At 62.7% G+C, this 57,671-nt stretch carries 47 protein-coding genes and 2 pseudogenes (1 of these 49 running past the window's edge); 14 read left to right on the top strand and 35 right to left on the bottom strand.

Translation table 11 applies throughout. From position 1 onward, the window contains the following. The 5 genes and pseudogenes from AC5RWD_RS01615 to AC5RWD_RS01595 all read right to left on the bottom strand — a co-directional run. A protein-coding gene (locus AC5RWD_RS01615; protein ID WP_494018377.1) for a Fic family protein crosses the window boundary here: on the bottom strand, positions 1–723 show its 5' portion. Its footprint begins 540 nt before the window's first position; only the first 723 of its 1,263 coding nucleotides appear in the window; it begins with the start codon at positions 721–723; the stop codon falls past the left edge of the window. 921 nt (positions 724–1,644) lie between these two features. Further along, complete coding sequence (gene iscB, locus AC5RWD_RS01610) at positions 1,645–2,616, bottom strand: RNA-guided endonuclease IscB (protein WP_494018376.1); 972 nt, start codon at positions 2,614–2,616, stop codon at positions 1,645–1,647. 379 nt (positions 2,617–2,995) lie between these two features. Continuing rightward, the gene (locus tag AC5RWD_RS01605; protein WP_494018375.1) at positions 2,996–3,160 is read right to left on the bottom strand and encodes a hypothetical protein; all 165 of its coding nucleotides are present in this window, start codon (positions 3,158–3,160) and stop codon (positions 2,996–2,998) included. 46 nt (positions 3,161–3,206) lie between these two features. Beyond that, positions 3,207–4,586 (bottom strand): recombinase family protein, encoded by a 1,380-nt coding sequence (locus AC5RWD_RS01600; protein WP_494018374.1) that lies wholly within the window; start codon positions 4,584–4,586, stop codon positions 3,207–3,209. 59 nt (positions 4,587–4,645) lie between these two features. Then, positions 4,646–5,314: pseudogene (locus tag AC5RWD_RS01595) on the bottom strand (TadA family conjugal transfer-associated ATPase); the annotation flags it as partial. Positions 5,315–5,464: 150 nt separating this feature from the next. On the opposite strand from AC5RWD_RS01595, the gene AC5RWD_RS01590 reads away from it, so the two are divergent. Next, on the top strand, positions 5,465–5,701 hold the full coding sequence (locus AC5RWD_RS01590; protein WP_494018373.1) for a hypothetical protein: 237 nt from the start codon (positions 5,465–5,467) through the stop codon (positions 5,699–5,701). A 53-nt stretch (positions 5,702–5,754) separates the two neighbouring features. Here the strand turns inward: AC5RWD_RS01590 and AC5RWD_RS01585 are convergent, their stop codons facing one another. Next, positions 5,755–6,060, bottom strand: coding sequence for a helix-turn-helix domain-containing protein (locus AC5RWD_RS01585; protein ID WP_494018372.1), 306 nt, complete (start codon positions 6,058–6,060; stop codon positions 5,755–5,757). Positions 6,061–6,116: 56 nt separating this feature from the next. Between AC5RWD_RS01585 and AC5RWD_RS01580 the strand changes: the two genes are divergently transcribed. Continuing rightward, on the top strand, positions 6,117–6,332 hold the full coding sequence (locus AC5RWD_RS01580) for a hypothetical protein (protein ID WP_494018371.1): 216 nt from the start codon (positions 6,117–6,119) through the stop codon (positions 6,330–6,332). Between the two features lie 228 nt (positions 6,333–6,560). Here AC5RWD_RS01580 and AC5RWD_RS01575 read toward each other — a convergent pair whose 3' ends face one another. Then, positions 6,561–6,917, bottom strand: a complete 357-nt coding sequence (locus tag AC5RWD_RS01575) for a hypothetical protein (protein WP_494018370.1) — start codon at positions 6,915–6,917, stop codon at positions 6,561–6,563. 121 nt (positions 6,918–7,038) lie between these two features. Continuing rightward, positions 7,039–7,767: a hypothetical protein gene (locus AC5RWD_RS01570; protein ID WP_494018369.1), complete on the bottom strand. Its 729-nt coding sequence runs from the start codon at positions 7,765–7,767 to the stop codon at positions 7,039–7,041. A gap of 237 nt (positions 7,768–8,004) precedes the next feature. Here AC5RWD_RS01570 and AC5RWD_RS01565 point away from each other — a divergent pair, with 237 nt between their 5' ends. Beyond that, entirely contained in the window at positions 8,005–8,448 is a 444-nt protein-coding gene (locus AC5RWD_RS01565; RefSeq protein ID WP_494018368.1) for a hypothetical protein, read from the top strand. 273 nt (positions 8,449–8,721) lie between these two features. Here AC5RWD_RS01565 and AC5RWD_RS01560 read toward each other — a convergent pair whose 3' ends face one another. Both AC5RWD_RS01560 and AC5RWD_RS01555 read right to left on the bottom strand, forming a co-directional pair. Next, positions 8,722–11,400: a peptidoglycan DD-metalloendopeptidase family protein gene (locus AC5RWD_RS01560; RefSeq protein WP_494018367.1), complete on the bottom strand. Its 2,679-nt coding sequence runs from the start codon at positions 11,398–11,400 to the stop codon at positions 8,722–8,724. Then, positions 11,400–11,786, bottom strand: coding sequence for a hypothetical protein (locus AC5RWD_RS01555; protein WP_494018366.1), 387 nt, complete (start codon positions 11,784–11,786; stop codon positions 11,400–11,402). The genes AC5RWD_RS01560 and AC5RWD_RS01555 overlap by 1 nt, the downstream gene beginning before the upstream one ends. Before the next feature lie 1,340 nt (positions 11,787–13,126). Here AC5RWD_RS01555 and AC5RWD_RS01550 point away from each other — a divergent pair. Further along, on the top strand, positions 13,127–13,729 hold the full coding sequence (locus tag AC5RWD_RS01550; RefSeq protein ID WP_494018365.1) for a hypothetical protein: 603 nt from the start codon (positions 13,127–13,129) through the stop codon (positions 13,727–13,729). Between the two features lie 178 nt (positions 13,730–13,907). Here AC5RWD_RS01550 and AC5RWD_RS01545 read toward each other — a convergent pair whose 3' ends face one another. The 9 genes and pseudogenes from AC5RWD_RS01545 to AC5RWD_RS01505 all read right to left on the bottom strand — a co-directional run. Beyond that, on the bottom strand, positions 13,908–16,001 hold the full coding sequence (locus tag AC5RWD_RS01545) for a right-handed parallel beta-helix repeat-containing protein (RefSeq protein ID WP_494018364.1): 2,094 nt from the start codon (positions 15,999–16,001) through the stop codon (positions 13,908–13,910). Positions 16,002–16,222: 221 nt separating this feature from the next. Then, positions 16,223–16,834 carry a hypothetical protein gene (locus AC5RWD_RS01540; protein WP_494018363.1) on the bottom strand — a complete coding sequence of 204 codons (612 nt, stop codon included), beginning with the start codon at positions 16,832–16,834 and terminating at the stop codon, positions 16,223–16,225. Between the two features lie 38 nt (positions 16,835–16,872). Next, on the bottom strand, positions 16,873–17,109 hold the full coding sequence (locus AC5RWD_RS01535; RefSeq protein ID WP_494018362.1) for a hypothetical protein: 237 nt from the start codon (positions 17,107–17,109) through the stop codon (positions 16,873–16,875). After that, positions 17,109–17,282, bottom strand: coding sequence for a hypothetical protein (locus AC5RWD_RS01530; RefSeq protein ID WP_494018361.1), 174 nt, complete (start codon positions 17,280–17,282; stop codon positions 17,109–17,111). The genes AC5RWD_RS01535 and AC5RWD_RS01530 overlap by 1 nt, the downstream gene beginning before the upstream one ends. 204 nt (positions 17,283–17,486) lie before the next feature. Next, the gene (locus AC5RWD_RS01525; protein WP_494018360.1) at positions 17,487–17,633 is read right to left on the bottom strand and encodes a hypothetical protein; all 147 of its coding nucleotides are present in this window, start codon (positions 17,631–17,633) and stop codon (positions 17,487–17,489) included. Next, on the bottom strand, positions 17,630–17,803 hold the full coding sequence (locus AC5RWD_RS01520; protein ID WP_494018359.1) for a hypothetical protein: 174 nt from the start codon (positions 17,801–17,803) through the stop codon (positions 17,630–17,632). The genes AC5RWD_RS01525 and AC5RWD_RS01520 overlap by 4 nt, the downstream gene beginning before the upstream one ends. Then, entirely contained in the window at positions 17,800–19,164 is a 1,365-nt protein-coding gene (locus AC5RWD_RS01515; RefSeq protein ID WP_494018358.1) for an AAA family ATPase, read from the bottom strand. The genes AC5RWD_RS01520 and AC5RWD_RS01515 overlap by 4 nt, the downstream gene beginning before the upstream one ends. Positions 19,165–19,966: 802 nt before the next feature. Then, entirely contained in the window at positions 19,967–21,382 is a 1,416-nt protein-coding gene (locus AC5RWD_RS01510; RefSeq protein ID WP_494018357.1) for a recombinase family protein, read from the bottom strand. Positions 21,383–21,415: 33 nt separating this feature from the next. After that, a pseudogene (locus AC5RWD_RS01505) lies at positions 21,416–21,691 on the bottom strand (CpaF family protein); the annotation flags it as partial. Between the two features lie 180 nt (positions 21,692–21,871). Between AC5RWD_RS01505 and AC5RWD_RS01500 the strand changes: the two are divergent. Next, the gene (locus AC5RWD_RS01500) at positions 21,872–23,992 is read left to right on the top strand and encodes an acyltransferase family protein (RefSeq protein WP_494018356.1); all 2,121 of its coding nucleotides are present in this window, start codon (positions 21,872–21,874) and stop codon (positions 23,990–23,992) included. Between the two features lie 142 nt (positions 23,993–24,134). Here the strand turns inward: AC5RWD_RS01500 and galE are convergent, their stop codons facing one another. Further along, on the bottom strand, positions 24,135–25,154 hold the full coding sequence (galE, locus tag AC5RWD_RS01495; RefSeq protein WP_494018355.1) for a UDP-glucose 4-epimerase GalE: 1,020 nt from the start codon (positions 25,152–25,154) through the stop codon (positions 24,135–24,137). 392 nt (positions 25,155–25,546) lie between these two features. Between galE and AC5RWD_RS01490 the strand changes: the two genes are divergently transcribed. Then, positions 25,547–28,771, top strand: a complete 3,225-nt coding sequence (locus tag AC5RWD_RS01490; RefSeq protein ID WP_494018354.1) for a GH25 family lysozyme — start codon at positions 25,547–25,549, stop codon at positions 28,769–28,771. Between the two features lie 126 nt (positions 28,772–28,897). Here the strand turns inward: AC5RWD_RS01490 and AC5RWD_RS01485 are convergent, their stop codons facing one another. Continuing rightward, entirely contained in the window at positions 28,898–30,679 is a 1,782-nt protein-coding gene (locus tag AC5RWD_RS01485; protein ID WP_494018353.1) for an ABC transporter ATP-binding protein, read from the bottom strand. A gap of 90 nt (positions 30,680–30,769) precedes the next feature. Here AC5RWD_RS01485 and AC5RWD_RS01480 point away from each other — a divergent pair, with 90 nt between their 5' ends. Next, the gene (locus tag AC5RWD_RS01480; RefSeq protein ID WP_494018352.1) at positions 30,770–31,894 is read left to right on the top strand and encodes a glycosyltransferase; all 1,125 of its coding nucleotides are present in this window, start codon (positions 30,770–30,772) and stop codon (positions 31,892–31,894) included. A gap of 30 nt (positions 31,895–31,924) precedes the next feature. Here AC5RWD_RS01480 and AC5RWD_RS01475 read toward each other — a convergent pair whose 3' ends face one another. Continuing rightward, positions 31,925–32,707, bottom strand: a complete 783-nt coding sequence (locus tag AC5RWD_RS01475; RefSeq protein ID WP_494018351.1) for a glycosyltransferase family protein — start codon at positions 32,705–32,707, stop codon at positions 31,925–31,927. Positions 32,708–33,016: 309 nt separating this feature from the next. On the opposite strand from AC5RWD_RS01475, the gene AC5RWD_RS01470 reads away from it, so the two are divergent. From AC5RWD_RS01470 to AC5RWD_RS01460, 3 genes are all read left to right on the top strand, one after another. Beyond that, positions 33,017–34,357 carry a glycosyltransferase family protein gene (locus tag AC5RWD_RS01470; RefSeq protein WP_494018350.1) on the top strand — a complete coding sequence of 447 codons (1,341 nt, stop codon included), beginning with the start codon at positions 33,017–33,019 and terminating at the stop codon, positions 34,355–34,357. After that, the gene (locus AC5RWD_RS01465) at positions 34,350–34,877 is read left to right on the top strand and encodes a hypothetical protein (RefSeq protein ID WP_494018349.1); all 528 of its coding nucleotides are present in this window, start codon (positions 34,350–34,352) and stop codon (positions 34,875–34,877) included. Before AC5RWD_RS01470 ends, AC5RWD_RS01465 begins: the two co-directional genes overlap by 8 nt. Before the next feature lie 97 nt (positions 34,878–34,974). Continuing rightward, positions 34,975–36,099 carry a glycosyltransferase gene (locus AC5RWD_RS01460; RefSeq protein ID WP_494018348.1) on the top strand — a complete coding sequence of 375 codons (1,125 nt, stop codon included), beginning with the start codon at positions 34,975–34,977 and terminating at the stop codon, positions 36,097–36,099. A 15-nt stretch (positions 36,100–36,114) separates the two neighbouring features. Here AC5RWD_RS01460 and AC5RWD_RS01455 read toward each other — a convergent pair whose 3' ends face one another. Further along, positions 36,115–36,579, bottom strand: a complete 465-nt coding sequence (locus AC5RWD_RS01455) for a DUF2304 domain-containing protein (RefSeq protein WP_494018347.1) — start codon at positions 36,577–36,579, stop codon at positions 36,115–36,117. Between the two features lie 5 nt (positions 36,580–36,584). Continuing rightward, a complete protein-coding gene (locus tag AC5RWD_RS01450; protein ID WP_494018346.1) occupies positions 36,585–37,250 on the bottom strand; it encodes a glycosyltransferase family 2 protein in 666 nt (221 codons plus the stop codon). 118 nt (positions 37,251–37,368) lie between these two features. Here AC5RWD_RS01450 and AC5RWD_RS01445 point away from each other — a divergent pair, with 118 nt between their 5' ends. Together AC5RWD_RS01445 and wecB are read left to right on the top strand one after the other, a co-directional pair. Further along, positions 37,369–38,511 (top strand): glycosyltransferase family protein, encoded by a 1,143-nt coding sequence (locus AC5RWD_RS01445; protein ID WP_494018345.1) that lies wholly within the window; start codon positions 37,369–37,371, stop codon positions 38,509–38,511. Positions 38,512–38,563: 52 nt separating this feature from the next. Next, positions 38,564–39,628 carry a non-hydrolyzing UDP-N-acetylglucosamine 2-epimerase gene (wecB, locus tag AC5RWD_RS01440; RefSeq protein WP_494018344.1) on the top strand — a complete coding sequence of 355 codons (1,065 nt, stop codon included), beginning with the start codon at positions 38,564–38,566 and terminating at the stop codon, positions 39,626–39,628. Between the two features lie 75 nt (positions 39,629–39,703). Here the strand turns inward: wecB and AC5RWD_RS01435 are convergent, their stop codons facing one another. From AC5RWD_RS01435 to AC5RWD_RS01390, 10 genes are all read right to left on the bottom strand, one after another. Further along, on the bottom strand, positions 39,704–41,659 hold the full coding sequence (locus AC5RWD_RS01435) for a DUF6541 family protein (RefSeq protein WP_494018535.1): 1,956 nt from the start codon (positions 41,657–41,659) through the stop codon (positions 39,704–39,706). A 134-nt stretch (positions 41,660–41,793) separates the two neighbouring features. Continuing rightward, on the bottom strand, positions 41,794–42,522 hold the full coding sequence (locus AC5RWD_RS01430; protein ID WP_494018343.1) for an ABC transporter ATP-binding protein: 729 nt from the start codon (positions 42,520–42,522) through the stop codon (positions 41,794–41,796). Between the two features lie 3 nt (positions 42,523–42,525). Next, positions 42,526–43,431 carry an ABC transporter permease gene (locus AC5RWD_RS01425; RefSeq protein ID WP_494018342.1) on the bottom strand — a complete coding sequence of 302 codons (906 nt, stop codon included), beginning with the start codon at positions 43,429–43,431 and terminating at the stop codon, positions 42,526–42,528. After that, the gene (locus AC5RWD_RS01420) at positions 43,428–45,458 is read right to left on the bottom strand and encodes a glycosyltransferase (protein ID WP_494018341.1); all 2,031 of its coding nucleotides are present in this window, start codon (positions 45,456–45,458) and stop codon (positions 43,428–43,430) included. Before AC5RWD_RS01420 ends, AC5RWD_RS01425 begins: the two co-directional genes overlap by 4 nt. After that, positions 45,455–46,639 carry a UDP-galactopyranose mutase gene (glf, locus tag AC5RWD_RS01415; RefSeq protein ID WP_494018340.1) on the bottom strand — a complete coding sequence of 395 codons (1,185 nt, stop codon included), beginning with the start codon at positions 46,637–46,639 and terminating at the stop codon, positions 45,455–45,457. The genes AC5RWD_RS01420 and glf overlap by 4 nt, the downstream gene beginning before the upstream one ends. 179 nt (positions 46,640–46,818) lie before the next feature. After that, a complete protein-coding gene (locus tag AC5RWD_RS01410; protein WP_494018339.1) occupies positions 46,819–47,997 on the bottom strand; it encodes a glycosyltransferase family 4 protein in 1,179 nt (392 codons plus the stop codon). Further along, entirely contained in the window at positions 47,994–48,989 is a 996-nt protein-coding gene (locus AC5RWD_RS01405; RefSeq protein WP_494018338.1) for a Gfo/Idh/MocA family oxidoreductase, read from the bottom strand. The genes AC5RWD_RS01410 and AC5RWD_RS01405 overlap by 4 nt, the downstream gene beginning before the upstream one ends. Continuing rightward, the gene (locus AC5RWD_RS01400; RefSeq protein ID WP_494018337.1) at positions 48,989–50,080 is read right to left on the bottom strand and encodes a DegT/DnrJ/EryC1/StrS family aminotransferase; all 1,092 of its coding nucleotides are present in this window, start codon (positions 50,078–50,080) and stop codon (positions 48,989–48,991) included. The genes AC5RWD_RS01405 and AC5RWD_RS01400 overlap by 1 nt, the downstream gene beginning before the upstream one ends. Beyond that, positions 50,077–50,676, bottom strand: a complete 600-nt coding sequence (locus AC5RWD_RS01395) for an acyltransferase (protein WP_494018336.1) — start codon at positions 50,674–50,676, stop codon at positions 50,077–50,079. The genes AC5RWD_RS01400 and AC5RWD_RS01395 overlap by 4 nt, the downstream gene beginning before the upstream one ends. Positions 50,677–50,743: 67 nt before the next feature. Beyond that, positions 50,744–52,033, bottom strand: coding sequence for a nucleotide sugar dehydrogenase (locus tag AC5RWD_RS01390; protein WP_494018335.1), 1,290 nt, complete (start codon positions 52,031–52,033; stop codon positions 50,744–50,746). 238 nt (positions 52,034–52,271) lie between these two features. Here AC5RWD_RS01390 and AC5RWD_RS01385 point away from each other — a divergent pair, with 238 nt between their 5' ends. Continuing rightward, positions 52,272–56,537 (top strand): FtsK/SpoIIIE domain-containing protein, encoded by a 4,266-nt coding sequence (locus tag AC5RWD_RS01385; protein WP_494018334.1) that lies wholly within the window; start codon positions 52,272–52,274, stop codon positions 56,535–56,537. On the opposite strand, the gene AC5RWD_RS01380 is transcribed toward AC5RWD_RS01385, so the two are convergent. Further along, a complete protein-coding gene (locus tag AC5RWD_RS01380; protein WP_494018333.1) occupies positions 56,534–57,028 on the bottom strand; it encodes a hypothetical protein in 495 nt (164 codons plus the stop codon). The two genes, AC5RWD_RS01385 and AC5RWD_RS01380, sit on opposite strands and share 4 nt — an antisense overlap. A gap of 233 nt (positions 57,029–57,261) precedes the next feature. On the opposite strand from AC5RWD_RS01380, the gene AC5RWD_RS01375 reads away from it, so the two are divergent. Continuing rightward, positions 57,262–57,510: a WhiB family transcriptional regulator gene (locus AC5RWD_RS01375; protein WP_003804966.1), complete on the top strand. Its 249-nt coding sequence runs from the start codon at positions 57,262–57,264 to the stop codon at positions 57,508–57,510. The last annotated feature ends 161 nt before the right edge of the window (positions 57,511–57,671 follow it).

Raw genomic sequence — 57,671 nt, 5'->3', positions numbered from 1 at the left:
CTGGGCGTGGGCGATGGCCGCCTGGGCCAGGATCTGGACGTCGTTCCGATCGGCATAAGTCATCAGGTCGTCCATAAGCTCCGGGACGCGGCGGGCGTCAGGTGCCACGAAGTCGGCGCCCACCGGGTTGGTGCTGGAAGTTCCAATCCACACCGGCTCCTCCCGCCACTGGCCGGCTCCTGCCGGGTCCGAGTGCCGCATCAGCGCCCGGTGCATGTCCAGCACAGTGGCTGTCTCCAGGGAGTCGGCGGCGGCAAGGGCATCGTCCATGGCGGCGACGTTGTCCACGACCAGGGTGGCGTTGTGCTTGGAGTCATCGCCCAGCTCGGCCATGCCGATGCTGCGGGCGTTAGCGGTGACATTTTCGATCTGCGACGAGGAAGCCGATTCCGTCCGGAGCAGGATGGCCGAGAATGGGGCGACGTCGTCGCCGAACTCGTGATCGAAGTCCCGGATCGCCAAGGCTGCATCTTCTGCGGCTGCCGTCACCTCGCCGGACGGCGCGTAGCGGATGTCGGCGATGAATGGTGGGATGGCGGCCTTGTAGGGCATATACGGGGTGTCGGTCATGAACCTCGGCCCTGAGCTGATCTTGCTTTCCCACTGAAGCTTCTCCCACTCCAGCGGCGGCCAGGCTCCGCCGGCATGAGGGTCAACGGAGACGTCGGCCCCGCGGTGCGATTTGAAGCTGTCCCTGCCGGCTCCGCTCCGTGGCTGTACCATGCGGCTCCTTGTTGGAAGTGAGAATCTTCAACGTGTGAGCATTCACTTGCGATAGAAGTGAAAGACTTCTGAGCCAACTCTTTCACTTCGATCGTGATCTGAAAAGAAACGGAAAGGCTTTTCTCAGATCGCCGGGTGGCAGGGGCGACCGACCGCTATCAGCCGCTGTTCATCGCAGATGACCTGGGCAACCCGACAAGTATCCGCTCGCCGGATACTTGTGCCGGCCGAGTCCGGTTGTATGCCATCGGCGTCGGCGGCAAGGGCCACAGCATGGACATAAGGCGCCTGAAAAATAACCGGAAATGTCGGTACCCACGGAAGAAAAATTAATATCAGCGCTAGATTGAGAGTCACCGCGGCCGTCCCCGCCCCCCCCTTTCTGACATATCCGGGCATTTTTTCCTTGCGTGTCCTAGTTTCGCGCGCCCAGGGAGAAGTCCTGAATGTTTTCGGTGCCCTCGAAATACCATCCCGCCCCACGCTGAAGTAAGGTGCAGTCCTCATGCCTCACGGAAGGAGCCATGCTACGAGCCGTCCTAACGGAAAATCGCCCGCTGCTCCGGATGGACACCCTTCCAACGTAGCTCCCTGCATATTTTCCCGTCGCAATGACAGCACGAACCGTGTCGCCGGCGGCAAATCCGTAGACGGCTTTGCGCCTGGGAAGTATTAGCCAGGGGAACCCGAAGCGATCGGATCGGCTCCGCGCATATGACCCTCTACCCGTTTGACGGGCGACCAGAACCGTCTTGGGGTAAGCAGCGATGCAGTCCGCCTCGCCCACGGCCAGCGCGTCGTTGCAATGCGTTTTCTCGAGCCCGTTCCGGGCACGATTGAACTTTGTCCGGCCACCCGATCCTGTATGAACGCCGAGGCCCGTTTTACATATCGCCAGCCAAAGTGCCCGGCGGGTCGAGTTTACTGCGGCGGCATCACGCAACGGCAGACGAGCCCATTCCCGAATCTAGCCAGACGTTCGGGATCTTTGACGAAGTCCTCCACCGGGAGGCTGCCCTTAGCATCGTTGCATCTCACGCACGCCAAAACTCGGTTTGAAAGGCGGTCCGACCCACCCCGCGATTTAGCCTCGAGATGGTCCATATTTAGTGGAACATTCCTGGCATCGCAATATACGCACTGGTGTTGGAATTTGGTCAAGAGATATTCCCTGAGCTCAAATCCCCACAAGGCGCCCTGCTGGTATTCAATGCCTTTAATTTCGGCATTCTCGATTTTTTGCATGTCGAAGCGTGCCAACTCTAGGACGACGGCCGTTATCGGAAACCACGTCCGCATTTTTTCGACCATCGACATGGTTCCGTCAACCCTGTGCTGAAGTGATGGGGCAAGCCATCCCTGGGGCTTTGATCGATGCTTGTAGCGGCGTTGGCGGTATCGTATCTTCCGGCGGCGGCCATGTCGGCGCCGAGAACGCGCCAGAAGGCATTGGGTGATGTCTCTTGATCGTTGCACGACTTCGGCTGCGAACAGGCCATGGCGGGTCCTGTTGGTTGTACCGGTGATGGCGAATACGGACAGCCCCGTGCGCTTCGAGCCTGGGTCGATACCAAGCCCCAATTCCTGCACGTGAGCAGTCCCGTCGGTTGTAGTTTTGTCCTTCAACCTGATCACGAATGGAACGCGCGAAGCGACTACCGCCCGGTTGGATCGGAGAAGCGTCCGCACCCGCGCTGGGTGTGCCGGCATGAGAGGTACACCGTCCCTTCCCAGGACTGGGATACGAGCGGTGATTGCGCGAGCCGTAAGGCTCTCTACTGGCCGTCGGGAAGCTCCCGATGTGGCCGTGACGCCTTTGGCAGCAGGTGAGCGGCCTAAGGTCTCCCCTCGATCATGTTGCCCGCCAGAATTTGGGGGCGATTGCCCCGTCACGCCGCACCCCGTTTCATTCCCGCCTGTGGAGTGTCTGCTGATGCGGTTTCGGGAGGGCGGGGCTGAGGAAGCACCCCGCCGCCGGTCTTCATTCTTGCGGAAAACGTAGACATCCAAGTCACCTCTTAAAGCGATGTCTGGATCTGGTCGACCACGCCAAAAGGCTCAGGCGGCCGACGCCCTGCATGTGTGCGTGGAAGGCTCGAAGCCGTCCAGAGCTGATTATTGTGTTGACGGCTTCTGGGCACAAGAGGCGACCCTTCGGCTGCCCCTTCCCGGCGTTAGGTCCCTTTCGCCTGTCGTGATCCACAGATGCCGCGATTCGCCGAACCATTGCCAATCTGGGTCCAGCGTCCTGAGCGGCATCCAAGGCGCGGCATCATGCACCCTGTGCCAATTGATCCCTCTCTTGTTGCTGCGCGCGTTCTACAGCCACCACCGTGCGGGCGTGAAGAGCAGGGTCCAGTGTGACGGTACCGCTGAGACCCTGCGCCTTCCTGGTGCTGGCAATCCATTCAATGACTTCCTCTGTGTTGAGCTCCATAAAAGTCCTATGCGGCCCGGAAGCCAGCGGCTGTCACTTTTGTGCGTTATAGCCTCCACTCCGGAACGAGGCGCCCAGAGTCGAAGGACTTGGGACCCGTGACTTGCCGCCGGGGCATCACGACAACCTTCACGAAGACGTCGTCCAGCACGGCTCGTCGCACGCTTACAGCCATGCTCTCCCACCCGGCTCTAAGCATCGCCCCGGTCGTGAGCTCCCGCGGTCTAACGATCGGCACAGGCAGAGCCGCTTTCGCCCGCTCGACAGCGGCGCGTGCTGATTCCCATTCGGCACGGCTGATCATGCCAATGGCGTAGTCTCCCGCAATTTCTTCCAGCCTGGCGTCCAGCGCTCCGGTATGCTCCAGCCACTCCGAGGTTGCCTCCGTCTGGCCCACAACCCTCGCGTCCTGAAATCTAAAGGCAGCTTCGGCCAACCAGGCTTCTGTTTCGGCCGCCACGATCGTGGTTCCTCCGCAGGCCGCTGCCCCTTCACTCTTTGGACAGCGATAGCTCTCCTTCTTCGACCGCCCGTTGACGCACTTCACCATGCCGGTCCCGCATTTGCTGCAAACGAGCAGACCCGTCAGCAGATGTTTGCGGGCACCACCTCTGGTTCCGTTAGAGCGGCCGGGTGCGAACCTGGCCCGGAGCATGGCCGAGGTCTCCTCCGAAATGATGCCATCCCACTGTCCTTTGGCCGACACTTTGCCCCGGTGTATGCGCAATCCGGCTATGCGAGGTGCCTTGAGGATGTTCTGGATACTCGCGGCCCTCCAAGAGGCGCCACGGAACGTTGGGATGCCCCGGGCGGTAAGATCCCTTGCAATCGCATTCAGGCCCTCACCGTGCAACACACGGGCTGCCATCTCACGAATAACGGCTGCTTCCTCAGGCACGATGTGCGCCTCAGCTGTGTACCCGTAGCACCGCTGCCCTGGCCAGGCGCCGGCCTCGGCCAGCTCCTGATGCTTTCTGAGTACTCTCATCCTGGATTTCTCGACCTCTCCAGCTGCAAATGCCGTGACCACTCGGGCCATCGTTCTGCCGTCTGGGTTGCTCAGGTCGATGTGGCCGTTAGTGGCCGAGTGGATATTTATGCCGGTCGCGGAGGCAAGATCAATCCAATCCTCCAGTTCACGAGGATTGCGATGGAGGCGATCGGCCGAGTAGACAACCACGACGTCCACACCTCCGGCCTCCATGAGAGCCTTCAGTCGAAGATAGTCCTTACGATCCTTTCCACCAGCAGCCGTAATGTCATTGTCCTCGAACCTCTCATCCAGGACGCGCCAGCCCTTGCGCTTTGCCAAGGCGAGGCAATCCTTGAGCTGACGGGTGACGGCAAGTCGCTCATTCGTGATGTCCTTGGATACTCTGGTGTAAATTGCGGCACGAGCATTCGCATCATCTTTGTCTGGTTCCATGGTGCTTACCTATGCCGTCTACTCGGCCACGGGTGTCGTTCAGGTACACGTCATGATTAACTCACCCCCTCGTGCGCAGAATTTGCGTGGACGGTGCACATCCCAGGCAGGCCGCTGTTAAGGGCGATCAGCATGTCGAGGCTCTCTGCCTCCCGGACCTCCCCCACCACCAGACGGTCCGGCCGCATCCGGAGGGCTTCCTTGACCAGGCGGCGGAGCGGGATTTCCCCTTCGCCTTCAAGATTGGGTTGCCGGCACTGCAGCCCGACAACATCGCGCAGCGGAAACTGCAGCTCGAAAATCTCCTCGACCGTAACCACGCGCTCCCGGCTGCCTATGCTGGCCGCGAGGCAGTTCAGCAGTGTGGTCTTTCCCGCCTGCGTGGCACCTGAGACCAGGATGTTGAGTCCGCTCGCGACGGCGGCGCCCAGGAAGCGACCGGACTGCGGGGTCAGGGTGCCCAGTTCCACGAGGTGATCAAGCCGGGTTGCCTTCACAACGAACTTCCGGATGTTGACGGCCCAGTGTCGCCTGGTGACATCCGGAATTACCACGTGCAGGCGGGAACCGTCGGGCAGGGATGCATCCACGAAGGGGGACGAGATGTCCAGGCGCCGGCCCGAGCTCTTCAGCATGCGTTCAACCAGGTCCCGGACCTGCTGATCCGTAAGGCTGAGCGATGTGAGTTCGGATTCACCGTTCCGCGCGACATAAATCTCCGTTGGGGAAAAGATTGGTTATAGGTTTCTTCCAAGGCTTCGGTGCTACAGCCCGCTAATAAGGAGTCAGTTCCGGAACCTAGAATCACTGCTACGGGCATTAGCACGGTCTCCGATCCGTAGCTTCTATAACAACAATGTCCCTTGGGGGGAACAAAAATGAGCAGCACTTTCACCATGTCCGATGTCGCACGCCACTTCGGGATTACCCGGAGCCAGGCTTACCGGGAAGTGCAGTCTTGGCCGCACGTTCGCCGGGGCACGGACATCACTTTCACTCCGGGCCACATGACGGAGATTAACCGGCTGATGAACGCCGGACCTGATGAGCAGATGGGCCGGCTGATGCTGCTCGAGCAGAAGCGGGCTGAGGTAAGGGCGCTGGACGCCGCATAGACGCCACAGAAAGAGCCCTACTGGTATTCAGCCAGTGGGGCTCTTTTGTGCGCTCATTGGCCCGGTGGTCGCTCCTTGAGGCCGTGCCGGATGTTGTAGTTGTGGGACCTGCGCCGGGACGCCTCATTCCCTACCCTGGTGCTTCTGGCCTGCTTCACGGGCGCTTCTACCCTGTGCCTGGCCTTGATCGCTTCGATGTCCGCGTATTCGAATCGGATCCTCGAACCATACTTCGAGTGCGGCCATTTTTCTTTCCGCATGAGGTCATAGACGCCGCTCATGCTCATTTGCAGCATCTCCGCTACATCCTCAACCGTGTAGAACCGTAGTTCCGGGGGTATCTGTCTCTCGGTAGTCACTCAGGTAGGGTATCGGCGGCCACAGGCATCGATAGGATCGGTTAATGGATAGATTCATGATCGAAATTCCGAACGACAAGCACCCTCACAGCGTGGAGGCTGCCCGGTGGGAGTGCACGGCCGATAATCAGTTGACTTCTTTTGACGACGAGGGCAACCAGATAGCCACATGGGGCCCCACCGAGTGGTACCGGCTTATCGAGCAGAACGAAGACGGCAAAGTCGCAGATAAGTTCCGCAATAACACCGTACCCAACCCGAAATACTCCTAAACCCGAAAGAACCCCCGTCAGCCACTAAAGGGCGGCGCGGGGGGTTCTTGACATGCAAGCAGCCCTCCGCAATCTGGGGGACACACGGAGGGCTGCCATTTATGACGCTACGCCGACGTACTCACTCACACAACCGGATACGGTTGCTATTCGTTCACGTCCTTACCGTAGTATCCCGCGGTAGGTGGTCCGCTCCGCGTGTGGGGGGCAGAGCGGGCCACCACTTCCCTATTCGGGTAGGAACCCCGGCAGGCGTTTGCCCCAGCGCACTGGACGCAGTTCGGGCGGGCACTGGTGGTATTCGATAATGTCCCACTCTGAGGCGGTCAGGCGGCGCACGTTGTCCGCGGGGATCCATGCCGAGTAGTAGTGTTCTTCGTCGTCCTGCCAGCGGGCGAGGATGAGCCCATGACCCCACCGCAGGGCCTGCCCGTAAACCGTGACTGTCCCGCCATCGTTGAGCGGGACAGCAGCCTCAATGTGCGGCCACTTCCCGTACTCCCAAGAACGGATTTCATCTCGATCGCCCTCGAGCTTCGCGTCCAGGTAGTCATACTTGGCGCCGGCAAGGGTAAACGTGGGCATGATCCCAATATATCGGCGCCGTCGGCGCTGCCGGCTCAGCAGCCGCGCCACTGCTCCTACATCCAGTTTCACCACGTCGGACAGGCTAGGCTGTGGCTCTGACAGAACGGCGTTTGGCCAGTCAGGCCATACGTTTCGACGGCTCGGAGCAAAACATGACGAAGTCATGCCCAATTGGGGTGACCAGCCGCGACCGCTCCTCAACCAAGTAGTTTCCAAGCATGAACATATAAGGCACCAGGTCGTCGTCACTCAAATCTCTGAGAACGTTGCGGGCGAGTGGCTCCCAATGCTCGATATCCTTGTACACGATGTTGGCAAAGACGGTTCGAAATGTACCATCACCCACAGCCTGGCCGTGTACCCGTAAGAATTCCTTGGAATCGTCCAAAGCCGTCAAAACGAAAAGATGCTCTGGCTCATACCGCTCCAGCAGCCGCATGAAGAAGGAATTTACGGCCTCCTCATTAGTCGCCCAAGCACCGCTATTGCAAACAGCGTTCGTAATGATGCGGAGCTTTTCCTCATTTTGGGTCTCGCGGATGAGCCGGACACCTTTAACTACCGCTGTAACAAACTTTTCGTCGGCAACGACCTCCTCCACTGTCAGATGTTCGCGCTCCACAAGCCGATCCACCTCGGCGGCTAGGCGCTTGAACCATGACTCTTGGCGGCGCTTGTCCGACCTTGCCAGGCCGCTCGAGAATATAGACGACATCGCCCCGCCCAATACAGGCAGTAGATTCAGGGTGGCATTTACACCGGCAGCAGTTATGTCTTCAGCTGTGCTTGAAGCGGGCATGGACTCGACCAGGGAGCCTGCCTCAGGATCCTCGTTCGGTTGTTGCATTCCTTGACTATAGCCCCTGAGTTTCGTCCACCCGCAGGGTCTTTTAATTGGCTGTCTCAGGCAATATGCTGGCCTTCTATTGAGGGGGCAATAATGAAACGTTTGACTGTGCTGTGTGTGGGTACATTGCTATTGACCGGCTGTGCAGGGGGTTCCGCGCCAGTCTCGAGCACGCCAGTAGCCTCCCAAGCTGACGTTGCCGGCCCCACGGAATCGGCTACACCAACGCCGACGATCATGAAGCCTGGATCCTTCACCTTCGAGAACGCCACGGGCGCGAAGGGGACCCTCCAGATCCCTGGGAAAGCTGACCCCGAGATTGAGAAGCTGCGAGCGCTGGTCCCGGGTGCGCCTAAGGTCACGTACTTGACCGTCCACGTAGACAACCGCCAAGGCACTGCCGCTGTAAACATGTACGGCGTCAGCATCTTCACCCCGGCTGGTGAGGAACTGAAGTACACGGGCGCGGATCAGTACATTGACTCAATCCGCCCCGAGGACGCGCCCGCCGAGGTATACAACCAGTTCATCGAAGCTGGTAACAAGCACATCGAGATGGCGAACCCGAAGGGTGTGAAGGACTTCGTCCTCACCGGGCCTTTGGTGCCCGCCGAGTTCACTGGTGTCACGGTGTACCCGAGCGGCGCCTACGACCCTGTCGAGGCCGTCCCCGCACCGTAGACACCCCACGCAGTATGCCCCCGATTGATTTTCGGGGGTCACACCACCAGGTCTAGTGCTCTATTCGCAGCCTTTTTCCACAGATGGTGGCGCGCCCCAACAGGAGCACCCCGTTAGCCTCTTGGGTCAGCGGGATTTCCTGTTTATTCGAACAGGGCTAGCAGGCCGCGGAGTTTCTCAGCCAGCCCGGAAATGAGGTCACCGGACTCCCAAGGATCCCCGCCAGCGATGTCTGCTGGCGGGGATCAGGATTAGGGGCGGCGTCGGAGGCTGCTAGAACCCGTAGGCTGCTTGCGCGTCGCGTTGCCTGGTCTGGATCAGCGTTGCCATCTCGTTCTCGTCGCGGACGTGGATAGGCCCGTTGAAGGTCACACCAGCCGCGGCGTTGTCCGCAATCCTCGTCATGGTCGCCCACTGGGCCGAGGACAACACGGCGTCTGGCTTGCGCTTGTTATGCTGCACCAACTGAGCGCCGCCCGTGTTCTCGAGCCAGCCGCCGCCGTCATACAGCGTCGCAGTAGCCGAGCCCTTGCGGTCGCCGCCACCGAACGCGCCAGTGATGAATTCTGCTGCGCTAGTCAGGATCTTCTTACCGATCCCGCCAACCATGTCCAGGAATGCGCCACCCTGCGGGAACGCATCCTTGAACTTGCCCAACAGCCCGTCAATGATCCCCGTTACCGGGTTCCAGCCGCCACCGGACGGCGCACCAGCCCCGCCAAGATAAGCGCTCGGATCCATGTCGTTAGGCCAGCCGCCGTTGAACACCCCAAAGTGAAGGTGCGGCCCGGACGAAATGCCGGTGTTACCACTAAGGCCGATCTGCTGCCCTGCCCGGACCTTCTGACCGAGGGCAACCCCGATCCGTGACAAGTGCGCAAACCACGTCTCCAAACCGCCGCCGGCGACGTGGATCTCATTGCCGCCCCAGACCCCCGGAGCCCTAGCACCGGGGCCAGCATGAGACACAACACCGTCCTGCGTTGCGTACACAGGCGTTCCGACGTTCGCTGCGTAGTCGATGCCCTTATGGATCCGGTTGTACCCCTGGGTGACCATGAGTTCCTTCAGGGGCTTCACCCTGCCGCCAACCGCGTACCCAGCGAGCGTACCGAACCTGTTGATATGGTCCAGCAAGCCCGGGTTGGACGACTCGAACCGGCGACGCGATTCCGACCGAATCACATGCTCATCACCGTGAACCACGCCAGCGACAGCACCACGGGGCATGTTGCCCGTGTAGCCGCCCGTCCGCCAACCAGCAAGATTGATCGTCGGAATAGGGTCGATCTTCAAGAACCCGGCAATGTCGTTGTACGCCTTGATCAGACCGTTGTTCAGGACGACATCGACAACCCATTTCACGGGCGCCTTCATCACGTCCTGGATCTTTCCCCACGCGGTCTTGATGAAGCCGACGCCCTTATTGAACGCGTCGGGGATGGTCTTCGTGATGACGTGAGAGAGGTTATCGAACACAGGGCGGATTACGTGGTCCCAGACCCACTTGATAGCGGATCCGATGCCGTCAAAGGCCGGTTTGATCACGTTCTCATGGAGCCAGGTGAAGACCGGGCCTAGGGTGTTCTTGAGGAACCCCCATACGGCGGTAAACACCGGCGACAGAACGTTGTTCCACCACCACCGGATCAGGCCGGCGATCAGGTTGAACACGGGTTTCACGATGAAGTCATAGAGCCACTGGAACACGGCGCCGACGTTCCGGACGGCGTCACCAACGACCTTGAAAACCTGCAAGATGATTGGCTTTGCCGTGTTGTTGAACCAGTCCACGACGTTCTTGATGGCGTCTTGGATGAAGCCCCAGACGTTCTTGATGATGTCCCGGCCCAACTCGGTTTGCGTGAAGAACCAGATCAGCCCGGCCACGAGCGCCGCGATACCGGCAATGAGCAGGCCGATTGGGTTGGCGGCCATTGCCGCGTTCAAACCCCACTGAGCCGCAGCAGCAGCCGCTAGCCAACCTCTCACGCTGGACACGATGGAGAGAGTGCCCATAGCCGCCGCGTAACCCGCTACAGCAGCAGTCAACGGCACCAGCCAGGTTGAGTTGTCCTTGACCCACTGACCCACCTGAGCGAGCCCGTCGCGGAAGTTCCCCACAGCCGGAATGGCAGTGTCAGTGATGAACCCGAAGACGTTACTCAGCACCGGAAGGAACTGCTCGCCGATCTTCGTTTTGAGGTCTTCCCAGTTGGCGGACATGACCTGCTGCTTGTGCGCGAACGTGTCAGATTCCTTGGCGAAGTTGCCTTGGGCGTCCGCCGTCTGCTTCGTGATCAGACTGAGGGTTGCGGCCTGGGTCGCCTGGGCATCCCACGCGCCGCCTACCTTCTCGAACCCGAGGGCAGCGGCTTCAGCGTCAATTTTCGCCTGATTAAGACTGACGCCGTACCGCTCGATGGGGTCCCGCTCACCCTTAAGGGCGGAGCTAAGAGCATCGACAGCGTCCTTAGCAGACCCACCAAACATGCTGGACAGGTCAGCGCCCATCGTGATCAACTCGTTGGTTTTCGGCGCCAGCTTGTCCATTGCGGTTCCACCGTTTTTGAGCTGCGAACCGATCAGGGTTCCAAGCTCGGCGAATTCGTTACCGGTCAGGCCCACGTTCTTGGCCGCGGTTTTTGACCAGTCCTTCATCTGTCCCGCGGAACCCTTGAACACACTGTCCAGGGCTCCTAGTGACTGCTCCGCGCGTCCTGCCCCGTCAACAGCCGAACTGACAAAGTCAGTGATCGCGCCGACAGACAACGCCGCGGCAACACCGGACAAAGCACCCTTGAACGCATTCGAGAAAGCCGCGCCGGAAGTCTTGCCGGTCTTCGCGGCCTCCCGGTCAACGCCAGCCAATTCCTTAGCGATATTGCTGCTAATGTTTCGGGCGCTCGGAATAATAGAGACAAAATATTTTGCCAATTCAACAGACGACATTAAGCACCCGCCTTAACCGGCGCGGGCTTCCAAGCCGCAGAGTCAGCCGGGATAGTCCATTCCGGCTCCCAACCGGCACGCCACAGCTTGAACGGCGCGAAGCTAAAGCCCGTACCTTCGCCAGTCGTCGCAGAATCCACCCAAGCGGTTTCAATCATCCGCACATAGGCCCTATCACCGGCCATAGTCAGATGCTGCTTGCCCGGGCGCTCGAGCACGGAGATTACGCCGTACCCGTCAGCGTTGGCCGGCAAACCAATTGCTTCGGGATGTTCGGGGTAGTCCCATCCCACGAGCAGCGGCCTCTTGTCCTTGCCGCCAAACAGCTTTACCAGCCGTTTCCCCATGGATTCCATCAACGCCAAGCGTTGAAGTTTCGCATCCATCAGAATCTCTCCTTTATCTTTTTTTGGGCACAAAAAAGCCCGCCAAACAGCGGGCAAAAGTGGTATTGCTATTCAGTTATGAGAAATAGGTCCGTGTGGAAAAACGCCATGAATGTAAGAGCGCCTAGCCAGAGGATGTCGCGGTGAGGGGCACCCGAGGGGCCCCCGCCTACCAGTCGCGGCTAGTCCTTAACGGCGGTGGAGGCCCGTTAGGCGGCTTAGGCTTACGGTTCCTGCTGCCGTCCCCCTTGGACGAGTTGCAGGCGCGGTGCATGCCCTGTAGGCCCGATAGACCTGGTGCCATGCGCCCCCCAAGGTTCACAGCCTCGATATGGTCCGCCGTGAAGCTCCTAGCGTCCTTCCAGAAGTCCGGATAACGCTTGCGGTCTTCCATGTCCCACAGGAACCCGTGGCCGCAGGCGACACACGGCAAACCCTGCGCCTTATACATGCGCTTCAAGGCGTCCCGTTGAGCCGTGTAGCGGCGGTCATTCCGATACGACTTCACCGCGGCCTCGCCTCGTGCCGTTGAACACAGCCGATTGGCGGTTCCAAACCCAGCGCGGTCCGGTAGACATAGACCGTCTCGTCAAAGAACGCCAGGAATCCCAGCCGCTTTGGCCCCCAGTCATGCTGACGCGCCCACGCGAACCGAACTTCCCGCCAGCCCTCCGGATCCCGGTAAGCCGCCGCCGGTAGAAGCTCCGCCGGCAGATTCAGTCCGTCATCTATGACCCGCTTACGCCTAACCACGGGCACGTCCGTAAACGCCGCGGACACCACGAGACGCTGGCAAATCGTCATCTAGGCCGGGGATTCGCAGTGTGGCCAGCAACCTAGCCAGGGCTAGCCGCTGCTGCCGCGCTTCACCAACGCCAGGATGAACCCTTGCGCCCTGCGAACTGGGAATCATGAGCCCGTCAGTCTTCACCGCGGCGTCAAGCTCCACAATCCGATCCCGAACCCGGCAAGCTTCCTCGAGCAAAGCCAACTCGTGCTCGGCCCAATCAAATTCAGCAGTGGAAACGTCCCACAATTTGCGACCCGGGGAATTTAGACCTCTCGGCGCAGCCATAAACATCACATCCTTTAAATAGAAAAGACCCCCTTAAAGGGCCGGAAATAGCGCCTCTTAACCCTCACGAGCCCTATACAGTTCCAGCGCCCCTACGGCCCTCACAGGGCCGCTGAGGGCCTATTGTTTGGGAGCGCGGAGGGATTTCTGCGACTAGACGGGAGGAGGCACAGTTACCTGTGGGTGGGGGTGTAGGGCCCCTGCTGATTCACGGTTGGTCAGCTCAGGGACAACGTCGGCGTTCCCTGACCCGTAGACTTCACCAGTGCGTATTATTTGGTCCATTGTTTTCGGCACTGGCTTGCTCTCGGGTCTTGTTGTCTCCCATATCGTGGGTTTGTTCGTGACAGCCTTTATCAGGCCTGATTCCTCCCTCGAGCTGAAGGATTTGTCACAACTAGCTCTTGCGGCAGCGGCCTTGGTCTTGTCGCTGTTCGCTCTCATCGTGAGCGCTAGGAAATCCAAGCGCGACGCCTTCCTCGGCATACATGACAAGCTGACCGAGCTGCATGTTCAGGAAGGACGCAAGATCCTTTACAACAAGGTCAACTCTCCCGAGGATGCTGCCAAGTTGATGGAGGATGAAGACTCCGACGAGTACGACAAGGTCAACCGGGCCATGGCGATGTACGACATCCTGGGCTTTTACGTTTACCGAAGGTTTGTCCGGAAAAGCTGGGTCTTGGAGGAGTGGGGGCCGAACCTAGTCAAAGCTAGAGTCCACGGCCAACACTTCACGGCTCATCGGCTGAAGATCGGCGCGCCATCCCCGTGGAAGAACTTCGACAAGATCAGCCGTGAGGCCTTCATCAACAGTGCCGGGAACACGGTTGCTGGCCGTGAGGCGCAGCCGAGAACCCAACCCTGATCGGGTCGGCATGGGAGAGGCCCCGCACGACGCCAGTTGTGCGGGGCCTCCTCAGCGAGGGATCAAACATTGGCCGGGGGGTCACCGTTGATCCTGCGTACAACCTATTTGGCCGACCTTGGAAGTAACTTGACGCAAAGGCCCCCACCGGCCTTAGACGGGGGTTCTTCGTGTTCACTTACTGGCGGCGGATGGTTTTCACTCCTGACGGTGTGCCGGTGTAGGAGATTTCCACCGAGTCGCCCGGCTCGAGCTGGAACGTGCTGATGCCCGTACCACCAGTGCCTAGCGGGATGAACCCGCCAGCAGCCCGCGGTTTGAACTGCGCCGAGGTGACGGTCCCGGCGAAGTACACAATTTCCGGTGTCACGCCCGCCGTGTAGGTTAGCGGTGACGCACCCGGCAGTGTGACGACAGCCCATGACGGGTAATAGCCCTTGTTGCCGGCAACGTGCGTGTACCCGGCCCATGTGGCGTCGAACTTCGCCGCGTCAGTCTTGTTCTGCACGAGCGTATTACCCTGCACGGTCGCGTCCGTGAGGGTGTGCCCGGTGTCCGTGAGGATGCCGTACACCTGCGTGCGCGTGTTCTGGTCATCGAAGCAGATGTTGCCTCGGACGACGGGCCGAACCAGGTTCTCGCTGAACCGTATGCCGTTGAGCGCGTTGCCGTTCACGTCGTTGTCTTCGATGTGGAGGTCATCGATATGCACGGTCGTTTCCGCGCCGGTCGCGGTGACGATGTTGATGCCTTCACCGCCGTTTCGGCTGAACTTGTTTCCGTGGATCTTGATGCCGCGAACCACGTCGGAACCCCACTTCGAGCCCACGAGACGGAACCCGTCGCGGGTGTTCGAGTAGCAGTTGTTGCCGCTGATGATGTGGTAGGCCTGGTTCGCTGCGAGGGAGTTCTTCTCGTAGTCGATGTTGATGCCGTCGCGCCCGTTGCTGTAGCACTGGTTGCCGCTGATGATGGCTTTCTTGTCGGGCTGGCCCAATGGTGCAAGGCCGGTCCCCTCATGGAGTGTGATGCCGTCGTAGCTGTTGCCGGCGCAGATGTTGTCCGAGTACACGGGCGAGTCCACGCCGCAACCGCCGATGCCCCAGGCGTTGCCGTAGGTGTAGTTCCCGATGATGCGGACACCCTTGGAGTAGTACGGGGTGTTACCGACGCCGCCCTGTTTCTCCACGAAGATGCCGTAGTTAGTGTTCCCGAACGCAATGCAGCCCTGCACGAGAACATCTTCCACGTCGTACTTGCCCGTACCGATACCGAACCCTGACATGCCGGGGTCATGTACCGCCTGGCCGCGCCCGTTACCGGAGGCGATGCAGTTGATGTACCGGCCACCGGGCAGGAAGTCCGAACCGAACCCGGTAGCGGTGAAGTTCTTGCACTCCACACGCTCCCAGTGCGCGTTGCGCAGGAACTCCGAAAACTGGCCCTTGAGACTGTTCGTGCCGGGGATGTCCAAGCCGTCCCAGGTCATGTCGAACCACTGCGGAGACTCGATAGGGGCCCCCACGGTCCCGTGTCCGGTGAACGCGGCGGACTGGTAAGGCTTGATGATGGTGCGGCGGATGCCGGCGCCCTGGTAGCGGACGTAGTTGCGGGGGCGCAGGTAAGCGCTGGTCCGGTAGACACCCTTGGGCAGGAACAGGGTTCCGCCGCCGAACGTTTCCAGGGCCGCGGCGGCGTTGTTGATCGCCGCGTAGTCGTCGGTTGTCCCGTCGCCCTTGGCGTTGTACGGTCCAGCGGTCACGTCCAGCACTAGACCGCCCAGGCCGGCGCGGGCGTAGGTCGTATCGAGTGCCGTTTTCGCGGGGCCGGCGTTGATGATGGCCTGTTCAACGGCCTGCTGAGTGGGCAGGACGTTGGCGCCGTCTGCGCCCTTGTCACCCTTGAACTGTCCAGCAGCGATCCGGGCCTCAAGGTCTGCCTGAGCGGCTGCCGCCGCGGTTGCCCCGGCAGTCTCCGCCGCGACCTGAGCAGCCACAGCAACGTCCTTAAGCCCCTCATAAGCGGTCACAAAGCCGGTGAAGCCGCCACCACTCCAGGCCACACGGTCCAAGGTGTCATGAGCGAACGCCGGCCCGAACCCATTAGCGTTCACCGGGAACGGGTTAGGCAGCGGGGTACCGGACGGATCCTTGATGAACAATGGCGTCATGGTGGGGTCGCCAGGTGCGAAGATCACAATAGAAGCGTTCTGCGCGATGTTCGCAGGGTTGGACGGGTCAGCAGCGAGAAGCTGCTCAAAAGTGAAAGCCATTTAGTTGTCTTCCTCAGATTCGTTTGTTTCTGTTTCCTCGTGCTGGGTTTCAGCCACGGGTTCGGGCGGGTCCGGCATGGTGCCGTAGGCGTAGAGCGGCATTTCTTCCTTCTTTTGGGCACAAAAAAGCCCACCGTGAGCGGGCTGCGTGGTCCGTGGTGGGTCTTTAAACTCCGAAGGCCCCGGCGCTGGTGATCAGCGGGGGCCTTCGGAGTGAAGTGTTAGGCGCCGTTGGCGACGGCTTCGAACTGGTTATCGTCCCAAAGGTGGGCTAGTTCGCCGGGCTTGCTGACCTGGAAGACCGTGGCGTTCATCAGGCCGACGGTGTCGAGGCCGTCAGCGGGCTCCGAGAGCGTCCAGAGTTCTTCGAGTTTCTGCCCGTAATAGGGGTGCTTCTCGATGTACTGGTTGGCGACGTCCACCCAAGACATGTCGATGGACCGCTGGATGACTGCTTTGACCATGACATCGTCGCCGGACAGTTCCGCCTGGTCGAGCAGCTTCGCGGCCTTGTCAGAGTCGCCGTGATCGAGGGCATTCACGCGCTCCTGGGCATCGCGGAAGCTGATGGCCCGCTGCGGGTCCGAGGTGCCGGCCGCGCCGAACAGGTCGCGGCGCAGGGAGTTGATGCGAGAGGCGCGGCTCCGCTCCATGTCGGCTTTGAGTTCTGCGAGCTGCTTCTTCGCTTCGAGGTACACGGCGGCAAGTTCCTGGCGCTTGCCGGCGTCGGTGAGCTTGTTGTTGGCCCGGACGTATTCGGACTGCTGGCGGAACGTGGTCTGGATGGTTTCGGCCTTCTGGCCTTGAGGGGTACGGGCGAGGTTGTAAGACATGAGTTTCTTTCTGCTGTTCGGGGATTGGTGAGTTGTGCTTAGGGGTGGGTAGGAGTCGGGCGGTCCAGTGCCTCGACTGAGTCCGCGATTTCGTTTGCGAGCCGGATAGCGTCCACTGCTGGGATGACAGCCCGGACGCGGTGGCCGCTGCGGATAAGGATCCCGGGTTGTGGTCCGGTGGGGCTGGTGAGGTAAGCGGGGTACGCGGTCAGGTTGCGGCCCTCTCGGATGTTGTCCTCGTAGTTCGCGGCCTTGCTGTAGAACGGTCGGTCCATCAGGCGTTTTCCTTGGTGGTCTTGAGGGTGGTGCCGTTGCGGAGGGCTTGGGCTAGGGCTTTGTAGTGTTCGGCGCGTTGCGCGGAATGAAGTGCGCGTTCCCGCCAGAGTGCGCATTGGCTTTCCCACGTCCAGTCGAGGGTGCGGGCTTCCGTGTATGGGTCATACGCCATTGCGTGGGTTCCTTTTCTTTCGCTGGTTGTCTATTCGCCTTGCGACTTTGTCGCCCACCGGGTCGCGCTGTAGGCCGCGGTCCGTGTGTCGTTCGGGTTCATTCTTGGTGGCTAGTAGTTGGTGGTGAAGCCTTAGTGAAAGCTCTCGATAGTGGCGGGCCTGGGCTTCCCAGTAGGCGGCGAGTTCAGCGTCAGTGGGCTGCATCAGTCGTCTCCTGGCTCGTAGATCGCGAGGCGCTGCTCGGCTTCGAGTGCCCTGGCCTGCCATTTCCGAAACAGTGCGTGTTCCTCGAGGGCCTTGGCCTTGTAGATTTCGCAGAGGTTGGCGAGGTCGTCCCGTGTGAGCTTCATGCGGCCTCCCGGTGGTCATACATGGCGAGCCGTGCGTTAGCGGCGTCCAATGAAGCCTTGACGGCGACTAGTTCGGCCTCGGAGCGGGTCAGCTTTTTCTCAAGCTTCGAGATGATGCCCTGACGTATCGCCGCCCGATGCTGCCATTTTTCGGCTTCCGTGTAAGTCATGCTGCGTTCCTGTTTTCGTCGCAAGTGAAGCAAACATTCGGTTTAGGTGTGGGATGAAGCGGGCAAGCCAACTCACTAACCAAGCCACTACTACTTAGGGAGTTAGTGAGAATAGGGAGAATAGGATCTTCGACGGCACTAGTACTCTCGTTCTCACTAAAGGCACTAATCTCACTAATCGCCTTAGTGATGGGTTCTCTAGTGAGTTGGGCAGTCAGATGACCTGGGAGGCTGAACACCCAAGCTCCACCGAATCCTGATTTGCTGGTGTGCCCGGATTCCTTTTTGGCCTGCTCGATACTGCTCTTGCCGAAGCCCAGCTCTTCAAGATGCGCGGTGAGTTCCTTGCTCGGAACCGTCCCGCCGCGCCCAGCCACGTAGTTCACCAGCTCTTCGCGTACGGATTCCTTCTTGGTCGGCTTACGATCCGCTTCAATCTCCTCGCGCTTCCAATCAGCGATGAGGTCCCGGATAGTCATGCAAGCGTCAGCAGGGGCCGTCAGGTGTGCCGTGGTGCCTGGGTCGTCATCAGACTGATCCCTGACCTGCTCCACCGTGACGTTGAACTTCAGTGCATTGGCTATCCCGGTGACGTTCGACTTATCAGGGCCCACCCAAAGATGCTGGATGCCCGATTCCTTGTCAGTGCGTGACCGGGCCGCGAATAACACCATGCGGGCCTTCTGACGAAGCACGGCAGTAGAACCCATAAGGTCGCGGGTGTTAGCGGTGTTGAGTCGGTTCGTGTGGGTCAGCAGCATCACGGCCAGGTTGTGGCGCTGGGCTAGGACCTTCCACGGGTGCATTGCCTGCCGTGCCTGCTGGGAGTCTTTGAGCACGAGGTTCCCGGATACCGTGTCCACCCATGCGTCCACGACAACGAGGGCCGGTTCTACGTCCTCCTGCCCCAGCATGGCGTCAAGGGTGAGCATGTCGCCGTTCATGGCATTCCCGAACACCGGGTTGCCGCTGCCGTCTTCCTCGGCACAGAAGACAAACACTCGGTTGATGTCGGCGCCCGCGAGCTTGAGGCGGGCCAGGACTTCGCCGGCTGAATCTTCGGTGACGATAACAACAACGTCTGCCGGTTTCCGCGTTGGCATGTTGACGGACTTGTCTGCGCGCCCGGTTGTGATGTTTGCTGCCATTCGAACCCAGAGCAGAGACTTTCCAATGCCTTCTTCACCAACCAGAACGGTTATCTCGCTCCGCGGCAGCCAGCCTCGGGCGAGCCACTTTGTCGCGGGCGGCGTTTTCATCTCGCTAAGGCGCCGCAACTTGAGCACGGGGTTTGCGGTCGGATCGGCTGGGGTGACGGCATCGGTTACGCCATAGGCTTCTGCGAGCCAATCGGCGCTCAAGCTGCGTTCTCCGCGGTGAAGTAGCCATTGCGGCCCGTTTCGGCGTCCAGGTGTCGAACGATTTCCCAGTGCCGGTATTCGGCCTCTGTGATGCCGCCGCTGCCGTTTCCGAGCAGTGCGCCGACTGTTCGTTCTTGCTTGGGTGTGGGGGCCGGCCAGTCCGCGAGTATGGACTCGATGTAAGCTGCGCGTTCGGCTTGCTTACGAAGCGGATTGGACGGTACAGTTCTGGTATCTTCGGATCCGTATGAGCGCGGATCCGGGGCAGCGTGAACCAACAGATGACTCCTTAATAGTCATGCAGCACCATTGAGCGGTGCGTTTTTACTTTGGTTGGCCTTACGTGACGAAGCCGCAACCTCCTGGCAGAGGTGTGCGGCTTCACTTCGTTGTCCTTGGGGCCTACTTAAATAATGACAGTCAACCTCTGCGATTAACAGAGCAAGCCGCGCGTCACCACAGGGCCCAAAAACTGCCTATCCACAGGCGAATTGCTACTGCTAGATACGCGATTATCGGCGTGTCGACTTGCCCGGATTTTGGCGTGTCGGGGCATGTAAAAACGACTCCCGTCAACACGGAATTGAGCACGCTTCTTTAATTGGCGCGGGTTTTTCATAGGGATAGGGGGATCTAAACCCACCTCCCCCGGTCAAGGAAAGCGCAAGTTGACCGAGCCCGTAGCGGTATCGCGAAGTAACCATTTTCCGCAGTAATCCACAGGCTCGGGGTCAAGAAAGTGTGATAGAGATCACACGATGTGTGGCGTGAATTCGATATTATTACGCACTGCCGCGCTTTGTTACGCAACGTCCAGCGGCTCGAACCTAACTTGGTCGTCTGAAAACTTCACGCCCGGCCCACTGGGCAGGATCGTTATTTTCACTAGGGAGCGGATAATCGTCCGCTTGTGCTCGAGCGTCGTGGACTCCCACGCTGCCGCTGCTCCTGGCCCTGTCATGCCCTCAAGGATCCTGTTTGGTTGCAACCGCCTGATGTCGCGTTCCGCGGCCTCCAGTTGCCCTTGTAGCTGCTCGTTGATGCGTGCCATTTGCCGGGCGGTAATCTCCCCTACCGCGAAGCTGTCCGCGAGGGTGTCCATGCGGGCTAATACGGCGTCACGGGAGTTCTGAGCCTCTAGGAGTGCATCGGGCTTGCCGGCGGGTGTAGAGCGCAGCCGGAACTTGGTCAGGTAGGCCACCATAAAGTCATTCACTAGGCCATCTACGGGCGCCATTTGCCGTGTGAGCTTCATGCAGCCGGGGCAGACATACGCTGGACCGCGCTGCCTGCCGTCAGGCTTTGGCTTGTGGATGTTGGGCCGCATGGCAGTCCCGCAGCGCCCGCAAAGGACGATCCCTGAAAGCAGGTACTTGGGCTCGAGGCCGCGGGAGTGCCGGCGCCCGGGTGTCGTGAGGATCGCGAGCGCCTGGTCGAACGTGTCCTGGTCGATGATCGGTTCCCAAACACCCTCGCCGACAATCTGCCCCTTGACGGTCCGGTGCCCTGTGTAGCGCGGCTTCCTGAGCATGGTCCCCACAACGCTGCCTATGAACGGATTACCGCGGCCCGTCGTGAAGCCCTTATCGTTCAGGTACTTGGCGAGACTGCGCAGGGACTCCCCCGCTATGACCATCCGGTACAGCTCGCGGATCGCGGCGGCTTCCTCCGGCACGATGACTTCCCGGTAACCCTGCTTGCCCTGGTCGTTAATGATGTACTCGCGGCGGTAACCGAACGGGGTCACGCCGTGCGGCTTGCCCTCTTTGGCGTTCTCCTGGAATTTTCGCTTTAGACGGCGTGACATTTGCTGTACCTCATGGCGGGCCACGTTGCCCTTGATACGCGCTGTAAGCTGCCCCTGCGGCGTGCTGAGGTCCACTTCCCCGCCAACGGACGCGAGCGCCACGCGGTGGCGGTCCGTGATGATAATGAACCCCTCTAGCTCCATCGGCGTGCGGGTGAGCCTGTCAATGTCCCAGACGATAACCGCGTCGATGTGCCCGGATTCGATGCTCGCCAACAACCGCTGATATTCAGGGCGGGGCTTGGCTTTCGAGGCTGATACGTCGTTGTCCGTGAACACCTCGACAACGGGCCATCCGCGGCGCTCCGCTTCACGCGTGCAGTCTTCTATCTGCCTGGCGACGCCCAAGGCGGTTCCGTCGTCGGAAGAGATACGGGCGTAGATGCCGCAGGCCTGCACGCTTGAAGTCATGCAGCAAGGCTAGCGGCTAGGCAACACTTATGGAATCTTGACAGGCGCGTTGATCCAGATTTCCTCGATCCCCGGATCATCCAGCAAAGGCTGGAGGGCCCCGAACCCGGCCACGGCATCAAAGATAAACCGCCGGGCCGGCTCCAGCGGCCCAAGCGGCGGAAGCGGACCCATGAGGGCGCGCTCGTCATAGTCGGTCACGGCCGCTTCCACGAGCCGCCTGACCTCGGCCGTCTGGTGCAACGGATCGAGACCCCGCCGACGGATCAGCTCCCGGACTTCATCCTCGACAATGCGTACTGCATCCATGAATTCCCCCGAACGACTGCCGCCCCCAGCGGAGGCAGTACATCTGGGTTAAAGCTAAGGGATAGTTTCCGGCGAATACAGAGAAAAAGCGCAGTTGTGGATAACCGACTGTCCGTCGGCCATCTGCTCCGATGCCCCTTATTCGCAGCGCCAGGCGGTTTCGCGATAAAATTGGTCGTTGTGCCTGCCATCCGAATCCTCGAGACGTCCAGGAATTATCCATCTGCGGTCCGCGAGGCCCCGGCAACAAGCCAGTTCCAGCCAGAGATCCAAGGCCTCCGAGCTGTCGCCGTCCTCCTGGTGGTGCTCTACCACCTGTGGCCTGGGCGCCTCACAGGCGGCTACGTCGGCGTCGATGTTTTCTTCGTCATCTCAGGCTTCCTCATCACTTCCCACATGTACCGTGAGGTCCAGGACGGTTCAACCCTGGGGCTGGCCCGGTTCTGGGCGAGGAGGATCCGACGGCTCCTTCCGGCGTCGCTCCTGGTTCTGTTGGTGTCCCTGGTCGCGGCCTTCCTTTGGATCCCGTCCACGCTATGGGAGGTTGCGGCCCGCCAGATCGGCGCCAGCGCCCTGTATGTTCAAAACTGGGTCCTAGCCACTGACTCCGTCGATTATTCCGCCCAGCACAATGATGCCTCCGCGGTTCAGCACTACTGGTCGCTCTCGGTTGAGGAGCAGTTCTATTTCGTGTGGCCCCTGCTGGTGGCCCTGCTTTTGTTCATCGCCCGATGGCCGGCGATAGCATCCAGACTGGGTCCGCTGTCTTCGCCCCGCGGCATGATGATCGCCGGCATAGGATTCGTCGGCGCAGCCTCGCTGATCTACTCGGTCTTCCTGACCGCCCACAGCCCGTCCGTCGCCTACTTCGTGACCCCCACCCGCGTCTGGGAATTCGCCGCCGGCGGCCTCGCCGCGCTCGTTTTCAATGGACGGCAATACTCCGGAAGGCTGGCCACTGCTCTCGCCTGGGCCGGAATCGCCCTGATCGCATATGCCGCCTTGACGTTCGACAGTGCCACCCCGTTCCCCGGATGGACGGCCATGCTGCCGGTGCTGGGTACTGCCCTGGTCCTCATTTGCAGCGGAAATCCCGCCCGGATGACACCCCGCTGGTGGCTCTCGCGCCGCCCGGCGACCTTCTTGGGCGACGTTTCGTACGGCGTATATCTGTGGCACTGGCCGCTGATCGTCGTCCTTCCGTTCCTCCTTCGCCATGACTTGGGGACATTGGAGAAGCTGCTCATATTGCTGGCCTCCACGTTGCTGGCCTGGATCACCAAGCTGGCAGTTGAGGATCCGCTGCGGCGTGGCCGGCTCCTGAAAAAATCCCTGCGGGCATACCTGTTCGCCGCCGTAGGCATGGCGCTGACAGTGGCGATGTGCTTCGGGCTGACCCCGGCCGCCTATTCCGAGTCAAGCCCGGACCACTCCGCCGAACTCGGAGCCTGCTACGGACCTGGCGCGCTGAACCCAGAGAACGGCTGTGGTCCTGTCATCGGCAACGAACCGCCGAGTCCTGCGCCCGCCTTGGTCGCCAAGCAGAATACGCAGCCATTGCATCCCGGGTGCCAGGCCGATGCCGTCGGTACCGACATCGTGAGCTGCGACCTCGGCGTCGACGCTTCCCAGGCGAAGGAAACCGTGGCTATCGTCGGCGACTCCCATGCGACGGCTTGGTTCCCGGCCCTGGAGACTCTAGCTAAGGACCGCGGCTGGCACCTCAAGACCTATACGAAGAGTTCCTGCCCTGTGACGGCGGCCGTCCGGATCCAGGCCTCTGAGAAGACCGACTCAAATCAGCGGGATTGCCTGGCCTGGGGCCAAAAGGTCACCCGGGAACTGGCCGGGAACAAGTCCGTGAGCACGGTCTTCGCGGCATCCTATTCGACCGCATTCTCGTTCGAATCCCCCGACAACAAGTCGTTGCGGAATCCGGCCGTTGACGGTTTCGCCGAGGTGTGGCGCCAGTGGCTTGCCGCGGGCAAAAAGGTCGTGGTGTTCGACGACGTTCCGCGGACAACCGGTGAATATGTTCCGACATGCCTCGCACGCCAGCAGGATGCACTCGCCTGCGCAGTTCCGGTGAACAAGGCGATTCCCCCGAACACGGCCATCACGAACGCGGCGAAAACCATGTCCGCGGAAGGCGTGAAGCGAATCGTCCTGCGGAACCAGTTCTGCGACAACAAGCTGTGCTACCCCGTCGTGGGATCCATGATCGTGTACCGGGACTTTTCACACATCAGTGCTGAATATGCCCGCGCGCTGGCACCCTACATCGCCAAACAGCTTCCATAAGAGCGGCGCGGGCGGATCCCGGGCGGATCATCAGAACCGCGAACACCCCAGAGCTGCGAAGACCCCGCGCCGCCTCTCAACGAGGCGGTGCGGGGTCTTCGTTTGCTTACGCCCGGTGCCGGGCAGTCTCGCAGGAACTTGTTTAGTCGTTGCCCGCGTAGCCGTAGGGGTTTGCGCTCTGCCAGCGCCAGTGATCAGCGCACATCTGGGTCAGGTCACGGTGCGCGGACCAACCCAGGTCCGCCAGGGCCGCCGAGGCGTCGGCGTAGCTCACTGCTGCATCCCCCGGCCGGCGGGGTGCGAACTCAAAGGGAACCTGGTGCCCTGCAGCCGCACCGAACGCATCGATGACCTCCAGGACGGATGAACCGCGGCCGGTCCCGAGGTTCCAGCGGAACGCGCCTGTCTTTGTCTGCAGGTAGTTCAGCGCCGCCAGGTGGCCGGCTGCGAGGTCCATGACGTGGATGTAGTCCCGGACCCCGGTCCCGTCCGGCGTGGGGTAATCGTTGCCGAACACCATGACCTTTTCGCGCCGTCCCACCGCGACTTGCGCCACGAAGGGCAAAAGGTTGTTGGGGATGCCGTGGGGGTCCTCGCCGATGCGGCCTGATTCGTGTGCGCCGACGGGATTGAAGTACCGCAGCAGCGCGATGCTCCACCGCGGGTCGGCATCGCTCAGGTCGGACAGGATGTCCTCGATCTGCTCTTTCGTCCTGCCGTAGGGGTTCGTCGCGTCCAGCGGCGACTTCTCGATCAGCGGAACATGCTCGGAGGCACCGTAGACAGTGGCCGATGAGCTGAAGACCAGCCGACGGACACCGGCCTTCTCCATGCTCTCAAGCAGGTTGAGCGTGCCCACCACGTTGTTCTTGTAGTACCAGAGCGGCTTCGCCACGGACTCGCCGACGGCCTTCAGGCCAGCGAAATGGATGACGGCGTCGAACCCGCCCTCCGCAAAGACCTGGTCGACAGCAGCAGCGTCGAGCAGGTCGGCCTCGCGGAACTCCACCTTCTTGCCGGTGAGCTCTTCAACACGGCGGACTGCCTCGATGTTTGAGTTCAAGAGGTTGTCCAGCACGACGACGTCGTGCCCGTCCTCGAGCAGGCAAAGAGCCGTGTGTGAACCGATGTACCCGGCGCCGCCGGTAACCAAAACCTTCATGGCCCTCATTTTATGCGGGGTCACGGCGGCGCTGTTAACTAAGTCGCTAGTCACAGCCCGGGCTTGACGCCAGCGGGGCGGCGCTCCCCCTTTTCGTTACAGGGATCACATAAGCACCATTAGTAACATCAGCCTCTTCAGTGTTAGGATGGCCGCCTACATCGCCGCCGGCGTGATGGGACTCAAGACGGCGAAGACGTCAGCCGCGAGCCGGCTCTCTGCCCGGAATTTTGAAGGCTACGGAGTGTCACATGAATTGTTCCCCGAATAGCAAAATCTCCGCGGCTATCGCCTTGAAGGCAAGGCGCGTCGCTCTCCTGAGCGGCACCACCCTCCTGTCCACGTTGCTTTGCCTGGGCGGCGGTCTCCCGGCCCAGGCAGATCCCGCTACCATGACAACTCCGCCTTCCCCCGAACGGCCGGCGTCGACCGCTCCGGCGTCCCCCTCACCTGCTGCAACGGCCACTCCCTCCCAGCCCGCGGAGCAGAATGTGACCGGCCCGGCTTCGGTGGAAGCGAGCCAATCCGCAGCCCAGCCCGAACCGCCGCCGATCGACATGGCTGCCCTGCGCGCCGAAATCGGAAAGGACGGCGCCTACCTCGGGCAGGGCGTCAAGCGCCGGGCCGCGACGTTCGCAAAGCAGTCCACCGCATCGTCCCTGAACGCGATCTCCACCGAAGCGGCCAACACCTGGATGGCACCCGGTGTTCAGGGCCTGGACGTGAGCAGCCACCAGACAAGTGTCAACTGGGCGGCCCAGTACAGCATGGGGGCGCGGTTTGCCTATGTGAAGGCCACCGAAGGGACCACGTACAAGAACCCCTACTTCAGCACGCAGTACGGCGGGGCGCTGGCCTCGGGCATGATCCGCGGGGCATACCACTTTGCCCTCCCCGGGGTTTCAACAGCCGCGGCCCAGGCCGACTATTTCGTCAACAACGGCGGCGGCTGGTCCGGCGACGGGAAGACCATGCCGCCGCTTCTCGATATTGAGTACAACCCCTACCCCTCGTTGGGAAACACTTGCTACAACCTGAGCCAGGCGGCGATGGTCAACTGGATCGCGGCTTTCTCCAACAGGGTCGTGGCCAGGACCGGGCGCCTGCCGATGATCTACACGACCACCGACTGGTGGACCCAGTGCACCGGCAACTCCGGCGCCTTCAGCCGCCAACCGCTGCACTTGGCCTCCTACTCACGCTACGTAGGCTCCATGCCCAACGGCTGGGGTACCTACAGCATCTGGCAGTACAGTGCCACCGGTCCGTTCGCCGGCGACTCCAACGCGTGGAACGGAACGCTCGCCAGCCTGCAGAAGTTTGCCGCAACGGCCGACGGCGCCGTGCCCACGCCCTCCATCACATCGTTGGGCGATGTGGTGGCGGCCGACTCCTCCGGCATCCTGTGGGATTATCCGGCGACCGGCAGCGGGACTTTCCGCACACGGAAGCAGATCGGCGTCGGCTGGAGCGGACTGCGGTCCATCAACGCCATCGACTGGAACGCCGACGGCGTTCTTGACCTCGTTGCCCAGTGGAACACCGGGCGGGTCAACGTCTATCTGGGGAACGCCGCCGGCGGGTTTGCCACCGGCCCTGTGCTCGCGGCGTCGGGCTGGGAAAACTATCAGCTGACGGTGGGCTACTGGTACAACAGCAGCTACTACCCGCAGATCATCACTCGTGACGCCTCCGGTGTGCTCCGCCTGTGGCGCAACACGTCCGGTTCTGGCGTTAGCGGAGGAACGGCCATCGGCCAGGGATGGGGCGGGCTTAACCTCACCATGATGGACTTCGACGGTGACGGCAACCAGGACGTCCTCGCCCAAAACCCGGCCGGCCAGATGCTCCTGTACCGCACAAACGGCAGCGGGGCGTTCGTAGCCGAGGCCCGCCGGACCATCGGCAGCGGCTGGCACAAGATGACAAGCGTCACCGTCACCACGAACTTCAAAGGGGCCGGAACCAACGGCCTCATGGCGCGCAACACCAGCGGCCAGCTCTACTACTATCCGGTCCCCGGCACGTCAGCGTGGGGTCCCGTCACCGCCATCGGAACCGGTTGGACCAATTACCTCATTGCAGGCGGCGAAACGATCAACGTCTCCATGGCGCCCGCGAAACCCTCGATAACCTCCGCCTCGGACGTCGTGACCGTTGACGCTTCGGGCAATGTCTACCGCCGCAGCGCGGGAACAGGAACTCTGGGGACCGCCGCCAAAATTGGCACCGGCTTTACCGGCCTGGCGTCCGTCCACGTCACCGACTGGAATGCCGACGGCATCCAGGACCTGGCCACGCTGAGCTCCACCGGGGTTTTGGGAATCCAAACCGGGCTGCCCGCCGGCGGCTTTGCGGCACGGACTGTTCTCGCCTCGGGTCTGTCCGGAGCTGACGTCACCTTTGGCAACTGGATCAAGGCCACCAAGTATCCCGGCGTCGTGGTCCGCAGGGAAGACGGCACGCTCCAGTTCCGCGCAAACCCCTCCGGCGGCGCGCTCGCCCCTGCGACAACCCTCAGCTCAGGGTTTGCCCGGACCGATGTCTCCATGGCAGACGCTGACGGCGACGGGAACCAAGATCTGGTGGCGGTCGATTACCTGGGCCGGATGACGCTGTACCGCTCCGGCGGAACGGGCACGCTGGTTGCCGAGGCACGCAAGCTCCTGGCCAGCGGGTGGAACATGATGAACAGCATCAGCCCGGCCAAGGGCTTCGCATCCGCCGGTTCGAACGGCCTGCTGGCCCGGGACCGTTCCGGACAGCTGAGTTACTATCCCCTGGCAGCCGGCACGTTGGGTGCCAAGTCGGTGCTGCCCTCCGGCTGGAATGGTCTTCTCATTGGGGGAAGCGGGCTCCTCGTAAGGGGACGGGCCATCACCAGCACTGCGGACGTGCTGACCGTTGATGCCGCCGGCGGGCTTTGGAACCGTCCGGCAGGGAATTCTTCCTTGGGCAGGCCCTACCAGATCGGGGTCGCCTGGTCAGGAATGAAGTCCCTGAACGTTGTGGACTGGAACAGCGACGGCGTCGCCGACATCCTGGCGCAAAAGTCCAACGGCATGTTGTCACTGTACCCGGGCTCGGCGTCGGGCGGGTTTGCCTCGTCATTCACAGTTGCCCCGTCCGGCTTTGCCCAGACCACCTTCGTTACGGGCAAATGGGTCTCCGGGTCCCGGTACCCGGGCCTAGTGGGTTACGGCACCGACGGCGCGCTCTACTACTGGGCGAATGCGACCGGACGGACCGTCAGCGCTCCGCTGCGTATCGGAGCTGGCTGGTCAGGGCTGAAGCTCGCCATGATCGACTTCGATTTTGACGGCAAGCAGGACCTGCTCGCCGTCAATGCCGCCGGCAACATGCGGCTTTATCGTTCCACGGGCGCCAACAGGTTCATCGCGGAAGCCAGGAAGACGGTCGGCAGCGGCTGGCAGTCGTTCCGTCAGTTCTCCGCCAACAAGGGTTTTGCCGGAACAGCCAGCAAAGGCGTAATGGCCGTCCAGACCGACGGACAGCTGCGGTACTACCCGGCAACCGGAAGCCGATGGGGCGCGGCCTTCACCGCGGGGTCTGTGGGGACGGCAGCCACCGTCTCGTACTCCTCTGCCGCCAGCTAAACGTCCTCGCGCAACGAAGGCGGCTTCCCCGTTGGGGAAGCCGCCTTCACTAGTACCTGCCCGTTTCCTCGGGCTGCGATGATGACAAATCTCCGCGCGCTTGCGGCGCGGAATCGCTGGCAGGGACTAGCTGAGGCCAGCCAGCGCCGCTTGGACGGCGAAGTCCGGAACACTTTCCACGACTTCGTCGAATGTTCCCTGGGCGACCACGCGTCCGTCGCGCATGAAGAAGACTATGTCGGCATGGCGGATCGTGGACAGCCGGTGTGCCACGGTGATGACCGTCACTTCTCCATGGAGTTCATTAATGGCCTTGGTGACGGCGGCTTCCGTGCTGGTGTCCAAGGCACTGGTTGCCTCATCCATGACCAGGACCTTGGGGACGTTGTACAGGGCACGGGCTATCCCGAGCCGCTGGCGCTGGCCCCCGGACATTGCCAGGCCACGTTCAGCTATGACGGCATCGATGCCGCCCTCGCGGCCAAGCACCGTCTCAAGAAGCTGAGCGCGGCGCAAGGCGGCCTTGACCTTGTCGGGGTCGACATTGGCGGGGTTCCACGTCAGTGCCACGTTCTGGCCAACTGTCGCGTCAAAGAGCGAGACTTCCTGGGGAACGTACCCGATTCGCTTCCGCCAATCGTCAAGCACGTACTCCATATTTTGGCCAGCGACCTCGATGTATCCCTCACTGGGTTCCAGAAGACCCAGAAGAATGTCGACCAGGGTGGATTTACCGGCGCCGGAGGAGCCAACCAGCGCTACGTGCGTTCCCGCCGGGATGGTCATGTTCACGTCTTTGAGCGCTGGCTGGTCCGCGTTCGGGTAGCTGAAGGAGACGTTGTGGAGAACGATGTCCGTCTTACCAGGCCCAAGCTTTCGCTGCGGGCGTTCGGTTGCCTTTGCAACCAGCAACTGTTCGCCGCTCTTGATGTCCCGCATGACCTGTTTGGCAAACGAGGCGCTGGAGTTCGCCTGGGACTGGACGGCCTGCAGCCTGGTCAGGGAAGGGACAAGGCGGAAACCGGCAACGGCAAACAGCCCGACCGCGCTCACCGCGCCGGCCGGGCCACCGGTGACCAGCCCGACGCCGCCCACGAGCGCGAAGCCGATGATCAAAGCTGTTTCGAGAACGTACCGAGGCACCTGCGCCAGCATGATCGACTGGGCGCGGGCGGTTGAGCTCCGCGTCCGCGTCAGGCTCACCTGCTCCTGGACGTCGCCGGCGCGGCCGGCGAGTGTCAGTTCCTTCAAAGTGTTCATGGCTTCGGTGAGCATCGTGACGGTACGACCGGACCACTTGCGGTTCTCGCTACCGGCACTGACCGCCCTGGGTGAGATGACGCGCGCCAGAAGGAAGGCGATAAGCCCCAGATAAGTCAGGGACACGACGGCGATCAGCGGCTCTGCCACGAACAGCACAGCAATGACGGCCAGCAATGTGCCAAATTCGCCAAACAGCGTCATGGCGGGAATCAGAACGCCGGACACCGTAATGCCGACGCCCACGTCCACCATGCGGATAAGCTCGCTGGAATTTTTCTTGAGCCGGTCTTCCCAAGGTGACGCAAGGTACGCTGCAAAAAGCCGGTCACCGATGGCAACTTCGTGCTGGGCGAAACGCCGGGTGGCGATGCGGAGAAGAAGGACGGCCAGTGCGCCCTTAAGAACGATCAGGGTGCAGACCGCCCCGAGTATGGGCAGTACGTGCTCGGAGACGTCGCCAAGGACCGGGAGCGTCACCGCTTTGTTGGCTACGAGCGACGGCAGCAGCATCGCGATCATTCCCAGCGCTACCATGTCCAGCAGGGCCAGACATGCACTTGCTATCCCGTAGCTCAACAGGAAGCGTCGGCTGCCCGCCGGCAAGGTGGAAAGCAGGGGCCGCAGGACTGCAAATAGATTTTTCATACAGGGATCAGGTTACTTGAGAAAGTCCTTCATGTTCTTGCCAAAAGCCGGCGCCGCAAGCCTCCGACTGGTTAGCGATAGTCTGATCCAATGAAAAAGAGCGTCCTACTCCTGAGTTTTTCTCCCCTGAGGCGTGACCCGCGAGTCCTGCGCCAGCTCAAGATCCTGAGGGAGGAGTACTCAGTATCGACCTGTGGATTCGGACCCGCGCCGGACGCAGTTGAAGAACATTATGAGATCCCCTGGTCAGAATCCGGCTGGTGGCCGAAAGAGCTGAAGTACGCCGGCGCCTACCTCGCATCGCGGAACTTCGGGACGTTCTACCGTCACGAACCGCGGGTCCGCTTCGTGCTGAAGAACATTCCGCAGGGGCAGTTCGACATCATCATCGCCAACGATGTGAATACCGTCCCGCTGGCCCAGCTGCTGAGGCCCCGCGGCGGCGTACACGCAGACCTTCACGAATGGGAGCCCCGCTCGCCGGGCAGCGGCATGAATTGGCGGATCATGGGACTGCCTTACTCCCGGTGGCACCTGCGGCGCGTGAAGGAGGTGGCGTCGGTGACCACCGTAGCTCAAGGGCTTGCCCAGGCGTATCAGCGCAAGTATGGAATTTCCGCACAGGTGGTCACGAACGCTGCGGATTACGTTGAGACCTCCCCAAGTCCGGTAGGAGGCCCCCTGAGAATGGTCCACAGCGGCGGGTCGAATCCTTCACGCCGGCTGGACCTGATGGTGGACGCAATGCGGGGAGTCGAAGGGGCGACCCTCGAGTTCATGCTGATGTCGACAGGCGAGGGAGCCGTGGAAGCCCTGAAGGAGTACGCCGCTGACGTACCGAATGTGACCTTCCGGGATCCGGTCCCTTACAGCGAACTTGTTGAGACGCTAAGCGCGTACGACGTCGGCTTGTTCCTGCTTCCGCCGACCAACTACAACTACGAGATGGCGCTTCCCAACAAGCTCTTCGAGTATGTTCAGGCACGTCTGGCGATTGTCATCAGTCCCTCGCCGGAGATGGCGCGCATTGTCAACGAGCATGAACTGGGACTTGTCGCAGAGAACTTCAGTGCTGATGCCTTCCGTACCGCATTGCAGTCACTGACACAGGAGTCCGTACAGAAATTCAAGGAAAACAGTCACAAGGCTGCCCGCGAACTCTCCTCGGAGTCTGCGGTTCGGCCTTGGCTGGAGGCCATGCGTGCAATCGGCTAGTGATGGGTGGGGCGGTTAGGCAAGGCGCGACTACGGTTCAAGCACCTCTCGATAGATGCGTGCCAGCGTATCCACTGCGGTCTGCGGACCGTGGAACCGTTCGGCCCATTCCCTGCCCTTGGCTTGAGCGGACGCGGCCAAGGGATCCTCTATTACACGGCAGACTTGGGCTGCCAGGCCCTCCGGTCCATCACCCTGAAGTACCGGCGCTTCTGTGTAGTAGTTCTCGCCCACATTCATCACAACCGGAATGCCCATCGAGATGGCCTGCAATTCGCTCATCGCCATGATTCCGGCAGACTGGCCTATGATGCAGTGCGCTCCTGCCATCCACTGCAGGTAAGCCGCTTTGGGCATCTTCGGAACAAGGTTCACGCCCAATGCCCTTGCCTCATCCGCCATGTTGCCCCAGTCGAGTCCTTCAAGAACCACACGACCCTGCAGGGCGTCCTCGATGGCGGCAGCAACCCTAAGCTGCCCAGCTCCTCCTTTTGAATCCTCCCAGCGGGAGGCAAAAACCACGCGTGGCTCGGGCGTTGGCTGCCAGCCGGGCAGTTCTGAAAAATCCACCGGATTGGGCAGGTAGCGGGCGTCGGAGCGGGCGGGCAGCGCATGCTCTGCCAAGTCGGGCGTGGAATACAAAACGGCTTGAGCGTTGTCGGCACCCCACTGGATCTGCGCCCGCTGCCGGGGATCCTGGTAGAACTCCCGAATATCGGTGCCATGGAGATGGACCACAAACGGGCGGCGGGGCCAGCGTGTTGCGATGTCAACCCGGGTACCAAAATGGATGTGGAGCAGGTCGGCCGGCAAAGTCAGCGCCCAGCGCCGGGCCGTCCACGTCGCGACTCCGCGCCACCTGTTGGCCCACCCCTGCAGATCGGCACCATCCTGGGCAGTGTCCCTGGCGGGCAAGTGGCTCCACGGCTGACCTTGGGCCCGGCCCGCCCGGACCAGCGTGGCGCCTACATCCGCGCAGTCAAAAAGGTGCACAACCCGGGGATTCCGGTCGTTTCTGGTCATGGTTCGAACCTAGCAGACAGGCAGGACCGGGCAGCACACGTGCCGGGTCCCAGACGCGGGACGGTACAGTAATACGGTCAGAACACCGGAAGGAATTTAGTGAGTTCACCGAAGCGCCCCCACCTGATGTACGTCGCTTGGGGGTTCCCTCCCTCACGGGGTGCGGGCGTCTACCGTGCCTTGGCCACCGCCAACGCCTTTGTTGAGGCAGGCTGGAAGGTGACGGTGCTGACCGCCACACGGGAGGTCTTCGAGTACCAGACCGGGACGGACACAGCTCTGGAAAAGCTAGTACATCCGGAGATCAGGGTGGTGCGCGCACCTTTCGACTGGGTACGGGGCGAGCCGGACCTGTCCAAGTGGTCACGTTCGAGGCTGCAGTCAAACCTCTTGTGGACTTTCCTCCGGGGCAAAAAGGATCTCCTATCTTTTCCGGAGCCCGTCTATGGAGGGTGGAGCAAGGCTCTCCTCCAGGAGACCATGCGCATTCACAAGGAATCTCCTGTCGATCTCGTCGTAGGGTCGGCGAACCCGAATGTCGATCTGCTGCCGGGATGGCATCTCCACCGCACCGCGAGTGTCCCCTTCGTCGTCGATCACAGAGACGCGTGGAACATGGATGTCTACACGGGGAAGCGAGTTGGTTCCCCTATGAATCGCTCTGCACGCCTGGAGCGAAAAATGCTCAGGGCAGCGGAAGAAGTCTGGTTCGTCAATGCTCCCATTCGTGACTGGCACGCCCGGGAATACTCAGAAAACTCCGATAACTACCACGTTGTGGCGAACGCCTTCGATGCCGAATTTGCAAAGAATTTCGATGGCAAGCAGCCTCCCGCCCTCACAGACGAAGGTGGGATCACGTTCGGCTACCTCGGCACGATCTACGGTCCCATACCGCTGAAGGAGACCCTCGAAGGTTGGCGCCTGGCGCGTTCGCGCTCGCCGTTGGTGGCGCGGTCCAGGCTTGTTATTCGAGGCCGGCTGGGACACTATTCCGAACCGGACCCAAACACTTTGAAGCTTTTGGAAGAGTACGGCCCGGACGCAGTGACCTACGGCGGACCGGTCAGCAAGACAGAAGTTGCAGATGTCTACAATGATTTCCATGCGCTTCTGCTGATCATCGGCAAAAGTCCGTTCGTGACGAGCGGCAAGGTTTTTGAATATGCCGCCACTGGACTCCCCATCGCTTCTTTGCACCATCCTGCATCAGCTGCTTCCTCCATCCTCAACGGCCACCACGATTGGTTCCCCGTGCAGGAAGTTTCTCCGGCCTGCATCGCTGACGCCCTGCTGGAGACTGCTGAACGGGCAGTGAAGATGAGCGCGGAGGACTACGCGCGGAACCAAGCCTGGGCACAGCATCTTTCGAGGGACAAACAGCTGCAGCCGCGCATCGGGCACCTGACAGAACTAGTGGCGGAGGCCAACCATGGATAAACCCCTGCACGTCGTCATCGTGGTTGGCTCGCAGTCCGAACCGGATCAGCTGTTCCGTTCGGCGCTGGGCGACCTTTCCCCGCAGGCTGCGCTCAGCAACGCATCCGGAACAGAAGTCAAGGTTTCGCTGCTGTCACGGCGCCCGGCCTCTCAATCCCAGGACCTGGCGGCCGCACACGTGCTCACTCCATTGCGTATGCCCCTGCCTGACCGCTTGTTCGCAAGCCTGCACCTGCACCGGGTAGAGTCCCTGCTGCGCAAGCTACCACTGGGCCGCCTTCTGATTTCGCTCGGCCCGACAGACCCTTCGCGGGTTTTCTGGCGGGCTGTGCGCGCAGATCCTGCAGCGCTGGCATTGCTTTCCTCAGCGGACGTCGTATTGGCTGCCGACCTCCCGGCAGTGCGGACGGCCTGGCATCTTCTGCACTCCGGGAAAATTCCATCGGCCTACTTCGGGCTGCAGGCTGGACTGAAGGTGTTTGCCTCCAAGTTTAAGAACGCCACGGAGACCGTTAGGTAAATCTGGCGCAGCCTCCGTCCCGCGGAAGCACTTGCCCGGTCTCGCTTATCGTATGCCCGCACCGTTCAGGCAGGCGGAAACCTAGATGAGGTCTTTGATGAAGATTGCACTCACCAAGAGCTCGCTGCTCATTCCCCCCACATATTTCGCCATCGCGCATGCGACGAGAATGAGCGAGCAGATGGAGTTCCGCTTCTTCACCATGGCTGCCGAGGTTACGGATCCCCCGGAGAATCTTGAGATCACGGACTTCGCACCGCAGCGGCACTTGCCCTTCAAAGACCGCGAAAAGTATCTTCCTTTTGTCATGCCGAGGATGGCCAAAGCAATTGGCGAGTACGGCCCGGAAGTTATTCACCAGCACTTCGCTACCTGGTCCTGGCCGGCCGTAAAGGCTTCCCGGAGCAAGGGAATTCCCCTTCTCACCACCGTTCATGGGGCCGACGTGGTGACAGCAGGAAAGCAACCGACCTCAATGATGGCCCGGTGGCACAAGTACAACCTTCGTGAAGCCATGGAACAGAGCACACGGATCCTGGCCGTAAGCCGCTATCTGGCGGATCTGTCAATTCAATACGGTTTCCCTGCAAAAAAGCTTGAAGTTCATTACCTGGGTGTGGACACCGACGTTTTTGTGCCGGGACAACGGAACGCTGAAACTCCCGCCCCTGTTGCCTTGTTCATTGGAGCCCTCAACCACCAAAAGGGCATAACCGACCTGATAAAGGCGTCTAACGAACTAATCGGCGGCGTTCCCCACAGGCTTGTAGTTGCAGGCCGGGGACCACTGGAAGGTGCAGTCGAAACTGCGGCCAAGCAGAATCCGCACATCTCGTATCTGGGGCAACTAAGCCGTCAAAGCGTGCTCGCGCAGCTTCAGCAAGCCGACGTGCTGATTGCCCCCAGCCGGCTTCACAAGGGGGCGCGTGAGGCCGCAGGGTTGGTTCTCCTTGAAGCCCAGGCTTGCGGCACCCCGGTCATCGCGTATGACAGCGGCGGGACTTCAGAAATGGTGGGCCCGGAGTCCGGCTACCTCGTTCCTGAGGACGACATCCAATCCCTGCGCATGCGGATGGAAGACATCTTCCGCCTGGACCCACAGTCCCGGGAGCAGTTGCGCACGTCCGCCCTGGCGTTCGCCCGTACCGAGCGCAGTCTCGAGAAGAGTTGTTTGGAGCTCGCAGAGCACTATCACCAGTTGGCAGCCGCAGAGAGCCCCTAGCTGTGGGCTGCAGATTTACCCGGCTCGTTCAGCTGACCGGCCGGTACGGGGGGCCGCCGTCGCCTTGGGTTCGTCCCCATCCACCAGCTGGGACGCCTGCCACGCGCGGCCGGCGTGTGCCGTACCGGACGGGGAGGTCCGTTCCCAGGGCCGCTCGGCTTCATCCAGAGCGATCCTGCGGGACAGCTTGGTCAGGGTGGTCTCGGTCTGCCGGAAGCGCTGGTGTGTAGTGGACATGTAGACGAGGAACGAGACGATGAAGGCGTACAGCATCAGGTCGGTGCCCCGGCCCACACCGACGAGGCGCGCCAGCTGGCTAAGAATCGTCGGAAAGAAGATAGACAAGACCGCGGAAATGGCGAAGAGCATCACCATGATGCGGCGCACGGCCATGTGCTTCGCGTTTGACCCGCCGCGCACGAGCATGAGCGAGAAGAAAACAACGACGAGAACCAGGACTACTTGAACGATGATGATCATAGGGTCTACCTAAAAAGCAGGTCCGCCAGGATGTTGACGGAATTGAGAAGTGACTGGCCCTTCGACTTCGAATACTGAGTGTAGATAATCTCCACCGGGTGCTCGGTCCATCTCGGCTTTAGAGCAGCAAGGATCTGGATCAACTCTGAGGCGTGGGCCATCCTGTTTTGTGTGAGGTGGATGTTCGAGACCACGTGGCGGTTGAACGCCCGGAGGCCGTTGTGCGCATCCGTCAGGGGCATGCCGGTACTCCAGCGGGACTGCACGGCAGCCGTCCGCAGCACCATCCTCTTGACGGGACCGATACGTGTCCGCGAATCGAGGAATCGGGAGCCTAGCACGACGTCGGCCTCTCCACTACGGATTCTCGCTACCATGGCCGCGGCGTCACTGACCCTGTGCTGGCCGTCGGCGTCGAAGGTCACCACGCAGGACATCTCCGGATCCTGGAGCACGTACTCGAAACCGGTCTGCAGCGCCGCGCCCTGCCCAAGGTTCACCGGATGCTGCACCACCACGGCGCCGGCGTCGCGGGCGGCCTGGGCTGAGGTGTCGGAGCTCCCGTCATCGACGCACACGACGTGCGGAAACTCCGGCAGAAGATCTTTGATGACGGAGCCGATGACAGGGGCCTCGTTGAACAGAGGGATGACAATCCAAGTGCGACTCACTACGCAAGTATCGCATAACAGGCACTCACTGTTCGAAGCGGACCCTGCAGGGGAAGCCGCCCTGGCCGCAGCGCTGGCCCGGCCCGGCTCCTATGGCCCCACCCTCTAGAATGGAACGATGCGCCCAAAAATTCTCTGTATTTCCTTTTCCGATATCAAGGCGGATGCGCGTGTCCTGCGGCAGTTGGACGTCCTTGCGGAGTTCGGTGACGTCACCACCATCGGCTACGGAGATAAGCCTTCGGCTGCGGCCGAGCACCTGCAGATTGACTCGTCGTTGTGGTCTCTCCCCCAAACGCCCATGGGCGTGGCTCTGCTGGCTCTGCGCCGGTTCCGGGCCGTTGAATTGAAGGCTCCGGCCATAAAATCGGCTGTCCGGCTCCTGGCGGGACGTTCCTTCGATCTGGTGGTGGCCAATGAAGCCCGGGCACTGCCTCTCGCCCATCACGTAGCGGGGCAGGCCCCGGTGTGGGGCGACATGCACGAGTGGGCCCCCGAGGAACGGGTTCAGGTCCTGTCCTGGAAGCTGTTGGTCAAGCCCTTCATGACGTATGTCTGCAGGAAGTATCTTCCCGGCACGCAGGCGGTAACTGTGGTGAACGATTCCATTGCCCGGCTGTATCAACAGAACTTTGGCTGCACTACTGCTACCGTCCGCAACGCCAGGCCCTTTGCGGACCTCCAGCCGAGCCAGCAGGCGTCGGATGTGATCCGTCTTGTCCACAGCGGCGCAGCAGTTCCGGGCCGGAACCTGGAGGGCATGATAGAGGCGGTAAACATGCTCGGGGATGGTTACAGCCTCGACTTCTACCTCATTCCCGCTCGCGACGGCGGACGTTACCTGCGGGCCCTTCAGTCGTTGCCCGCGGGCAACAGCAAGATCACATTTCACCCGCCGGTCACGCCCGGCGAACTGCCCGGTGTCCTCAACCGATACGATGTCGGCATCTATACGCTTCCGCCGCAAACGCGGAACCAGGAACTCATGTTGCCCAACAAGTTCTTCGATTTCGTGCAGGCCCGTCTGGCAATCGTGTTCGGGCCCTCCCCCGAAACCTCGGGGCTGATCAGGCAACACTCCCTCGGGGTAGTCACGGACGATTTTTCGCCTGCCTCCCTTGCCAAGGCGATCAGCAGCATGACACCGGCGGACATCGCCAAGTACAAAGCCAATGTTCACTCGGCCGCTGACCTGCTCAGCTCGGAAGTGGACGAAGAGGCCGAGCGGCGTATCCTGCGTGCGCTGCTCGTGTCCGCCTGAAGATTACGTCCGAACATCCAACCCGTTAAAAACAGAATGGTAAAACACTCTCATGCGAATTCTTAGCGTCGTTGGCGCACGTCCCCAGTTCGTGAAGCTTGCGCCCATTGCGGCTGCGATGGAAGGCAAGGCCGAACACCTGATCGCCCACACCGGCCAGCACTATGACGAGCTGATGAGCGACGTGTTCTTCCGCGATCTCGGCATCCCCGCACCCGACTTTAATCTCGGTGTCGGGTCAGGAAAGCACGGTGCCCAGACCGGGGCCATGCTGCACGGACTGGAAGAGGTCCTCGAAGAATGCCGTCCTGACTGCGTCCTCGTTTACGGTGACACCAATTCAACCCTTGCGGCTGCGATCGCTGCCATCAAGCTGCACATCCCTGTCGCGCACCTTGAAGCCGGGCTTCGCTCCTTCAACCGGCGGATGCCCGAGGAACACAACCGCGTGCTCACCGATCACAGCGCGGACGTGCTGCTCGCACCGACCGAAGTAGCCGTCAAACACCTGGCGACCGAGGGTCTTGCCGAAAAGACGGTGCTGGTGGGCGACGTCATGACGGACGTCCTCTTTAAGGTCCGTGACATGCTCGACGGCGGGGACCAGCCGCTGCCGGTCGACGCAGCTCCGGGCGAGTACTACGTCTGCACCATCCACCGGCCGGACAACACGGACGCTCCGGAACGGATGGCGGCGATTATCGGGTCCTTGGCCAGCCTCGAGAAGCCGGTATTCCTGCTGGCCCACCCCCGGCTAGTCAGCCTTGCGGCCAAGCACGGCATTGAGCTGGAGCAGGGAGCGGTGCGCGTTGCGTCCCCGCTTGCCTACCCGCAGCTGGTCCACGCCGTCCGGAACAGCGCTGGCGTCATCACAGACTCCGGCGGACTGCAGAAGGAAGCTTTCCTGCTCCGCACGCCGTGCACGACGATCCGCCCCGAAACTGAATGGGTGGAGACCGTCGAACTTGGCTGGAATGTGCTGGTGAGCAAGGACCTGAGTGTCCTTGCGGACACCGTACGCCGGCCGGCGCCGGTACCGACGGACGCCACTCCGTACGGCGACGGCCACGCCGCTGAGCGCACTGTGGCGGCGCTGCTTCAGGCATTCGGAAGCTGACGCGCTACACGGGCTAAAGAAGACCTCCGGATCAGGCACCCAGCAGGGCGCCTGATCCGGAGGTCTTTTGCTGTACTAGTTGCAGGCCACGACTTTGAACAGCCGCGCGCTGCCCTGCTCGTCCACAAGCTGCACCGCCCTCGAGGACTCGAGGTTCTGCAAGCCGGGATACATCTTGCTCTCAGGGTGATTGAGGAGATACTTGTCACCGAAATCGAGGGCATAGGATACTTTCGTCGCCTTCACGGCTTCACATGCCGCAGGTGATGTGTCTGCGTCAGCGAGTGACTCCGCCACGACCCGCATGCTCTCGCTCTCCCGCTGACCCATGTAAAATTCCAGCACCTTCCGGTCGGCAAAAGCGTATGCAAGCGACCCGCCGTTCCACGGGTTCACCGCGATCACCGCGTCTTCCGGGACCTTGGTGGCCAGGCGCGCCAACAGCGCGTACTCGTCCGTGGACACGATGGACTCTTTGGTGTCGCGCTTGAAGAAGTACTGGCTGGCCTTCACATATCCGCTGACCGGGCCGGTCTGCGTGACCCACCCGAGCCCGAGAGATACCAGCGTGATACCGGCAAGGCCCGCAACGCCGCTCGGCCACTTCCCAAGTGCCTTAACCGGCCGCAGGTTTAAGGCCAGGACGCCGGCAGCCGCTTTGATGTAATCGGCTGCGGCCAATGCACCAAGGCCGGCGAGTACCACCACAAAGATTGGAAGATAGGCAGCCAGCCGGTTGGTGTCCTGGTACCAGGTTCCCGTGAAGAAAGCCCGGGCCCAGCCAGCCGCATAACCCGCGTCCACAACGTAGAGGAACCCGGCAACAAAATAACATCCGAGTAACCACAGCGCCGTGCGACGGCGGATGATCCTAGCCATCCCGATCAGCGCCAGGACTGAAATGATGAGTGTGACATCGCTGTTCATGGGCGCGTTGGCCACCACCTCACCTACAGCTCCCGCCACCGTTTGATGGGCCGCCCAGCCGTTGTAGGGACCCGGACGGAGCCTCTGCCACACGACCAGCACGGCGGCTGCCGCAACGACAGTGACCAAACCCACGACGACGAATCGCATAGCCGGCGCTTTCGTCCGGATCATCTCCCTGACGTGGAGGAATAGCCGCGACAGGACAACCGGGACGCTAAATGCCAGCAGCGCATTAACCGCGCTCATGTGGGACAACGCCAGGCCGGGAACCGCCAAGAGCAACCCGAGCCAAGCCCGGAGCGCAGGTTCGCGGAGTGTCGCCGACATGCGGCAAACAAGTATCATGGCGGCGATGACCGCCGGGAGGGCGCTGACCGAGAGCAGGTTGGGGAACAGCGGCCCCCACACCAACAGCAGGTAGGGAAAGGCCATGAAGCCGGCAGACATCACACCTGCGGCCATCAGGCCGATGGGGCGAGGGCCGATGACAACACGCGTCAAAAACACCACCGAAACGGGCCAGATCACCGCAGCACCAACGAGGTTCACCGCGTTCACCGAGACAGGGACGGACGCACCAGTCAGCTGCGAAACGAGGGCAGCCAGCGAATGCCATACCGCGGGATACACGGAGGACAGGCCGCCGGTACCGCCGGCCATGCTGCCGAGGTTCAGGGTGGACGCATTGCCCGTGTCCAGAACGTAGCGGACGGCGTTGAGATGAAAGACGTTGTCGTAGCGCTGCGAAATATTGTCCGGTGCACCTACCAGCTGGATGTACCGGCGGGCGATAAGTGCTGCCGCAATGGCAACACCGATGGCAACAGCCGCCGTAGTCGGCCAGCTGTCGGCCAGCTGCACGGCGCTCCGGTCCGCCCCAGGTTCCTGGCGCCGCCACGGCCGCCGCGTCACCGCCCACGCTGCCGCGAACGCCAGTGCGGCGGTCACAAGCACGACGCCGACGCCCCAGTCGACACGGACGAATGGCGCCAGCACAGCGCCAACGCCCGCGATGGACAGGGACAGTACAGGGGCGAGTCCGAGTAGGCTGGTCCGCCGGAACCCGAGAGCCCAGGCAAGCGCACCACCGGGCAGGAGCACCACGGCTGCAGCGACTAGCAGGGCCGGCAACGAGGTCAGCCAGGACAAATTTTCCTCCAAGGGTGTTTCAGGGCCGGCCGGGATCGGCTGGACGGCTGCAGTGCAGCGGAAGCGTACGGTTGAGCGTGAAAATCCTAGTTGCCCCGGAGCCGGCCAATCACGTCGGCCACCGGGCCGTCCATGACCACCCGCCCGTGTTCCAGAAGCACTCCACGCTCACAGACGTGCGAGACCAGGTCGAGGTCATGGCTGACCACCACCAGCGTCTTGCCGGCCGCCGCGAGTTCCTTGATTTTGTTGAGGCACTTCTTTTGGAACGGCTCATCACCCACGGCCAGGATTTCATCGACCAGGAAGACGTCAGGGTCCGTGTGGACCGCCACCGAAAACGCCAGCCGAAGGTACATGCCTGAGGAATAGAATTTGACTTCAGTGTCGATGAACTCCCCGATCTCGGAAAATTCGACGATGGAGTCAAACTTCTCATTGATCTGGGCCTCGGTCATCCCCAGGATTGCTCCGTTGAGGTATACGTTGTCACGGCCCGACAGATCAGGGTGAAAACCGGCGCCGACTTCAATGAGGCCAGCCACGCGCCCACCGGTCCGGACCGTACCCGAATCAGGACGCATCACTCCGGAGATGTGCTTCAGGAGCGTCGACTTGCCCGAGCCGTTAAGCCCAAGCAGTGCGACAGTTTCACCGTGTTCGACGTCGATGGACAGGTCGCGGAGGGCATGGAACTTCTTGGACAGATCACCCTTGCGGCCCCGCAGGAGCCAGACGAGTGCTTCCTTGAGCGAACGGGTATGCCGCAGGACGAACTGCTTGTTGATGTTGCGGATTTCAATAGCGGTGGTCAAGGCTCACAGCTCCTGTGCGAAGCGGCCCTCGAGCCGGCGGAAAGTCCATTGGCCGAGGAAGAGAATGGCAAGCGAGATGAGCAGCCCCACGGGAATCCACACCGTGAGCAGGTTGGGCGGGCTTCCCTCCGCCCCGGCAGTCGTCGGGAGCCAGAACGCATGGTGGAAGGCTTCAACCGCCACCGCGATCGGGTTGAGCTGGTACACCGTGAACCAGGTTTCGCCGGCTTTGTCCTGCACCATGCGCCAGGAATAAAGCACCGGAGCTATCCAGGTCGCGATCAGCAGGATGAGGTCCACCAGGTTTTCTGAGTCACGGAAATATACGTTGACTGCCCCGAAGAACAGCCCCAGCCCGGTTGCGAACAGCGCGATGATCAGAAAACCGGCGACGGCGGTGACCGCCTCCAGTGGGCCTGGCCGCCAGCCGCTGAAGAGACAGGCCACCAGGAGGACCAACAACTGCGGAAAGAAATGGACCGCCGAGACCCACACCGAGGAAACCGGAAACAATTCTCTCGGCAAGTAGATCTTGTTGATCAGCCCGCTGTTGTTGACGATGGAACGCGTCGCCGTGCTCAGGGACTCCGTGAAGAAGTTCACCAGGATAATCCCGGAGAACAGGTAGACCGCGTAGTTGGGCAGTCCTCCCCTGTTGGTCGGGCTCTGCTCCAATCCCAGGAAAACGCCGAGGGCAATGTAGAAGGCAACGAACTGGACGCCGGGCTTGACGTAGGTCCACAGCAGACCGAGGACCGAGCCCCGGTACCTGATCCTGAGCTCCTTGCGGACAAGCAGCTTCAGGAGGAACCGGGAACGGAACACGTCAACGAGCCCGTTCCCGGTTCCCGGCGCCACCAGGGCCCGGCCGGAGTCCTGTTGGGTCGGAGAGGTGCGTCCGTTTGTCACTGACCGGGCTTCTGCTGTTCAGCGTCGGAGCCGGAGTTGGCCGCGAAGGTCTGGCGCCAGGCGTCCGGGGACGTGAAGTTGGGCAGTTCCTTCTTGTAGGACGCGGAGAGCTCGTCCCAACGGGCCAGCACGCGGGTGTGCAGGGCAAGGCTCCGCAGCAGCTCCTTGCGGAAGCGGACGTTGTCCCGGCGGTACCAGGAGGCACCTGTACCGTCGGAAGCCGACACCAGTGCGGAATCCAGGTGCGAAAGGCGCCACCAGCGCGCATCCGCTGCCGGTACCACGGCCTCGGGGTGCTGTACTGCGGCCGGGTCAACAGGGCGGAGCTGGCGGATCGCGCCGGACAGGGCGCTCGTCACGGTCTGCGCGAAGTTCTTGGGCCGGGTGGGAACCATGCCGAACTTCGGCAGGTGCAGCCGCTTGACGGCGGGGAACTCAGTGATGTCCTTGCTGACCTGGGCATCCGGGAATTCCGAGCGGACCTTGCGGATTTCAGGGAGCTTGCCGCCGATGGTCCGGTGCAGGTGCGAGGGCCCGTCGAGCAGGTCCTTGAGCGCACGGTTCCTCAGCTCAACCGCCGAGTACTGGAGGGAAAGCAGGTGCCGAACGTCCTGGAGGAAGCTCTCGAGGGGAAGACGGCCGCCCTTTTCGTACTGCGAGTACAGCATTGCCGCCACCCACCGGTTCCGCTGGTGGAAGTAGGCCTGCCAGTCGATGGTGTCGTCCTTCTCGGTCCAGGGCAGGTGCCAGACCGCCGCACCGGGCAGGCTCACCGTCGTGTAGCCGTTTGCCTTGGCACGGATGCCGTATTCGACGTCGTCCCACTTGATGAAGACGGGCAGGGCCAGTCCGATTTCCCTGATGATCGACGTCGGGATCAGGCACATCCACCAGCCGTTGTAGTCAACATCGATTCGCCGGTGCATCCATGGTGTGGTGCGAAGGTTGCTGGCGGCAAAGTCATGGGCCATCTGCCCTTCCCCGATCGGCTCGTACTGGAACCGATACTCGTTGATGCCTTCGCCGAAGTTGTGGATCACGGAGCGTTCGAAGAGATTGAACATGTGCCCGCCCACGATGGTCGCACCACGCGTGAAGTTGGCGAAGTGAACGGCCCGGAGCACACCCTCGGTCTCCACGACGACATCGTCGTCGAGGAGCATGACGTACTCGCTCTCGCCCTCTTCCACGGTCTCGTGCATTCCGCGGGCAAAGCCGCCGGATCCCCCGAGATTTCCCTGCTCGATGAGCTTGAACTTGTCGCCGAGGACCGCGGCGGCTTCCTCGAAGCCAGGCTCATCGCGAACCTTCTGGTTGCCCTGGTCGGTGACAATCAGCCGGTCCATGACGGCGAGCAGTTCGTCAGATTCGGCGAACGTCCGCAGGTGCTTGACGCAGTAGTCCGGCCTGTTGAACGTGGTCACAGCAATGGAGAGCGTTCCCGGGTTAAAGCCCTCGGGTTCAGGAACCGACCAGTCTGCCTGCTTCAGCGTCACGTCGTCCCCGTGAGCGACCAGGTCGAACCAGTACCAACCGCCGTCGGCGAAAGTGGTGAGTGACAGTTCGCAAGTAGCCGTTGCTTCACCCGTGACATGCATGCTCTGGACACGGTTGGCAGTTCCCCGGGGACTGGACTTGTAAACAATAACCGTTGCCTCGGCGTCCACTTCGACGCTGAGCTTGACTTTTTGAACGTCCGTGTGCGCCCGCCAGTAGCTGGCGGGGAAAGCATTGAAATATGTTCCGAACGAAACTCTGCGGTAGGCCGGCAGCGACAGTTGGCGCCTGCCAAGGATGAAGTCCGACCGGAGCTGGCTGCGCTGGGGGGCAACCGGTGAAGCGGTGGTCCCTCGCCTGATCGCCAAGTCCTGGCCGCCGACGACACGGCGCGCAGCGTCGAAGTCGACGTACAGCGGGAGGGTGTCGGTATCGCCGTCGATCGGGAAAACAACGCGGTGGACTGTCTTCCACACTGTTTCGTCAGTGCCCGGTTCGGTTCCCTGCCGGAACTCCGTCGCTACGCTCATGCGTCTACTCCTCCGCTTTCCAGCTTCGCACCGCCGCTGAAGTGCGGCTTGATCTTGTTGTCGAACATGCTCAGTGCCGATCCGATGGCCATGTGCATGTCGAGGTATTTGTAGGTTCCCAGCCGGCCGCCGAACAGCACGGATTCCTCTCCGCGGGCGAGGTCGCGGTAGGCCAGGAGCTTCTCGCGGTCCACTGCGGTGTTCACCGGGTAGTAGGGCTCGTCGCCCTTCTCGGCAAAGCGGGAGAATTCCCGCATGATGACCGTGGCGTCCTTCGTGTAGTCCCGCTCGGGGTGGAAGTGGCGGAACTCGTGGATCCGGGTGTACGGGACGTCCTCGTCCGGGTAGTTCATCACCGAGCAGCCCTGGAAGTCCTCGATCGGGAGCACTTCTTCCTCCAGGTCGATGGTGCGCCAGGACAGGTCGCCTTCGGCGTAGTCGAAGTAACGGTCCACGGGCCCGGTGTAGATGACCGGCACCTGGCCGCGCACTGCCTCCCGGCCGAATTCGCCGCCGTCGAAGAAGTCCGTGTTGAGGTGGACCTCGATGTTCGGGTGGTCAGCCATCCGCTCGATCCACGCCGTGTAGCCGTCAACCGGCAGTCCCTCATGTGTGTCGTTGAAGTAGCGGTTGTCGTAGTTGTAGCGGACGGGGAGCCGGGAAATAATTTCCGCAGGCAGGTCCTTGGGGTCGGTCTGCCACTGCTTGCCCGTGTAGTACTTGATGAACGCCTCATAGAGCGGCCGGCCGATCAGCTGGATCCCTTTGTCGTTCAGGTTCTGCGGATCGGTGCCCGCGAGTTCACCGGCCTGCTCCTGGATGAGGGCCCGTGCCTCGCCGGGTCCCATGGAGGACCGGAAGAACTGGTTGATGGTGCCCAGGTTGATGGGCATGGAGTACACCTCGCCTTTGTGGCTGGTGTAGACCTTGTGCTGGTAATTGGTGAACGCCGTGAAGCGGTTCACGTACTCCCAGACGCGCTCGTTGGAGGTGTGGAAGAGGTGGGCGCCATACCGGTGGACCTCAATGCCGGTTTTGGCCTCATTTTCGCTGTACGCGTTGCCGCCGATGTGGTGGCGGCGGTCCAGGACGGCGACCTTCAGCCCCAACTCCGTGGCGGCGCGTTCCGCGATTGTCAGGCCAAAAAAACCCGAACCGACTACGACGAGATCAGCGTTCACAACTCTCCTGTGTGTGTTGGTGGCAGGGTTCAGCAGCCCTATCTGCCGGGTCTAGACTACCCGAAGTTAAAAAACGTCCCGCATTCCGGCTGCGGCCGCCGCTTGCCGTCCCAACGATTCCGGGTGCGGGTGCACCGGCGTTGAAAGCGGCCAACCTGGCGTTGGTCCGTCGACGCAAACTACGCCCTGAACGGAACGACGGCGAGCACTTCAGCGGCGGCATGCTGTCCTGACGTTGCCAGCGAGGCATGCTTCAGCACCCAGCCGGCCCTTGCATCCCGGCCGTCCGCGTTGCCGCCGGATTCTACGCCGGCAGCAACACGGCACATCGCGGCGGCGACGCTGTCCACGTCGTAGCCGGCCGCTTCGCCGAGTCCGTTGCCGGAGACGAGCGCCGCGCCCTCCCCCGTTCCGGCGAAGACCACGGGCGTACCGCAGCCGGCGGCGGCATAAATCTTGGTGGGCTTGGCAAAGTCGTAGCCCTGGCCCGGTTTGATGCTGACCAGGGCTGCGGCGGCCCCCCGGATCCAGCGGGCCGCGTCTGCGGGGGGAATGACTCCGCCGAAGGTCACATGGCCGGGCGCTGTTTTCTCCGCAAGCTCCCTGAGGTGGGGCTCGTCGGCACCCTGACCGAAGAAACGGATGCTGGCACCGGGGTGCTGGGCGAGCACGGCGGGCAGCGCACGGATGAAGATGTCGGCGCCCTGCCACTCGGACATGGTTCCGGTGTACACGAAGTACGGTCCGTCGGAGCCGGTAGTCTCCCCCTCGGGCCCGAACACCGAGGTATCGATCCCGTTGCCGACGACGGTCACGCGGTTCCGCGGAACGCCGAACTGCTCGACCTTCTGGGCCACGGCATCCGAGATGGCGATGACCCTGGCCGCCCTGCGCAGCGCAAACCCTTCCGCCGCCCGCATCACGCTGATGACGACGCCGGGCACATCCGTGGCGGACAAAGCTTCAGTCCAGATATCGGCCGCGTAGTAGACAAAAGGCCTGCGCCGCAGGGCCGATGCCAGCGCAACGACCACGCCGGTGGTGGGCGGCGGCTCCGACACAGCCACGTCAGCCCGCGAGAACAGCAGCCGGAAAAAGGCCGGCACGTCAAAGCTCATGTACTGCACGTAACCGCGCACATTGCCCCCGGCGTCCCGCAGCACGGGCCACCGGGAAACCTTGTACCGGGGCTTGAACGCCGGCGATCCCTTGGGCGGCCTGGTGGTGACGACGCTGACATCGGCGCCGTTGGCCATCAGGCCGTCGACAAGGGCCTTCAGCCTGAACGAGGCCGCGCCCACTTCCGGGGTAAAGAGCCGTGTTGCCACGGTGACCCTGACAGGTCGGTTTTCACTCACGAAGCAGCAATCTTCACAATCTGCCGGTTGGTGGCGGACTCCAGCACGGCTTCGGCCACCCGGAGCGTGTCCAGGCCTTCGCGCATGGTGACAACGTCGCTGCGCAGGCCGAGGACGGCGTCGCGGAACGCTTCGTGTTCGGTGCGCAGCGGTTCCGGCTTGGCGATGGCGAGCCGGATGACATTGCCTTCGGAGACGCCACGGAACGCGGCCATGGACTCCCATTCGGTGGCGACTGTGCCGTTCTCGAAGAACGTCAGGTCCGCCGTGATGGTGTCGGCCACGAAGGCGCCCTTTTCGCCGGTGACGATGGTGAGGCGTTCCTTCATCGGTGAGAGCCAATTGACCAGGTGGTTGGTGATAACGCCGTTGCCCAGCTGGCCTGTCGCAGCGACCATGTCCTCGTGCGGGCGGCCGCTGCGGGTGGTGGTGCGGGCGAAGATCGATTCAAAGCGGCTCTGCGCCAGCCAGGCTGTCAGGTCGATGTCGTGTGTGCCGAGGTCCTTGACCACGCCGACGTCGGCGATCCGGGCCGGGAAGGGGCCCTGGCGCCGGGTGGCGATCTGGTAGACGTCCCCCAGTTCGCCGGCCTCGATCCGCTTGCGCAGCGACTGCAGTGCCGGGTTGAACCGTTCGATGTGGCCCACGGCGCCGACCAGCCCCTTGGCTTCGAAGGCGTCAACGAGGCGCTGTCCGGCCTCCGCGCTGGAGGCGATCGGCTTCTCCACGAGGGTGTGGACACCGGCGTCGGCCAGGGCCAGTCCGACTTCCTCGTGCAGGCCGGTGGGGACGGCCACCACTGCCATGTCGATGCCGGCGGCGATGAGCTCTTCCACGGACGACAGGACATCCAGCTGGCCGGCAACGCCGTGCGGGTCGCCGAAGGAGTCGGCGACGGCCACGAGGTCGACGCCGTCGAGCTCCCGGACCACCCGCGCGTGGTGGCGGCCCATCATGCCCAGGCCAATGAGGCCGACGCGCAGGTTAGCCATCAGGCACCTGCCTGGACGAGCTTGTTGACCGCGGTGACGATGCGGTCCAGGTCGTTCTGGCCCAGGGACGGGTGGACCGGCAGGGAGAGGACTTCCTTGGCCGCGGTTTCCGTGTTCGGCAGGTCCTCGGTGCGGTTGAAGGAGGGCAGCCGGTGGTTCGGAACCGGGTAGTACACGCCGGTGCCGATGTTGTATTCCTCGCGCAGGGCCTTGGCCAGGCCGTCGCGGTCCTCCGGCACCCGGATCGTGTACTGGTGGTAGACGTGGGACGCGCCCTCGGCCACCTTGGGCGTGCCGACGCCCTGGAGGTTGGCGGTCAGGAAGGCGGCATTCTGCCGGCGCTGCTCGGTCCAGCCGAGGACCTTCTTCAGCTGGACGCGGCCGATGGAGGCGTGCAGGTCGGTCATCCGGGCGTTGAAGCCCACGAGCTCGTTTTCGTACTGCTTTTCCATGCCCTGGTTTCGCAGCAGGCGCAGGTTCCGCTCCACGGTGCTGTCCAGGGTGGAGACCATGCCTCCCTCGCCGGAGGTCATGTTCTTCGTGGGGTACAGGCTGAACATGGCGAACTTGCCGAACGTGCCCACCTTCTGGCCGTTGAAGCTGGCACCGTGCGCCTGGGCGGCGTCCTCATACAGGTCGATCCCGCGCTCTGCGGCGAGCTTCCCGAGACCCTCGACGTTGAACGGGTGGCCGTACAGGTGTACGGGCATGATGCCTTTGGTCTTGTCCGTGATCAGCGAGGCGACGTGGTCCACATCCAGCGTGTAGTGGTCCAGCTCGATGTCGGCAAACACCGGGGTGGCCCCGGCCAGAGCCACCGAGTTGCCGGTCGCGGCGAAGGTGAACGAAGGAACGATGACTTCATCGCCCGCCTTCACGCCGGCGGCCAGGAGCCCCAGGTGCAGTCCCGAGGTTCCGGAGTTCACGGCCACGGAGGAGCGGCCGTCGAGGAGAACCTCGGAGAATTCCTTCTCGAACTCGGCGACCTGCTGGCCCTGGGCCAGCATGCCGGTGGCCAGAACGGCGTCGACGGCGGCCCGCTCGTCGTCGCCGATGATCGGCTTCGCCGCGGGGATAAAGTCGTAGCTCATGCGTTCTCCTCAGACTCTTTCAGGGAATTTCCGTCTTCAATGTATTTGGCGCCGGTGGCGGGGCAGACCCAGAAGTCGCCCTCCAGGCGCAGCGGCTCGCCGGCCTTGCCCACCCAGCCAAGGCGGCGGGCAGGGACACCGGCCATCAGGGCAAAGGCCGGCACATCCTTGGTGACGACCGCGCCGGCAGCCACCGTAGCCCAGCGGCCCACCGTCAGCGGGGCAACGCACACGGCGCGTGCTCCGATGGAGGCGCCGTCCTCGATGGTCACGCCCACCGGCGTCCAGTCGTGGGCGCTCTTGAGCGAACCGTCCGGGCTGACCGACCTCGGGTAGGTGTCGTTGGTCAGGACCACGGCCGGGCCGATGAAGACGCCCTTGCCGAGCTTCGCCGGCTCGTACACCAGGGCGTAGTTCTGGATCTTGGTGTTCTCACCGATCTGCACGCCGGTGCCGACGTAGGCGCCGCGTCCCACGATGCAGTTCGCGCCGAGGTTCGCCTGTTCGCGCACCTGGGCAAGGTGCCAGATCTTCGTTCCCTCGCCGAGGATCGCCTGGTCCGAAACGTCGGCGCTCGGAGCAATGGTCGTCGTCATACTTTGGTTCCTCTCAGAAGTGCCGCTGCGGCCCGGCCGCAGCGGCAAAGGCTGCCGCGAAGCGCTCTCAGGCCTTGCCGATAACGCGGTAAACGACGCCGTCCCACTGCTCGGCAGAGCTCACCCGGCGGCCATCAATGAAGGCCTTGATGCCGGGCAGGTCCGCCGGGGACAGCGTGCGGTATTCGGCGTGGTCGGCCTGGACAATAGCCGCGTCGACCGGTTCGCCAACGTGGTACGCGGTGAAGCCGAGCTTCTCGAGTTCGGCATCCGTGTAGAGCGGATCGTGGACCGTTACCGCTGCGCCGCGCTTCTCGAGGCTGGAGACGGCGTCGAAAACTCCGGAGAAGGCCGTCTCCTTCACGCCGCCACGGTAGGCGGCACCGAGCACCACCACACGGGCATCGGTGAGGTCGCCGTAGGCACCCTCGAGCAGGCCCACCGTGTAGTCCGGCATGTCTGCGTTGGCGGCACGGGCAGCCCGGACCACCGTCGCCTCGGGGTCGTTCCAAAGGTACAGGCGCGGGTAGACCGGGATGCAGTGACCGCCGACAGCGATGCCCGGCTGGTGGATGTGGCTGTACGGCTGCGAGTTGGACGCCTCGATGACCTGGTAGATGTCAATGCCTGCGGTGCCGGCGAACCGGGCGAACTGGTTGGCCAGCCCGATGTTCACGTCGCGGTATGTGGTCTCGGCCAGCTTGGCCAGCTCTGACGCCTCTGCGGAACCCAGGTCCCACACACCGTTCGGCCGGCGAAGGTCAGCACGCTCGTCGAAGTCCAGCACGGCCTCGTAGAACTCAACGGCCTTGGCTGCGCCCGCCTCGGACAGGCCGCCCACCAGCTTGGGGTACTTGCGCAGGTCCTCGAACACCCGTCCGGTCAGGACGCGTTCGGGGGAAAAGACGAGGTGGAAGTCCTGGCCCTCGACCAGCCCGGAGCCCGCCTCGAGCGCGGGCTTCCAGCGCGTGCGCGTGGTGCCCACCGGTAGGGTTGTCTCATAGGACACCAGGGTGCCCGGGGTCAGGTGCTTGGCCAGCTCCGCTGTTGCGCCGTCCATCCAGCCAAAGTCAGGCTTGGCGTCGGCGTCCACGAACAGCGGAACAACCAGCACGACGGCGTCGGCGCCGGGAACAGCCTCGGCGTAGTCCGTGGTGGCGCGCAGCTTGCCCGCCGGCACCAGCTCGGAAAGTTTCTCCTGCAGGTGGGCCTCGCCCGGAAACGGCTCGGTCCCAGCGTTGATCAGCTCCACGACCTGCTCGTTGACGTCGACGCCGACGACGTCATGGCCCTTCGAAGCAAACTGGACGGCAAGCGGCAGCCCGATTTTTCCCAACGCAATTACAGCAATCTTCACGTGTCAGAAGCCTTTTCTCTCAGGACTGGCAGGTGGCAGCCACGCTGCCACACCCGGTTTTGCTTAACACTATCCGCTGACCGGTCCTTACGCCGATTCCGCGACGTCGACTGAATAGCCGGACTCTGCAGCCCGGAGCGGCCGGCGGGTTTTCCACATGGGCACATTCGCCGCAGCCCTTCCAGCCCCGCCGACACTAGCGTGTAGCCAAGAATTTCCAGACGAACGGAGGTTGCCGGTGCAGCTGCAATGCACGCTGGTCCGCGCCCCCGGGGCCGTTTCTGCCGGGTCCGGTTGCTCTGCCCGGCCGGTGGAGCTGACGGTGACGGCCCCGGAGGGTTGTCCGGGCACAGACCTGGAGGCAGAGCTTTCGCGCCGCTTCCAGACGCGCGGTCTGACGGTTGCCGGCCTGCCGCTCTGCGGGCTGAGTCTCGGCAGGGCGCCCCTGGTCAACGGGGCCGTTCTGGTGGATGGCCCCGCTGGCGGCACCGGGTCCGGGCCGGTTGCTGACGGCCAGCCTCCCGCTGCCGTGCTCCTCACCGTGGACAGCGGCCCGGCTGCAGGCTCTGTTCTTCCGCTGCGCCGGGGAAGCTACCGGATCGGCCGGACCAACGCCGAGCTGACCGTTCCGGATGCCGATCTTTCCCGCGAGCACGCCAGAATTGAGGTGTCTGACACAGCCCTGACGCTGGTGGATCTTGGCAGCATCAACGGAACCGAGGTCGACGGCAAACGGGTAACAAAAACAACTGTCAGGATCGGTTCCCGCATCCGCTGCAGCAATTCCTCCATGTCAGTCGTGCTGGCTGCACCGTCAGACGCACGGGCCGCTGAGCTGGGGTTTGCTGGCAGCTCCGTAGCGGAGCCACTGACCGTCCCGCGCCCGGCCGCGCCCGCAGGCCGGGCCGTGCTGGTTCTCGGGGCGGTCCTCCCCGTGATCATGGGGGTGGGGCTGGCGCTGGTGACAGGGTCGTGGATGTTTCTGGCCTTTACTGCGGTATCGGCAGTGACGCTCCTTGTCCCCGTGGTCTCGGGCGCACGGCAGCGCCGTGAAGTCAGATCGGCAGTCGCGGCCGCAGCTAAGCAGGATCTGGATCGACGACGGCGGTCCGGGCCGTCCGCTGCGGTCCTTGCGCTGGGCACTGAGTTTCCGGGGCGGAACGCTGGGGGCACCGGCCGGAACGCCGAACCGGAGAGACAGCAGTACACAGATGATCCGGGGCCGCTGCCTGCGGGGGTCTGGCTCAGGCTCGGCCTGGCTGACCAGCTGGCCAACATACGTCTGGAGCCGGACCAGCCGGGCTTCAAACCCCCTCGGCTCGGGGCGGTGCCGCTGCTCCTTGATCCGGGCCCGGGGGTCGTTTCGGTCCGGGGGCCGGAATCAGAGGTGCACGGACTGGCGCACTCTTTCCTCATGCAGCTCACCGGGTATCCGCTGGCCAGGGGTACCCGGATCGCGATTCACGGACCGGCGTCCGTCCTTCCGCTCGCAGCCCGGTTCCTTCCAGGCGTCTCACTCCATTCAAGGGTCCCTGACGTTATGGCGGCCTTGGCGGACACGCCCGGCGGGAAGGGCGTGTCCCGCATCCTGCTGCTGTTCGGCGGCGCGGCAGACGGCACCCCCGAAGCCGGCATCATCGCAGCTGCCCGGCGGCTGGGCTGGCGCGTGGTCCATTTCCCGGGCCGGGGACAACAGCCGGCGGAAACCGCTGTTGAGCTTGGCGGGCGAGAGGCAATGCTTCATGCCAGCGATTCACGTCATCGCTTCGTTGCGGACCTCGTGCCGTCCGGCGTTTTCGACCGCTACTGCCGGAGGTACCGGCAGTCCCTTTCTGCCGTGTCAGCCGGCGGGCAGTCCGTGCCGGCGCGCTGCGGGCTTGGCGATCTCCTTGACCAGTCGGCCGCTGCGACGGCTATCCGCTGGGCAGCAGGCAGGCTGAAGCCAGGACTCGCCGTCCCCCTGGGCCGCACAGCCCTGGGCGTGCGGGTTCTCGACCTTGAAGCCGATGGGCCGCACGTCCTCATTGCGGGCACCACAGGGTCCGGAAAGTCGGAGCTGCTTCGCACCCTTACTGCAGGGCTCGCTTTGTGCTATCCGCCGGACCGCGTCAATGTTCTCTTCTTCGACTTCAAGGGCGGGTCCGGACTCAGCCCGCTGACTGACATCCCGCACTGCGTGGGCATGCTGACCGACCTCGCCAGCAGCGAGCTGGAGCGCACGATCCTGTCACTGCGGGCAGAAGTCCGCAGGCGCGAGCAGCTGCTCGCCGCCGCCAACGCCCCGGACCTGGCCGCGTATCGCCTGTCCCCGGCCGGCGGACCACCGCTCCCCCAGCTGATCCTCATCATCGATGAGTTCCGGATGCTCGTCGAGGACACGCCTGGGACCCTGACCGAGCTGATGCGCATTGCGGCCATTGGCCGGGCGCTGGGCATCCACCTCATTATGGCCACCCAGCGCCCGCAGGGAGCCCTCACGGCGGACATCCGTGCGAACGTCACAACGAGCATCGCGCTGCGTGTGCAGTCCCCGCACGAATCAGCCGATGTGATCGGCACCAATGCGGCCTCGGCGATACCCGTCAACCGGCCCGGCCGCGCCTACCTGGCCAGGGGTGCCGAAGCTGCCGAGGAGTTCCAGTCCGCGTCAATTACCGCCGCCAACGACGACTCCGCCGCTTGCCGGGTCAGGGTGCTTGAGACCACTTTTGCACTGGCGATGGCTCCGGCTGCCACCGGCAGCAGCCCTCCGCCGGCAACCCCGGCCGACGCCGCCAGGCCGGTGGTGGAGCTGGCTGCCTCCCTGTGGGCCGGGATGGGCGGTACCGCCGTGCGCCGTCCGGTTGCTCCGCCGTTGCCGGACGTGCTGGCCTGTCCCGCGGACGTGGCCGCACTCACCGCGAATGCCACCGTGCCGGGCGGAACCGTCGCTGCCGGCCCCTTGGCGGAAGCGGCCGGCGATTGGGCCGTGGGGCTGGGATTGCTGGATCTGCCCGAGGAGCAGCGGCTTGCCGCTCTGACCTGGCGGCCCGGAACCGATGGGCATCTGGCCCTGATCGGCGCGGGATCCCGTGACGCCGCACATGCCATGTCAACGGCACTGCGGCAGCTCCTCTCCCACCCCACGGAATGCCACCTCTATGTCCTCGACGCGGACGGGTCCTTGACCGGCCTGGCGGACGGGCAACGCACTGGATCCGTTGTAAACCTTCACGACCTCCGCCGCGGCGTGCGCGTCCTGGAGCGCCTGGCGGCCGAAATGTCTTCGCGGCTCAGCCGGCTCCCGGCAGCCTCCGGTCCGCCACTGGTACTGGTTATTTCAGGCTGGGGTTCCTGGCTGTCCGCCCTCCGCGCGGGCCCCCTGACCCGCGCCGAAGACCATGTCCAGGACATCATCCGGGACGGCGGTCCTGCCGGGATCAGCGTCGTGATCTCCGGCGACCGAGAACTCGTGACGTCGCGGTTCTTTCCTGAAATCCCCAACCGCATCTACTGCCCGCGGGGTGCCAGCGCCGAAAGCAGACTGGCCTGGCCCAAAATGCCCGACCTCGCGGAGCTTCCGGGCCGCGCCGTCGCATCCGGGGCGTTGACGGCCGGGCGCCAGGCGGTCTGCCAGCTCTACGCCCCGGAAGCCGGAAGTGTTGCCGGTCACGGAAGCGCCGTGGCCCCTGGTGACGCGGTGCAGGTGCCGGTGCGGGTCAAGCCCTTCCGCGTGGATCCCCTACCGGTGCAGCTCTCTGTTGCAGACGTACTCTCCCGCATGCCCGGACCCAACCCGGAATCAGGCGGCCGGGCTGCAGCAGCGCCTGCTTCCCACGACCATGATTCAGGCAACCGTGCCTCAGACGCAGCTGCTTCCCGTGTCCATGCTTCGGGCGGCCCAGATTCACGCCCGCCCGGACCCGGACCAGATCCCCAAGCAGCCCACGCCGTGCGTGAGGCCCGGCGCCTGGTCATCGGTATGGGCGGGGACGAACCCGCCCCTGTAGCGGTGCCCCTGGCGCGAGGCGGGGTCCTTGCCGTGCTGGGCAGCGCCAGTTCAGGCAAGTCGTCGTTCCTGGCATCCCTGCCGGCACTCAATCCGCCGGTGTCCGGGTGGCTGCACCCCGGCCCGGAGCCCGGTCCGGCCGACTTTTGGGCGAAGGCCCACCGCGATGCCGTGGAAGGACGCCTGCCGCGGGACGCCGTGCTACTCGTCGACGACGCCGACATGCTGCCTGCCACGTCCCATCAGCACCTCATGGAGCTGAACACCCGCGGCTGGGCGGTGGTTTTTTCGGCCGCGTTCAGCCAGTCACTGCTGCAGCGTGTCCCGCTCGCGCTGGCAGCTCGCAGTGGCGGCAGGGGCATCCTCATAGCGCCCCGCAGTCCGCTGGACGGCGACATCTTCGGACTGCGGATTGAGCCGGCTTCCCATCCCCCGCCGGGGCGCGCCCTCCTCGTGGCGGACGGCGCGGCAATGCCCGTTCAGCTGGCTCTGGCCGAAGATGTCAGGAGGCCCTAGAGTGCCGGCGGATTGGAAGCGGCGCGGGAGGCGAAGCGAATCACGCGTTTGTCGAACAGCAGGACGATGGCGGTGGCGGCGGGGATCAGCATCGCGGCGCCGGCCACCGGAAGTCCGCCAGTGAGTGTGGGAAAGCCGATGGTCAGCACGAATAACTGGGCCACCAGTGCACCGGCCCGCGGCCAGCGGAAGCCCCGGAACAGGAACACAGCAACGGCAAACAGCCAGGATGCAAAGGCCAGCAGCAGACCAAGCGTGAAAACGGCACCCCAGAAGGACATCACGGGCGCCCCGCTGGCCAGCTGGAATCCGTACCAGGCCGCCGCGGCCAGCAGGGCCGTGGCCTCGGCGGCCACAATCCCGGAGATCACGGCGATGGCGCGGGGACGGACGGGGCTCGAGGGCTGCGTTCGGGCTGAGCCCCGGTCCTCCGGATGTCCATCTCCGGCGTCAGCGAGCGGGCCGGACGGGTCTTTTGGGGGTCTTGACACACTGGCACACTACCCGAGATAGTCGACACACGGCGGGGCGGCCCGCTGATGTGATGCATCGCTCACGTTTCTTGGGGATTTCGTGGTCCACTACCCCTTGTTTACACAGCGTTAACATGAAACGCTTGATCCAGATGACCAAGGGGGCCCTGCAGGGCCCCTTTCCTATGTAAGCCCTAGTGAATATTTTCACAAAGGGTATTGACTTCCCAGGAATGGAGTGACTGATCAGCATGGATTGGCGTAACCGCGCGGCCTGCCTCGACAAGGACCCGGAGCTGTTTTTCCCCGTAGGCAACACTGGCCCGGCGCTTTTGCAGATTGAAGAGGCCAAGAGCGTCTGCCGCCGGTGCCCCGTCGTTGACACCTGCCTGCAGTGGGCGCTGGAGTCCGGACAGGATGCCGGCGTGTGGGGCGGAATGAGCGAGGACGAGCGCCGTGCACTGAAGCGCCGGGCCGCCCGCGCCCGCCGCGCTTCCTGACGCGGCACCACAGCACGCGGCACCAAAGCACTAAGCCGGCAAGGCAGTTCGGCGCCCAAAGCAAAAAGGCGACGGGGGGGGGCCCCCCGGAGCCCGGCCCGCCCCGGTGGGAGTGGGGGGTTTGGAGGGCCCCCACCCAAAAAACAAAAAAATCCCCCCCC

The sequence above is a fragment of the Arthrobacter sp. CMU6 genome (assembly GCF_059090205.1).
Note: the sequence above shows the minus strand (reverse complement) of the source record. Positions and strands in the feature narration are given on the sequence as shown.

Coding starts and splice junctions, on each gene's coding strand:
- AC5RWD_RS01605 (WP_494018375.1), bottom strand. CDS start 3,160: ATGGAGCTCAACACAGAGGAAGTCATTGAATGGATTGCCAGCACCAGG.
- AC5RWD_RS01600 (WP_494018374.1), bottom strand. CDS start 4,586: ATGGAACCAGACAAAGATGATGCGAATGCTCGTGCCGCAATTTACACC.
- AC5RWD_RS01590 (WP_494018373.1), top strand. CDS start 5,465: ATGAGCAGCACTTTCACCATGTCCGATGTCGCACGCCACTTCGGGATT.
- AC5RWD_RS01580 (WP_494018371.1), top strand. CDS start 6,117: ATGATCGAAATTCCGAACGACAAGCACCCTCACAGCGTGGAGGCTGCC.
- AC5RWD_RS01575 (WP_494018370.1), bottom strand. CDS start 6,917: ATGCCCACGTTTACCCTTGCCGGCGCCAAGTATGACTACCTGGACGCG.
- AC5RWD_RS01570 (WP_494018369.1), bottom strand. CDS start 7,767: ATGCAACAACCGAACGAGGATCCTGAGGCAGGCTCCCTGGTCGAGTCC.
- AC5RWD_RS01565 (WP_494018368.1), top strand. CDS start 8,005: ATGAAGCCTGGATCCTTCACCTTCGAGAACGCCACGGGCGCGAAGGGG.
- AC5RWD_RS01560 (WP_494018367.1), bottom strand. CDS start 11,400: ATGTCGTCTGTTGAATTGGCAAAATATTTTGTCTCTATTATTCCGAGC.
- AC5RWD_RS01555 (WP_494018366.1), bottom strand. CDS start 11,786: ATGGATGCGAAACTTCAACGCTTGGCGTTGATGGAATCCATGGGGAAA.
- AC5RWD_RS01545 (WP_494018364.1), bottom strand. CDS start 16,001: ATGGCTTTCACTTTTGAGCAGCTTCTCGCTGCTGACCCGTCCAACCCT.
- AC5RWD_RS01540 (WP_494018363.1), bottom strand. CDS start 16,834: ATGTCTTACAACCTCGCCCGTACCCCTCAAGGCCAGAAGGCCGAAACC.
- AC5RWD_RS01535 (WP_494018362.1), bottom strand. CDS start 17,109: ATGGACCGACCGTTCTACAGCAAGGCCGCGAACTACGAGGACAACATC.
- AC5RWD_RS01530 (WP_494018361.1), bottom strand. CDS start 17,282: ATGGCGTATGACCCATACACGGAAGCCCGCACCCTCGACTGGACGTGG.
- AC5RWD_RS01525 (WP_494018360.1), bottom strand. CDS start 17,633: ATGAAGCTCACACGGGACGACCTCGCCAACCTCTGCGAAATCTACAAG.
- AC5RWD_RS01520 (WP_494018359.1), bottom strand. CDS start 17,803: ATGACTTACACGGAAGCCGAAAAATGGCAGCATCGGGCGGCGATACGT.
- AC5RWD_RS01510 (WP_494018357.1), bottom strand. CDS start 21,382: ATGACTTCAAGCGTGCAGGCCTGCGGCATCTACGCCCGTATCTCTTCC.
- galE (WP_494018355.1), bottom strand. CDS start 25,154: ATGAAGGTTTTGGTTACCGGCGGCGCCGGGTACATCGGTTCACACACG.
- AC5RWD_RS01490 (WP_494018354.1), top strand. CDS start 25,547: ATGACAACTCCGCCTTCCCCCGAACGGCCGGCGTCGACCGCTCCGGCG.
- AC5RWD_RS01485 (WP_494018353.1), bottom strand. CDS start 30,679: ATGAAAAATCTATTTGCAGTCCTGCGGCCCCTGCTTTCCACCTTGCCG.
- AC5RWD_RS01480 (WP_494018352.1), top strand. CDS start 30,770: ATGAAAAAGAGCGTCCTACTCCTGAGTTTTTCTCCCCTGAGGCGTGAC.
- AC5RWD_RS01465 (WP_494018349.1), top strand. CDS start 34,350: ATGGATAAACCCCTGCACGTCGTCATCGTGGTTGGCTCGCAGTCCGAA.
- AC5RWD_RS01460 (WP_494018348.1), top strand. CDS start 34,975: ATGAAGATTGCACTCACCAAGAGCTCGCTGCTCATTCCCCCCACATAT.
- AC5RWD_RS01455 (WP_494018347.1), bottom strand. CDS start 36,579: ATGATCATCATCGTTCAAGTAGTCCTGGTTCTCGTCGTTGTTTTCTTC.
- AC5RWD_RS01445 (WP_494018345.1), top strand. CDS start 37,369: ATGCGCCCAAAAATTCTCTGTATTTCCTTTTCCGATATCAAGGCGGAT.
- wecB (WP_494018344.1), top strand. CDS start 38,564: ATGCGAATTCTTAGCGTCGTTGGCGCACGTCCCCAGTTCGTGAAGCTT.
- AC5RWD_RS01420 (WP_494018341.1), bottom strand. CDS start 45,458: ATGAGCGTAGCGACGGAGTTCCGGCAGGGAACCGAACCGGGCACTGAC.
- AC5RWD_RS01405 (WP_494018338.1), bottom strand. CDS start 48,989: ATGGCTAACCTGCGCGTCGGCCTCATTGGCCTGGGCATGATGGGCCGC.
- AC5RWD_RS01400 (WP_494018337.1), bottom strand. CDS start 50,080: ATGAGCTACGACTTTATCCCCGCGGCGAAGCCGATCATCGGCGACGAC.
- AC5RWD_RS01395 (WP_494018336.1), bottom strand. CDS start 50,676: ATGACGACGACCATTGCTCCGAGCGCCGACGTTTCGGACCAGGCGATC.
- AC5RWD_RS01375 (WP_003804966.1), top strand. CDS start 57,262: ATGGATTGGCGTAACCGCGCGGCCTGCCTCGACAAGGACCCGGAGCTG.